General features: G+C 61.0%; 32 protein-coding genes. 7 read left to right on the top strand and 25 right to left on the bottom strand.

Annotated elements, in window-relative coordinates:
• Window positions 1-277 precede the first annotated feature (277 nt).
• On the top strand, window positions 278-769 hold the full coding sequence (locus tag F7D09_RS07600) for a hypothetical protein (protein WP_226836098.1): 492 nt from the start codon (window positions 278-280) through the stop codon (window positions 767-769).
• A gap of 1 nt (window position 770) precedes the next feature.
• A complete protein-coding gene (locus F7D09_RS11175) occupies window positions 771-935 on the top strand; it encodes an ASCH domain-containing protein (RefSeq protein ID WP_193312382.1) in 165 nt (54 codons plus the stop codon).
• A gap of 221 nt (window positions 936-1,156) precedes the next feature.
• On the opposite strand, the gene F7D09_RS07590 is transcribed toward F7D09_RS11175, so the two are convergent.
• The 17 genes from F7D09_RS07590 to F7D09_RS07515 all read right to left on the bottom strand — a co-directional run bounded on the left by F7D09_RS07590 (window position 1,157) and on the right by F7D09_RS07515 (window position 31,599).
• Entirely contained in the window at window positions 1,157-5,305 is a 4,149-nt protein-coding gene (locus F7D09_RS07590; RefSeq protein WP_152234794.1) for a UvrD-helicase domain-containing protein, read from the bottom strand.
• Between the two features lie 23 nt (window positions 5,306-5,328).
• Window positions 5,329-8,763 carry a PD-(D/E)XK nuclease family protein gene (locus F7D09_RS07585; protein WP_193312381.1) on the bottom strand — a complete coding sequence of 1,145 codons (3,435 nt, stop codon included), beginning with the start codon at window positions 8,761-8,763 and terminating at the stop codon, window positions 5,329-5,331.
• A gap of 146 nt (window positions 8,764-8,909) precedes the next feature.
• Window positions 8,910-9,092 carry a hypothetical protein gene (locus F7D09_RS07580; RefSeq protein WP_152234792.1) on the bottom strand — a complete coding sequence of 61 codons (183 nt, stop codon included), beginning with the start codon at window positions 9,090-9,092 and terminating at the stop codon, window positions 8,910-8,912.
• A 132-nt stretch (window positions 9,093-9,224) separates the two neighbouring features.
• Window positions 9,225-11,537 carry a UvrD-helicase domain-containing protein gene (locus F7D09_RS07575; RefSeq protein WP_152234791.1) on the bottom strand — a complete coding sequence of 771 codons (2,313 nt, stop codon included), beginning with the start codon at window positions 11,535-11,537 and terminating at the stop codon, window positions 9,225-9,227.
• A 36-nt stretch (window positions 11,538-11,573) separates the two neighbouring features.
• Complete coding sequence (gene drmC, locus F7D09_RS07570; protein WP_152234790.1) at window positions 11,574-12,329, bottom strand: DISARM system phospholipase D-like protein DrmC; 756 nt, start codon at window positions 12,327-12,329, stop codon at window positions 11,574-11,576.
• A gap of 2 nt (window positions 12,330-12,331) precedes the next feature.
• Window positions 12,332-14,389 (bottom strand): DUF1998 domain-containing protein, encoded by a 2,058-nt coding sequence (gene drmB, locus F7D09_RS07565; RefSeq protein ID WP_152234789.1) that lies wholly within the window; start codon window positions 14,387-14,389, stop codon window positions 12,332-12,334.
• A 2-nt stretch (window positions 14,390-14,391) separates the two neighbouring features.
• The gene (gene drmA / locus F7D09_RS07560; RefSeq protein WP_152234788.1) at window positions 14,392-18,126 is read right to left on the bottom strand and encodes a DISARM system helicase DrmA; all 3,735 of its coding nucleotides are present in this window, start codon (window positions 18,124-18,126) and stop codon (window positions 14,392-14,394) included.
• Between the two features lie 16 nt (window positions 18,127-18,142).
• Window positions 18,143-19,114: a 5'-nucleotidase gene (locus tag F7D09_RS07555; protein ID WP_152234787.1), complete on the bottom strand. Its 972-nt coding sequence runs from the start codon at window positions 19,112-19,114 to the stop codon at window positions 18,143-18,145.
• 1 nt (window position 19,115) lies between these two features.
• Complete coding sequence (locus tag F7D09_RS07550; RefSeq protein ID WP_226836096.1) at window positions 19,116-23,225, bottom strand: Eco57I restriction-modification methylase domain-containing protein; 4,110 nt, start codon at window positions 23,223-23,225, stop codon at window positions 19,116-19,118.
• Window positions 23,225-24,214 carry a hypothetical protein gene (locus F7D09_RS11450; protein ID WP_226836094.1) on the bottom strand — a complete coding sequence of 330 codons (990 nt, stop codon included), beginning with the start codon at window positions 24,212-24,214 and terminating at the stop codon, window positions 23,225-23,227. Before F7D09_RS11450 ends, F7D09_RS07550 begins: the two co-directional genes overlap by 1 nt.
• The gene (gene drmD, locus F7D09_RS07545; protein WP_226836092.1) at window positions 24,126-26,462 is read right to left on the bottom strand and encodes a DISARM system SNF2-like helicase DrmD; all 2,337 of its coding nucleotides are present in this window, start codon (window positions 26,460-26,462) and stop codon (window positions 24,126-24,128) included. Before drmD ends, F7D09_RS11450 begins: the two co-directional genes overlap by 89 nt.
• Window positions 26,463-26,500: 38 nt before the next feature.
• The gene (locus tag F7D09_RS07540) at window positions 26,501-27,364 is read right to left on the bottom strand and encodes an ImmA/IrrE family metallo-endopeptidase (RefSeq protein WP_152234786.1); all 864 of its coding nucleotides are present in this window, start codon (window positions 27,362-27,364) and stop codon (window positions 26,501-26,503) included.
• Window positions 27,365-27,388: 24 nt separating this feature from the next.
• Complete coding sequence (locus F7D09_RS07535) at window positions 27,389-28,393, bottom strand: hypothetical protein (protein WP_152234785.1); 1,005 nt, start codon at window positions 28,391-28,393, stop codon at window positions 27,389-27,391.
• Window positions 28,390-29,391: a hypothetical protein gene (locus F7D09_RS07530; RefSeq protein ID WP_152234784.1), complete on the bottom strand. Its 1,002-nt coding sequence runs from the start codon at window positions 29,389-29,391 to the stop codon at window positions 28,390-28,392. The genes F7D09_RS07535 and F7D09_RS07530 overlap by 4 nt, the downstream gene beginning before the upstream one ends.
• 130 nt (window positions 29,392-29,521) lie before the next feature.
• Window positions 29,522-30,226, bottom strand: coding sequence for a hypothetical protein (locus F7D09_RS07525; RefSeq protein ID WP_152234783.1), 705 nt, complete (start codon window positions 30,224-30,226; stop codon window positions 29,522-29,524).
• A 165-nt stretch (window positions 30,227-30,391) separates the two neighbouring features.
• A complete protein-coding gene (locus F7D09_RS07520; protein WP_152234782.1) occupies window positions 30,392-30,763 on the bottom strand; it encodes a hypothetical protein in 372 nt (123 codons plus the stop codon).
• Window positions 30,764-30,765: 2 nt separating this feature from the next.
• Complete coding sequence (locus F7D09_RS07515; protein WP_152234781.1) at window positions 30,766-31,599, bottom strand: hypothetical protein; 834 nt, start codon at window positions 31,597-31,599, stop codon at window positions 30,766-30,768.
• A 206-nt stretch (window positions 31,600-31,805) separates the two neighbouring features.
• Here F7D09_RS07515 and F7D09_RS07510 point away from each other — a divergent pair, with 206 nt between their 5' ends.
• Window positions 31,806-33,152 (top strand): ATP-binding protein, encoded by a 1,347-nt coding sequence (locus tag F7D09_RS07510; RefSeq protein ID WP_152234780.1) that lies wholly within the window; start codon window positions 31,806-31,808, stop codon window positions 33,150-33,152.
• 55 nt (window positions 33,153-33,207) lie between these two features.
• On the opposite strand, the gene F7D09_RS07505 is transcribed toward F7D09_RS07510, so the two are convergent.
• The gene (locus F7D09_RS07505) at window positions 33,208-33,678 is read right to left on the bottom strand and encodes a hypothetical protein (RefSeq protein ID WP_152234779.1); all 471 of its coding nucleotides are present in this window, start codon (window positions 33,676-33,678) and stop codon (window positions 33,208-33,210) included.
• A gap of 154 nt (window positions 33,679-33,832) precedes the next feature.
• Here F7D09_RS07505 and F7D09_RS07500 point away from each other — a divergent pair, with 154 nt between their 5' ends.
• Window positions 33,833-34,126: a prevent-host-death family protein gene (locus F7D09_RS07500; protein WP_226836090.1), complete on the top strand. Its 294-nt coding sequence runs from the start codon at window positions 33,833-33,835 to the stop codon at window positions 34,124-34,126.
• 33 nt (window positions 34,127-34,159) lie between these two features.
• Here F7D09_RS07500 and F7D09_RS07495 read toward each other — a convergent pair whose 3' ends face one another.
• Entirely contained in the window at window positions 34,160-34,405 is a 246-nt protein-coding gene (locus tag F7D09_RS07495) for a hypothetical protein (protein WP_152234778.1), read from the bottom strand.
• 471 nt (window positions 34,406-34,876) lie between these two features.
• Between F7D09_RS07495 and F7D09_RS07490 the strand changes: the two genes are divergently transcribed.
• The gene (locus F7D09_RS07490) at window positions 34,877-35,425 is read left to right on the top strand and encodes a type 1 glutamine amidotransferase domain-containing protein (RefSeq protein WP_152234777.1); all 549 of its coding nucleotides are present in this window, start codon (window positions 34,877-34,879) and stop codon (window positions 35,423-35,425) included.
• Window positions 35,426-35,738: 313 nt separating this feature from the next.
• On the opposite strand, the gene F7D09_RS07485 is transcribed toward F7D09_RS07490, so the two are convergent.
• Window positions 35,739-36,563 (bottom strand): hypothetical protein, encoded by an 825-nt coding sequence (locus F7D09_RS07485; protein WP_152234776.1) that lies wholly within the window; start codon window positions 36,561-36,563, stop codon window positions 35,739-35,741.
• 209 nt (window positions 36,564-36,772) lie between these two features.
• Here F7D09_RS07485 and aroA point away from each other — a divergent pair, with 209 nt between their 5' ends.
• On the top strand, window positions 36,773-38,221 hold the full coding sequence (aroA, locus tag F7D09_RS07480; protein ID WP_152234775.1) for a 3-phosphoshikimate 1-carboxyvinyltransferase: 1,449 nt from the start codon (window positions 36,773-36,775) through the stop codon (window positions 38,219-38,221).
• Between the two features lie 139 nt (window positions 38,222-38,360).
• Here the strand turns inward: aroA and F7D09_RS07475 are convergent, their stop codons facing one another.
• The 5 genes from F7D09_RS07475 to F7D09_RS07460 all read right to left on the bottom strand — a co-directional run bounded on the left by F7D09_RS07475 (window position 38,361) and on the right by F7D09_RS07460 (window position 48,341).
• On the bottom strand, window positions 38,361-43,118 hold the full coding sequence (locus tag F7D09_RS07475) for a chitobiase/beta-hexosaminidase C-terminal domain-containing protein (protein WP_152234774.1): 4,758 nt from the start codon (window positions 43,116-43,118) through the stop codon (window positions 38,361-38,363).
• Between the two features lie 60 nt (window positions 43,119-43,178).
• Window positions 43,179-43,316 (bottom strand): hypothetical protein, encoded by a 138-nt coding sequence (locus F7D09_RS11170; RefSeq protein ID WP_193312380.1) that lies wholly within the window; start codon window positions 43,314-43,316, stop codon window positions 43,179-43,181.
• 239 nt (window positions 43,317-43,555) lie between these two features.
• Entirely contained in the window at window positions 43,556-44,785 is a 1,230-nt protein-coding gene (locus F7D09_RS07470) for an acetate/propionate family kinase (RefSeq protein WP_152234773.1), read from the bottom strand.
• 162 nt (window positions 44,786-44,947) lie between these two features.
• Window positions 44,948-46,618 carry a phosphate acetyltransferase gene (pta, locus tag F7D09_RS07465; RefSeq protein WP_152234772.1) on the bottom strand — a complete coding sequence of 557 codons (1,671 nt, stop codon included), beginning with the start codon at window positions 46,616-46,618 and terminating at the stop codon, window positions 44,948-44,950.
• 241 nt (window positions 46,619-46,859) lie between these two features.
• The gene (locus tag F7D09_RS07460; RefSeq protein ID WP_152234771.1) at window positions 46,860-48,341 is read right to left on the bottom strand and encodes a DUF1846 domain-containing protein; all 1,482 of its coding nucleotides are present in this window, start codon (window positions 48,339-48,341) and stop codon (window positions 46,860-46,862) included.
• A gap of 162 nt (window positions 48,342-48,503) precedes the next feature.
• On the opposite strand from F7D09_RS07460, the gene F7D09_RS07455 reads away from it, so the two are divergent.
• Window positions 48,504-50,462 (top strand): DUF262 domain-containing protein, encoded by a 1,959-nt coding sequence (locus F7D09_RS07455; RefSeq protein WP_152234770.1) that lies wholly within the window; start codon window positions 48,504-48,506, stop codon window positions 50,460-50,462.
• The last annotated feature ends 122 nt before the right edge of the window (window positions 50,463-50,584 follow it).

Genomic DNA, 50,584 nt, shown 5'->3' with positions numbered 1-50,584 from the left:
ACACTGGCACTGCTACCCTTGACCATGGAGGCTCCTTCGCTAGAACGGATAGGTTTAAGGCACCACCCATTCTGCCTAGAAGCCTCTCGTCATATCAACCCACCCATCAAAACAACAAACACGGTCACGGCATCTGTTGTGTAAGGTGGCGTCCGAGGATGCGGCGTACCATGTGGAAGTGCAGATTCGTACTCTTCTACAGCATTGTTGGGCTACGGCGGTGGAGGCTGCGGGGGAGATCTACGGCACCGAGTATAAGAGTCCGACAGTCAGGGCTATGGCGGAGGGAACCGATGAGGAGCGTCTGACGTTTTTTAGAATCGTCTCCAGTTTGTTTGCGCTTGAAGAGCATTCGCCGCAGATTCCGGGATATGAAGGTGACCGTTCGACGTTGGCATCCCGTTTGCGTGACCTTGCCTGTACGGATAGCCTACTGGATGACTTGCGTGCGGCCATCGACAGCATATTCGTGGTCGATGGTTCTCGCTCCGGTGAGGAACTGTTCCTGATGAAGCTTTCCAGAGAGGATCAGTACCTTGACATCGAGTCGTTCTCAGTGGAGCGGCTCGATGAGGCGCTTCGTCGGTATGATGCCGTGGAACGGCACGCAGAACGCACATCCGTGGGAGATGATTCGGCTGAAGATTTCGTTTACGATAATGCCGTGCTGGTGTTCGCGAGCGATCAAGTGAAACTGAGCGTCGCATATCCAAACTATTCCACAAACGTCAGGTTCTTCCTCGACAAGGTGACGGCATACCTAAAGTAGGATGTCGTCCGGCGGCCGGCTGGTCGGGCTCATCCGCGACGGCGTGAAGACCGCGACCGCCGCGTTGCTCATCGACTATGCCGAGTGCGGCGAAACGCTGTCGAACGTGGATGACAAGTCAATTCTGGTGGATTCCGACGACCGTGGCGCGGCGGCGCTCGCATGAGGTGCTCTGGGATAGTGCCGAGTATCGTAGCGAGTTCGCCGACCTGGCTTTCGCTTTGGACAACGACACGCAGGTGGTGCTGAAGCATTTCGCGGTGACGGAACGCTCCAGCACCATAACCGGTTTTGACGGTTCGGCATGGCATGACACTCGTGTGCATGTCTGTGAGACAGCGTACTGCCGGTTGCTGCGATACGACTGGCTTGCCGTAAGCGTGACGCTTACCGACACATATCGATGAACTGTCGGCCGGCAAGGCCGACCAGCCAGCGTTGCGTGACCGTGTATCCTGGATACAGCTGTTCCAATGCCTTGGCGTACAGTGCCTGCTGTCCCCAATATTCGGTGCGTAGACGCCGGTGCCATGTTCCGAGGTCGTCTCGTTCTTCGGCCAGTACGGCATCGGTCTTGTAGTCGAGCAGAACGATGCTGCGCGACTCCTCGTCCACATAGTATGCGTCGATGATGCCGCGGACGACGATCCCGTCTTCAGCCGGTTCCTGTACGCAACGGTTCGCGGCTCTCGCACTAGTATCCCGTTGGGTGCCGGCGATGGCGAGAGACTCCAGTTCGAGCTTGTCCATGAGCATGGAGAACGGGGCTTCTCGGTATAGCCGATCGCGGTGCGAACGTATTGCGGAAACAAGACCTGCTGCGTTCTGGGAATCGTTGCTATCCAGACTGTTGCCGTTCTCGTCATCTGTATCCTGACCTCCGCATACGAACCACATCATGCCGTCGAACAGTGATCCGTTTTCGACTGCACAGGCGGTCTGCGGGGATATGATCCGCACATCCTCGAGTCGCCGTATCACGGTGCGGAGCTCATGCTCGCACTCCGACTTGCTCGCGGGGACCGACCAGTCGAACTGTTCGAGCACATTGTGCACGGCCGTGCCGATTTCCGCAGCAGACGGTTGCTGCTGCCTGTCTGAGAGGAAATCGGGAAGTGGGTAGGAGAGGCGTCGCCATGCGTATTGTTCCGATGAACTCACGCTGCCGGAGTCTGGGGACGTAGGCTCTACCGAGGTGATGCCGGACTCGTCCTCGGTGTCGGCTGCCGTCGTCTCCGCCCAGCGACGAATGCCGGAGGCGTTGATCGTGACGGGAATACGTTCATCATCCAACGTGCGCTGACCGACGGTCTTGAAACCATTCGGTGACGGACGCTGCATCACCGCATCATGAGATGACGCGGATGCCAGCGTCTGTTCGGGTACGTCGTTGTTATCGACGGCGATGACGAACCGTCGGCCTTCCGCATTGCCGGTCACGGTATCCGGCTTGAGGCCGTCAGGAAGCGGCATGACGTATTCGAGCACTCCGTTGTCGTTGCTGATTGGAGCGGACAGGGTTCCGAAGCCGGCGCTCGTGCATTTGTCGGTGTCTGACGTCTCCTTGTTCGAGGACGTGTGCGCACTCGCCGCCCACAGCGCTTGCAGTATCCACGTCATGTACGTGCCGGATTCCACGATATCGTCGGGTGAAACCATGCCGTCATCCGTGGCGGTCACGGCGGTGGTCTCCAGCAGTTGTTCCGGTTCTTTATCGACGATCCCTGCGATGATGAGCTTCCGTTCCGGCCGTGTCATCGCCACGTACAGCAGACGTAGTTGTTCCTCGATGCTTTGACGCTTCGCCACGCTCACCTGCTGCGCATACTGAAGTGTTTTGACCGTGGTCTGCAGCCGTTCGTCGTGGATATTGCACGCCGTGATGCAGCGTCCGGCATCTTCAGGATCCTGCACCGTCACGTATGCGGAAAGGTTCTGCGCGTTGAACGCATTCGAGGTGGCGTCCGCAAGGATCACCGCCTTCCATTGCAATCCCTTCGCCTTGTGAATGGTGGTGACGTGCACCGCATCCTTGCTCTGCTGCGTGGACGCCTCTGCGTTGACGTCCTTGCTGTCGTTGGCCGCCCATTGCTCCACGGCGTCCAGAAACGCGTGGAGCCCATGTTCGCCGGTATCCTTGACCGTCCGCGCCTTGACGCACAGTTGCGCGAGGTTGGCCTGCCTCTGCCTCCCGTTGGGGAGCAGGCCGCAGTAGTCATACCAGCCGGTCTGCTGGTAGACATGCCAGAGCAGCTCGTCTACCGTATGCGTCGCCGCGTATGAGCGGAACGACTCAAGCGTATCGAGGAACGAGCGCAGCGCTTCCAGATGCTCGTCATCGCCCAGATTGCCTGGCAGGGGAGACGGCAGCGGGTGCCGTTCCGAAGGATGCACAAGCCGCTGCAACAGCGTGTAGAAGCTGCCTTTGCCGAGAAGCCTGATGGTCGCCAGATCATTGTCGGGGATGCCGTGTGCGCGCATGACCGCCACCAGGGGAACGTCACGGTGCGGATTGTCGATCGCGCGCAGCCAATCCAATGCGATGACGATTTCCGGTGTGTGGTAGTAGTCGCCCACGCCGTTGACTTCGACGGGGATGCCGGCTTCCACCATGGCGTCATGCAACTGGGCGAACAGTTTCGTGCTGCGTTCCAGCACGGCGATGTCACTGTATCGGTACTGTTCCTCGTCATGCAGCCGGCGGATGCGGCGGACGATCATGTCGACCTGCTGCTGGTCTGCGCTGCCGCGCGGGGATGGCGTCTCGTCGGTCTCCTCCCCGTCGGTCTGTTTCGCGCGGATGAGCAGTTCCACGCTGTGTGGATCGTATGCGTGGGTTGGGCCGTCGGCGGCAATCTGAAAACGGTCCTGCAGATAGTCGGCGCCCCCCATGCCTTCGCTCATCAGGTGGTCGAACACCGTGTTAACGAACATGAGAATCTCCGGAACAGAACGGTGGTTCTGCGTCAGCGCGGACTGGTGCTCCGGTGCGACCTCCCGGCTTTTGCGCCGGAACTCCTCCGGTTGCGCATGACGGAACCCGTAAATGCTCTGCTTGACGTCGCCGACCATGGTCACCTTATCCGCGCCCTGCCCGATCAGGTCGATGAACCGGTTCTGCAACGCGTTGTTGTCCTGACATTCGTCGACGTAGACATACCGCCACCGTTCGTTGATGCGACGCAGCACATCATCATGGCGTTCAAGCGCGCGAAGAGCCAGATGGGCGATATCGGCATAGTCCTGCAAGGCGGCATCGTTCTTTGCTGCATCATAATCGTGAGCGAACCGTTTGACCGCCCTGCGCAAGGTGTCGAGACGTCGCTGTGCGACGTCGTCAAGCCGGTCCATCTGCTCGGCCGACAAGGCGAACAGGTCACGCAGGGTGAGGAAATCTGTCTTGGTTGGTGACGACTGCCGGTTGATGTGCTGCTGCACCTGTTTAAGCAGTTTGATGGCATCCTTGTTTTCATCGGATTTCATGCCGATATCAGCGAACAGGTCGTCAAGCGCATTGAGATTGGCGCTTGACGGGTTATCGTGTCCGTTATTGACCGAGCGGATTTCGGCGGCGGCCGCATCCAATGCGTCCCGTACATCATCCCAAGAGCCCTTGCAGTATCGTTCGTATACTTCATCCGCCGCCTTAAATACCCGTCCGAAGGTTCTGCTGTCTTCAACCAGCTTCATCTTGTCGCCGGAACTTACCGAGGTGGTGTTCACCTTGGCGAGAAAAACGGCCGTTTTCTGACGCAGCTTCTCCAGAGTGTCATGCCATTCGTGCACGAACCCGTCCACGAACGCGTTCGCGCCTTTCAGAGGCTTCTGCTGGGTGAAGCGAATCCGGTACAGGCTTGACATGCCGTCCAGCCACGCTATGCCGTTCGGCTTGGTCTGGCACTGATCGTACAGGGCGAGGATCTCCTGTGCGAGCGCGTCATCGTGCCGTGCGCCACCCGTGTTGTCAAGCAGGTCCATGAAATCGTCATGTTCGGGATCGGCTGGGTCATACCATTGCTCGAACAGTTTGCCGATCACCTTCTGCTGCATGCCGGACCGGATCGCCTCGTCCGCCAGGATCTGATAACCGGGGTCGATGCCGAGCGCATCGGCGTTGCGATCCACGATGTGCTTGTTGAGCGCGTCTATCGTGCTGATCTGCGTTGAGGGGAGTTCGTTGACCGCACGGGCGAACACGACGGCCGCCCGTTCGGGGTCGCTTGCGATCATGCGTGCGAGCGGCCCGTCATCGCCGCCGATGTAGTAGTTCACGTCATGCGGCCGTTCGCCGCTGGATGATTGGCAGGAGCGTGCATAATCGACTGCAAACCTGAGATTGCGGTCCAGCTTGGCACGGAGTTCGGCTGCGGCCGCCGTGGTGAATGTGATAATCAGCGATTCGCGGATGGACGTGTGATTACTGTGGTTCGGATTCAGCAGGTCGAGCATGACGTCCTGCAGGAGCTGCGTGGTTTTGCCGGTTCCTGCCGAAGCGCTGATGAAATACCTGTTGTCCTTGCTCGTGGTGTTCTTCATTGTTCCTTCTTCCAACTCGTCGTCTATTGCCCAGTGTCGCCGTCAGTCTGCTTTGCGGCGGCACTGGCGTCTGCCATCGCTGCGCGCGACAGACGGGCCGCCTCTGCCTTCAGTTGATCCATCGATACGGGTAGCTGCAGGCGCCAGGCCTGCTCGTCCAGCAGATCCAGCGCCATCACGTCCGGGTAATCGCTGTACGTCATACCGTCCCTGCCGTTTTCGCCGCCATTGAACAGGCGATACGGCGCGACGGGCATGTCTCCGTCCAATATGAGTTCGCAGGCGGTCACGGTCATGTGCCGTGCATAGGCGCACAGTGCGTTCAGATGGGCCTCCGACTCGAGCGTGGGGGTCGGCAGGGCGGTCTTGGCATTTCGCGCCTGCCATGGATTCACGAGACATCCCGCGTTGTTCAGTGACAGTTTGCCTTCGCGCGACGGATGCAATCCTGTGCCGCAGAGGTCGGGGGTGCCGGTTTCCGTGTTGTCCTTGAGGGTTCCGGGGAGGACGGTCTGCTTCTTGCCGTTCATCGGCAGGAACAACATGCCGGCAATCGGTGATTGCGATGCGACCGATTCCCTGACCGCCAGCGCATAGGTGAGCAATTGCAGCTCATGCCCGTAAGCCACCATCGTCCCGGCGTTCTCCTTATTGGAGCCGAACAGCGATCGGGGTGACGACTTGTAATCGATGACTACCAGTCCCTTCTCGTTTTCACGTTCGATGGTGTCGATGCGATCGACCTTGCCTCGGATGCGCACTGCCACGTCGACTGGTTGCTCGCCATTGCTTCCACGCGCATGCGTCTCCAGTGCAGGCCAGTCGGCTTGCACGCCGCGGATATCGCCGAACTGCTTCTCCGTGAACATAGGCCTGATATGCGTCTTCGAATTCGCTGCCGCCGGCGACTGCTCGTGAACGAGATCCTTCTGCCAGGATTCCTGCGTATTCCGCAGCGTTCTCGCGAACGCGGTCAGCGCATCGCCCAGCTGATTGCATACCGCCTCCATGCGCTTGCTGGAATCCAGAATCGCAAAATCCTCGTTGTCCTCCAGCAGGGTCGTCTCGGGCAGCGGACAGTCGGCAATCGGTTCAGGGCGGAAATGCAGGTCGCAGAACAGCCTGATCAGCTCGTCATCGGACTTCACCACGTTCGCGTTGCGATAGACCGACGGAATGTCGTCAAGTTTGCCGCCATGCGCCAACGCCGCGATCTTCACGGCGACGACACGTTCCAGAACGGCATGACGGAAGCTGCCCTCGATTGCCGCAGTGAGTTGGAACGGCTTGACCGGCCTGATTTTCAGACCTTGGCTGAGGAACGTTTCAAACGGGTTCGCGTAGAACTTCTCGATCTGCGACACGGAAACGTTCATCACATGCTCCGCCGTATCGTCGTCCGTCCGTTCCGGCTTGGTGAACAGGCTGAGCATTAGAGCCGGATCCAGCACCGTGTTCTGCTCGACAAGTGTGACGGCATGCGGCTCACCCTCGGCGAAGGAGTCCAGATCGTCGATCGTCCGGACGTGTGGCATCAGACGGTCGTTGTGCTCCTGGATCGGGTCGTTCCCGGTGGCGGACAGCGATTCCGCAACGAACGGTGACAGCGACTGCGGCACGCCGTTCACCGTGCGCGGGCATGAGAACGTCAGTGAATGCGCGTAGCGGAGCACCCGGTTGAACGCGAGTATCTCCCGGCGTGCCTTGCTCTCGACTGTCGGCATGAGCAATGCTGCGGCTTCGACGCGGTGATGTGCATCGGTGAGTGCGCTGGCAAGCGTACGGCGTTCGGCATCATCTAGCAGACCGGTCTCATGTGGAATCGCCGGTAGCTGCGATTCGACCGCGCCCAATACGAACACGTGACGGTACGGCCGCATCGGCGCAGGGAACGCGATGACGTCCACGGCATTCGAGGCTTTCGTCTGATCATGAACCGTATGCCCGAGCAGTAAGGACCGCACATTATCCGCGAACGTTGGGCGAAGCTTGGAGAACGGCTCATCGCCGAAATACGACACCAGGGCATCGAACTCGCCCATGACGAGATTCCATGCGGTACGGGTCTGCTCGAACAGGCGCTCGCGGGCGTGTTCCCGTTCCTGCTGCGCGCAATCCGTGTCGGCTTCGCCGCAGACAATCCGCCATGACGCATTGGCTCCGATACGTACGAGGAAACGGGTCATGCCGCTGAGCACCTCACGCACGGTACGAGTATCGTCGCAATCATCGCGGGCGGCGAACAACGGCCGGGCCTCATCGATTACGGTGCGAATACGGTCGATCGTTTGGCTGAGCGCATCCGACCCCGAACGCCGCCGCCACACGCGTTTCGGGTCACTGGAGTACAACGCGTCCTCCAGCAGGTCAAGGTCGCGGTCTGCGATCCGATAGCGTCCGTGCAACAGATGCGACCGGAACACGCGCAACAGCACGGTTGGGTCCGGCTCCGGTTCATACAGGCGGTCGTCCAGCAAGCCGAGCAGCAGGTCGGCGAACGGCTGGTCGGCGATTGTCGCCACGGGTGTCGCGTTGACGGGAATGCCATGGTAGGCGAATTCGGCGGCCAACGTTGTGCGGTACGCGCTGAGGTCACGGGCGGTGACCAGTACATCGCCATAGGAGAATTGTCTGCCTTCCTTTTCGGCATGGTCGTGAAGCGACTTGATGGCGCTGACGACACGGTGCACTTCGGTGGTCTCGTCGTCGGCTTGCCGCGCGTCGACGGTTCCGCAAGCCGAAGCGAGTGCCGGCAGCGTGAGGGTGGAGGGTCCATCGGTGGGCGTGACCGAACCGGCTAGGACATCCACGAAATCCGGGCGGCATTCCGATTCAACCATCAGCGTGCATTCGGCATGATTTGCCAAGGCTTCGGCGATGCAAAGCTCATCCGCCGTCATCTGCTCGAACCCGTACAGGTAGACGTGCAGGCCGGTTCCGTGGTCCTTGGCCCAGGGGATGACGACATTCGCGTTCGCCCCCGGCAGCGTGAACCGGCTGAACTCGGCCTCCACCAATGCGAGGAGCTTCGCCAGGGCGCGGAGACGATTTCCGGCTTCGGGCATGCTTTCGATGTCGGCGGCACTTACACCGGCGCCAATCAGTTCGACGATCTGGGCCGCGAATTGGTTCATGGATCCGAACGTCTCGCCGGCCTTGCGGAACGTCTCACGATCGTCCCGCATGCGCATCGCAAGGAACGTCTGCAACGTGAGCAGGCTCACCTCGGGTAGGGCGTACCGGCCGCCGTAATGGTTGCCGATGAGCTGCCGCGCCATGCTGGTGAACGAGTGGACGGCGATGGTCACGCCCGGCAGTCCGACGGGATGGCTGCGCAGGTAGCCGAGCGTGCGTCGCTCGGCATACGCGCGCAAGCCGGCCGGCGTGATCAGCACGAATCGCTGATTGTGGTTAGTGGGCGACCCGTCGCCTGATCCGCCTGCGGCGGCCGCGGCCATGTCCGCGGCGATCCGGTCGAACAACGATGCCAGCGCATCCTCGCGGGCCTGCGTTTTCATGATGTGCAATCCCATATGGCTCCTTGCTCCTTCTTTGGTTGATGGTCCTATGCGATGTAACCGGACAATATGCCGGCTGTTAGAGGTCAGTCCCTGTGCCGAACGATCTTGTACGTGTTGCCGTCGCCGTTGAACCAGCCGGAGCGTCGGTCGATGTAATCCTGCGCCTCGTCCATCGATACGTCCCCGAGCACCACCTGATCGCCGAAGAACCAGCCGCCCACCTTGACCACGTCGTATGTCGGCTCGTCGCTGAAGAAGAATCCCATGTCATGTCCTTTCGTAAGAGCATCTTTCGTTGACGCTCTTTTCAACCGGACAACTTGCGGGGGAGGGGGAACATCGGCGTGTCGCGGGGCGGGAAATTCCAAGTTCCACCCCGCGACACGCCGAAGTTCAGATCATACGACCGCGGTGACGAGCAGCTCCTTGCGCGGCCTGGTCATGGCCACGTACAACAGGTTGCGCTCCTGCTGGTACAGCTGAGACAGCGCATTGGCGTCATCGGCAAATCGACGTACCAGATTCGGCGGCGGGCACTGGTCGATGTCAGGCACGACCACATAGTCGAATTCCAATCCCTTGGCGCGGTACATCGTCGCCACGCGAATGCCTGGCGTGTCCGCTGTGTCCTTGATGGACTTGTCCAGGCGCAGCGCCCCATACGTGGTTTCGGAACGCAGTGCGCTCACCCAGTCGTCCACATGGATGTTGTCACGCACGATCACGCACATGCCTTCAGGCTTGGCGGATGAGTCTTGCGACAGTTTTTCGTCAATCCATTGTGTCACCTGATGGAATTGCGCTTTCCAGCTCTTGCAGCGAATCGCCTCCGGCCATTCTCCATGGGTCAACGAGATGCCGTCTCCGAACGATTCCTGTTGGGGTGAATCGTCGAACACGCCATTCAGCGAGTAATCCAAGTCATCGGCCTGCTGCTTATGATCCTCAACTCGCTCGACGGAGACGCTGGACGTCACGTTCTTGGCTTCCTTCATGGCTTGCAGCACAGTGTCGACCGTGTTCGCCCCGGCGGCGCAGCTGACGGTTTCCGCAACTGCTTTGATCTCGCTTGTCGTGCGATAGTTGACCTTGAGGCGGAAGCTGCGCCCGGCAATCGGGATGCCGCATTGCCTGAGCGAGACCCGCTTGCCGTACAGCTGCTGGTGGTTGTCGCTGGTGATGAAGATGTCGTTGTCGTGACGGTCGACCATGCTGCGCAGCAGACGATATGCGGGTGCGCTGAAATCCTGTCCTTCGTCGACTACGATGAACGCGTATTTCTCATCGGAATAAGCGCCGTCGAGCATGTCTGCCGCAACGTGCATGGCGTACGCGTAATCATATTGCCTGCGTTCGTCCATCAGCTGGCGGTACCGATCGACAACGGTCCATACGGATTCGCGTTGCGCCTTGGTCAGTCGCTCCCCGCGTCCGCGACGTGGAACGGCGAGATACTCTTCCTTCGTGGTGATGTCATTGGCGAGAATCACCTGCTCCCATTCCTGGATGAAGAAGTCGACCGGCAATCCCAATACCGCGCTGTCCGAAATGGCTGTCTTGGCGTTTTGCCATAGTCCGCTGGTCTTGTATTCGAGACGGTATTTCGTATGGGTTTTCATGAACGTGGACAGCCATTTGTCCAGGTTGACGATGTCGATCCGTTCCAGCTCCTGTTTCGTGCATAGCAGCGCCATGTTGTCCCGGATGTCGTCGGCGAGGTTGACGGTGTAGGTCGTCAGCAGCACCTTCTGGCTGCTGCCTTGCCTGATGAGATTCTGCGCGAGGCGGCGCGCCCGGTGCATGGCCACCACCGTCTTGCCGGTGCCGGCTCCTCCCGTGACCCGTGCAGGCCCCGAATAGTCGCCGTTCACCACGGCTCGCTGCGTGGGGTGCAGGAACACGCGCCATTGCGCCAGCGGGGCGTTCATCAGACGCTCAAGGTCCTCGTCGTCGGTGAGCACCACGAACTGCTGCTGTGTGCCGTTCGACGTCAGCATCGAGCGCATGGTGCGCTCCTCCTGATTGTCTCCGGCTGCGTCGATGAACTCCTGCGAGGAGCTGGCCTGCGAGAAGCCGTAGGCGGCGCCCTGCTTGCGTTCGTCGGCGATCAGGCTGGTGATGTCGTCCTTCCCGTATCCTTCGAGGGCGAGGTCGATGCAAGCCCGGGCTTGATCCGTCAGCAGATAGGACATCATCCTGGCCGCCTGCTGTGAGGGTGCGCTGCGCAACACGAATACGCCTTCGGAGGGTACGCCGAATCCTGTGAGGTCGTCGTCGCTGAAGGATGCGAACGGATCCGTGTATTCGCCGTTGTTCTGACCCATTGACAGCATCTGCGAGAGCTGCTCGGGATCGGGCAGCGTATCCAGACGCATGGTGTTGGTGAATTCATTGGCGACAATGCGGCGCCGGCTCAGCCATGCGTAGGCGTCGTCGTGTCCTTCGTCAAGATGGAGGATCGTATAGGTATTGCTCTTCGTCTCTTTTGCGACGATTGCACGGCATCCCCGGGTAATGCGGATCGACCGTATGTCGCGGTCCTTCGTGCCGTTCAGAGGTTCAACGTTCAGCCCTTTGAGCGTCGGGTCGGTCTTGAGCTTTCGCACGAAGTTCTTGAACGCTTTCTGCGTGTCCTTCTGGAAGTTGAATAATTCGATGATCGCTTCGAACCATATTGCGATCGTCACCGGATTGTCTGCTGGCTGTGACATGTGCTCACCTTTCTTGTGATGCGTTGTTGACTGTGATTACACCTGCTCGTACACGTGCGTTTCAAGATGTCTCATCTCGTTTTCGACCATTTCGGTCAGGTTCCGGTTCTCGGCCTTCAGCCCAAGCTCGATGTTGAGGTTCTCTGCGCTGTATGAGAAGTTCGCGCTGGTGACGAGCAGCAGCTCATGGTCGATGGCGAGGAACTTGGCATGGTTGCGGTAGCATCTGCCCTGCTGGTATTCCTTGGTGCGGAACACGGAGGCACGGGGCAATCCGCGCGCGATCTCTTCTGGCGACAGGCTTTTGCTGCCGGCTGTCGTCTTCCCGTCGTTGGCCGATGAGTCGACGTAGATCCGCATGGTGACCTCGGGATGCTCCGCGTCCATGTCGGTCAGCGCCTTCCAAAGGTCGGATGAGGCTTGGAAGTTGTACGTCGAGCAGACGATGGACACGCGGGCGTCTTTCACCAGCCGGCTGCGTGACGAGTTCAGGTCGCCGACGCTTGCCAGCAGGTGCGGAGCCGTCCAGACAGGGGAGATGCCGGCGACATTGGAGTGCGCGCCCTGAATGCCGCGCAGGCTGGCGACTGTCAGCTGCCGCTGTTCGTCGCCGGCTCCGTATCCTGCTGCTTTGAACAGCTTCCGGATGGGTGCCCTACGGGATGCCTGCGTGACACCGAGGACTTGGGAGAGGGTCTCTCCGGCCTCGAGCCGGTTGGCCATTTCCTCGGCTTCTGTGCCGGTCAGATATGCTCCTAGGGCTATGAGCGCGTCCTGCTGTTGTTCGTCCATGGTCAGTCTCCGAAGAACGCGAGATCGGCGTACTCGCCGGGCAAGGGTACAAGGAACCGTCGGTCAAGGAAACGGTTTGCCCTCTCGCAGGACGTTTCCGACAGCATGCAGCAGCAGTGGCAGGCCGCACCGTGCAGAAAGTCCTCGGGATCCTGTGGCACGCGTTGAGCACAAACCGGATCCGAGGAGCACCGATGCGCGAGCTGAAGCGCTTCGTTGAAGATGCGCTCGAAACTGTCCGGTTCCGCGAGACTGACCAGACCTCCGAGCGTGCCGTCCGAATCGGATGCCGTTGTGGCGATGAGCACGCCGATTGCAGCCGGCCGGTCATCATCCTTTGCCGGCCAAGCATAGATGCGTTCGTTCAGACTGGGTATGCCGTATCCGGCTGACATGGCCATCGTCTTGATAAGCGCATGGGACAGCGTATGCACCAGCCAATAGCGAGGCTGCGGCATACGGTCATCCGGGTCGATGTCTTTCGAGGTGTTGGAGAATCGGTTGTAGAAGTTACGCTTATGAGCCTCGCGATGTGCGTCCCACAGGCTGCTGCGAAGCACATGCTGCTCCCACTTGGCGACCTTCTCTTCATCCAGCTGGATGAAGACGCCTTCGCCGAGATCTTCGGTGGCTGGCACCCATTGCGGTTTGTCGTGGGTGAGCCCGACGAGCCGATGGCCGATATCATTGGCTCGTTCGAAATCGTCGATGCGTGTGAAGCCAAGGAGCGCGTTGACCTTACGGAGTTTGTCGACGCCCAGTATGCGGGTGATGCCGGCCTGAGACACTGCAGGCGCGACCGTTTCTTTATGGACGGTGATGCCGCTCTGCGGCTCGGTGTATCTGTCCCGGAAGAGATCTCGTTGCAGAAATGTCCACTCGGGAACGCGAAGATCGGAGGGATCCCAGTTCTTCCTTCGCTCCTGTCGGTCCTTCTCCGTGCTCTCCTCTTCTGCGCGTGCGTGATTAATCAGGAATTGCAGCTCGACAGGAGACGTTATCGCCTTTTTGAGGGGAGCGCTTGCCTTGGGATGATGCGAGATGGTCTTGAAAATGCCGTCGTAGTCGTCCTCTTCCAGCATCCACGCATTGCCGTTCTCGTAAAGCAGCTTGGTCAACTCGTCGTAGAGGTCTTGGCGTTCCTTGGCTTCGTCGAGACGTGGCATGTCGATGATGCTTTGCGTCACCGGGAACCACAGGTTGGATGCGCCGATCAGCATCAGACGAACCTGCTGATTGCAGCCATGCTCGTCATATGAGTTGAGGTGCGGGAACCGGCCGCGGCATTTCGGCAGTTTCTTCTGCCCTTCCTGGCCCTGCGCTTCGCTCATGGAACGGCGCTTGCCGCAGCTTTTGCATTCGATCATGCTGGCGCCGCTGGGGCCCTCGTACATGCGCAGTTGCGGATGATCGGGCGCGGACGCGCAACGTTCGCCGTAATGCACCCACCAATCGTAGGGGAACTCATCCACGTGACCGTTGGGGCACACCAGCAGGTAGCGGGCCGGAATGCATAGGCGCGCGGTCCTCTTGCCTTTGCCATTGCCGGCACAATTGAGGTGCATGAACTGCGCCTGGTCGGGACGGTAGCGGTTGACGTTGCGATAGCCGTTCACGAAATCCGCGACGGGGGCCAGCTTGTTGCAGCCGGTGCGGCGCAGCCATTGCGGGAAAACGCGGGCCGGTACGCCGAGTCTTCCGCCCTCCTGCGATTGGACTCCGGAAGTCGCCGTCTCGCGCGGGAACGGGCGCAGTTCCTGAACTTGCCGGCCGAGCATGATTCGTACGCTCTCCAGCAGACGTGGCGCGTGGATATCCGGAATGCCTGAGTTGGCGTTGCTCCACACACGATCCCACGCTTCCAGTCCCATGGGCATGACCGTGAAATGAGGCAGGTCCATGATGGCTCCCGGGCCATAGGTGTACAGCAGCGTGGAGCTGCGGGAGGAGCCCACCTTGGCATAGTTCTTATGCTTCTGCCGGCTGTCCTGCGCCTCGTCGTCGCCCAGCGGGTCGACGATGGCGTCTGCGTCGTACACCAGTTTGTTGTCTTCGCTCATGGTCAGGCCTTCCGTTCGTTGTCGTCATTGGAATCTTGGGATTGCCACGGCAGCTCTCCGCCTTTATCGACGCGGGCGAGCTTCTCGGGCAGGGGGGACACCAGAATGTTGATTTCCGGCTGCACTTCGCGCATGGAATTGGCGACTACGAACTTGCCTCCGGTGTCGGCCTGCGCCTGGTCGCCCAGTGCTTCGGCGGAGCACATCAGCGGCATCAGCGTGTCATTCCCTTCGGGGATGCGCTCGTAGACGAGCGTGCGTCCTCTTCCGCGAGCCGTTTTGGCGAGTGACTGCCATGTGGTGAGCCGGTTGTTCAGCAGTTCGGCCGCATATTGCGCCCGGCTATCGTCGCAGGCGGCGTATTGAATACGCTCCTCAAGCTTCTCGATGAGGCTATTGAGGAACGGCTGCTGTTCGTCCACTTGGCCGGCGTCATGCTCGGGGGACAAGCCGTCCTGGACATTCGCCTGCAGGACTCGCGCCGCGCTGACCAGCAGCCCTTCGATGCCCCGGTTCAGCGAGGTGATGGAGAACGGCGTGACGGACAGCAGTTCGACCCGCGCGTAGAACGAATCATGGTAGGCGCGGAACTGCTCGAAATGAGCCAGGTCACGCGGGCGGGACCAATTGCCAAGCGTCACGACCAGGCCGGGACGCTTGGCATCACGGCCGACTCGGGAGGATGCCTGAATGTACTCGGCCGTGTTCTTCGGTTGGCCGACGATCATCATCAAGCCCAATCGCGGCACATCGACGCCGACCTGCAGCATTGAGGTGGCCAGCACGGCGTCGAACGGGAGCTCGCCCGGCCGATACACCGGTTTCTTGTGGTGCTGCTGCAACTCGTTGTTGCGCATCCATGCTTCAGCCGATTCGTATCGGCGGTCGAAGCTGATGTTCATGGCGTTCAGCGTGCCCACGATGTCGGAGGATGCGATGCGTGATGTCAGTTCGCCGACGTTCAGCATGTTGCCCTTGGTTCCGCGGCGGGGAGGTAGCAGGCTTCCGATACGGTGGTTGCGCACGCGGATGCTGATATCATCCTGCATGAATCGTGCCATGCCGGCCAGTTCCCGGGTGGTGGAGAAGTATCCGACCAGGGTCATGTACGGGTCGGCCGCATTACCGCCATCGGGATCATCCATCATTCGCTGGGCGCCCTTCAGCAGGGTGGTGGCGGCTTGGATTTCCGTATTGCTCAGACGTACGCCGGTGGCGGAAATGCCGATGTACCGGCGGCCGGGATGCTCGGCAGAAACCGGTACTTCTTTTGAGAAGAACGTGTCGGATGCGTCAAGCACCTGCGGCGGGAACATGGTGGTGCCGCGGGCGTACAGATTCTTGATCTGGTCGGTGGCCTTGCGCACGGTGGCGGAGGATGCCACGATCATCGGACGGATGACATGTCCCTGTGCGTCCTTCCATGTGGACATCACGTCGATGCCGGCTTCGAACAGGCCGACCGTGGTGCCGAGCGAACCGGTGATCAGGTGCAGCTCGTCCTGGATGATGAGATCCGGCGGGCGTAGCCTCATCGTGGGATGCACTAGGGCCTTCGGGTAGCCGTCCTTTGTCTTCGGATGACCGTCCTTGACTGCGCATTCCTCGTAATCGGCGCTGCCGTCGGCGCCGAATTGCGGTACGTATCCGTGCCTGTCGCATTTACGCCCGACGTAGCCGAACAACGAGGAGGCGGCGCTTTCGCGTGCAAGACGGGCGAACTTGTCGACCGTGGCGATCACGAAGGCGGGCACCAGGCGGTAGATCTCCTCGTCCGTGGTGAGCACGGGGATGCCTTCCTCTACCTGACCGCCATCGGCAAACGGGCATTGGCCGGTTTTGTCCGAGCATCGAACGAACACCCTGCCGATCGTCATATTGACCTGTGGAGGGTACCCTGACAGCGAGCTGCCGCACCATGGGCAGTTCATGATCTGCAATACGCTGGGGTTCTTGTTCGCGCCACTGCTGTTGAGCTTTTTGATTTCCGCGTCTGCTTCCTTGACGCGCTTTGGCGTCACGTTGGTGCCGACCCACAGGCCGATGCGGAACGGCTCGTCACCCCAAACTTCCGGGTTCCTGCGGCGTTCCAGCTCGGCGGCGCACACGAGCGCCGAAGCACGTTGGAACTGCTGTGAGGTGAGCAGGCGCAGCGTGTAGCGCATGAGCACGGTCACGCCCTCATTGCCGTTCAGCTTGCCGTCGGGGCTGTCGATGATGCCTTGCCGGCGTCGTGCGGCGAACGCGTAGGCGGCGAGGCCAAGATAGGCTTCGGTCTTGCCGCCGCCGGTCGGGAAGAACAGCAGCTGGGCTTTGGCCATCGACCATTGCGGGTCTGACCGCACTTTCAGCGACGGATCGCTGAGCGCGTGCACCTGCATGAGGATGAACGCGATCTGGAACACGCGCCAATGATGTGGGAACTGTGTGTCCTCGTAGACCTTCTGCTCTGCCTGTGCCAATGTCAGCGACGCATCGCCTGCACGCTTGGCGGCGATCTGCGTGTGGACGCGCTGGTCGGCCATCACCTTGTTCATGAAGTGGAAGCAGCGCAATGCTTCCTCGTCATGGGTCAGGAAATCGATGCCATCGGCAAGCTGGCGTTGCACTTGCCAGGCTTCCTCGATGACTTCGTCGGCGGTGCCGCGTAGATGTTCGGGCAGCCGGTCGGCGATTTGCTGCTGCTCGTCCAACCATGCCGCATACCCGTCGGCGATGGGCTGCAGCCATTTGTGCACGGTTTCGGCATCGGCTGTTGCGAGCTTGGTCATGTCGAGGTCCGTGCCCGGAATGTCTGCGGAGGCACTGGTCTGTGGGATGTCCGCGACCGGCAGCCATGTGGTGCGTACGGTGACGGCGCGACGCGGATGGTCCGGCGACACCGTCCAGTCGGCCGAACAGGTGCGGCCGATTGCGAATTCAAGCTTGTTGCGGTATTGCAGGTGCAGACGTTGTTCCTCAACGTCCGTCTCGTCCTCGAACGAGGTGTCCTCCAGCCAGTCGTGGACGGGCAGGAACACGGCTTGACCGCCGGCGTCGATTTCGAGCTTGGTCTGGAACAGCCATTCCGAAACCGGAATGGTGCGGTCCGTCTCCTTGTCGTTGCACAACGCCACTTCGACCAGTCGACGTCGCAGGGCAGGCTCGTTGTATACGTCCACCAGCAGCTTGACCGTACCCGAATCGGACGGTGTCACGTCGATGGCGGCGGTCTGCCCCTCCTGCAACGCGCGCAGATTGATGGTCGCCGAATACTGCATCGGCGTGCGATAAAAATTGCGGATCTCCTTGCCTTTGGAGTCCGTCTCTCCGGTCTTGTGAGAGCTGTAGACGCCCCATGAGCAGTGTGCGGTGACGGCATCCACGTCATCCGGCACTTGGAAGCGCAATCCCATAGACGAGGGGATCATCAGGCCGCGGCGTTGCGGTTCATCCTGGTTCTCGTCCCCGCCGTTCTCCACGTCTTCGGAATCGTCGTCCTCTTCATCGTCGCTGTCTCCGACGGTATCAAGGTAGGGCAGTCCGCTGCGATCGTCTCGCTCGTCTTCACTGACGTGGATTCGCCTCGGCGCGATGCGTCCGAGGATGTACTTCGTCTTGGGGGAGATGTCCATCACCTCGTTGTCGCCTTCGGACGGACCGCACAGTTCCCTTTCGAGAATGTTCTGCAGGTTCTCTCGAACCGCATAGGATGTGCTGTCGAGCGGGGTCTGCAGCTTGTATTCCTTCCTTGGCATTGGGATATGCTGCTGTTCAGGCATTGGCGTCCTCCTTGCTGTTGGTGGCGTTTCTCACGCCGAACGGGATATGAACGGCAGGAATATGCAGTTCCGAACTGTCCAGGTTGACTATCTGGTCGTCAAAGAAGATGTGCGGCTTGAGTTCGTTCAGGACCGGTGCCTTATCCAGTCCTCCCAGAAAGAACGCGTCATCGACGGATAGACCCCACTGTTCCAGGGTCTTGATGGCGCGTTTATGCGCTGGGGCGTCCCTGGCGGTCACCAGGGATACACGCAGTTCGGGCTTGTCTGCCATACCGCTTGCCCGGGAGGCGTCCTGCAATGTGTTGATTCCCTCCAGCAAAGCCTTCAGCGGACCGCCTTCAATGGGCTGGTCAGCGTGGCCGCTCTCGTATTTACTGTATTGTTCAAGCGCCGTCTGCGGATCCTTCGCCTTGGCTTGCTGATAGAAGCGTTCCGACGAGTCGCCGGCAAGCACGCCATCGAAATCGAAGGCGACGCGCAGCTCGTTCGACGTGGTGTCTACGTATCCATCAAAATCCAGCACGTAACCTGCCGGCAGCCCCTTCTCCACAGCCTCGTTCACGTCCTTCTCGTTGCCGGAAAGGACCAACGACATGTTGAACACGTTGATGAAATCGAAGGTGGACATGCCGCTGCGGAAGATGGCCCTGGTGATGCCCAGGCCGTAATGCTCGATGCTGTTCATCACCCGCAAGCCGGTTTTCGGGCTGTTGCGTGACATCACAATGACCTCGACGCCTTCTTCATGTGGATTGCTGAACAGCTTGTTGAATTCCAGCAGTTTCGAGATGAACGGGAATGCCACGCCTTGTTTGAACGGTTCATCAATATGGTTGTCCTGATACTGCTCGTATGCCTCCACGCCTTGTTCGCGGAAGATCTCGTCGCTTTGGGCAAGGTCGAACAACGCGCTGGATGCCACGCCGATCACCAGCGACTTCTGTTTCAGTAGCTGTGGCATCTCACTTGCCTTCCTGCTCGAGCGCGTATCGACGGTGGTTTTCTTCGAGGAGACGGTCGAGGATCTCGACGCGGGCCTCGGGGCATACCGTCCAACGGGTCATCTTGCGATACGTGTGGAAGCCGTGCTTGAGCGGCACGTCATCCCACCCGTAGGCGGCCATGACCGTCTCGTCGAGCGTCTTGTGGATCTCGCGTAGACGGGCCACGTCCGCTTCCGACGAATCGGGATCGTTGACGAGGTTGTACAGGTCGGTCAGACCGAGGTTACTGCGTAGCATGATTTCGCGGCGCTCGGTATATAAGGTTTCGCCGATGACCGCGAGATCATTCAGGCCGGTCGTTGGCCGCGGGAACGTGGCGAATACCGCCGATGGCGTATACGTAGGGTCGGTTCTCATGGTGGTGCCGTATTTGATCACCCAATCGCGGTGCATGGCCGAGGACAGTACCGCCAAGTCCGAGTAACGATTAGTGGCGAACACGATGAGTTTTGCGTCGAACACCTGATCGTTGCTGACCATTTGTGGCATGAGCGTGCGGCTTACCTGCGCAATGACAATCACCCTGTCGAGTGGGGATATGGTTCTACGCATTTCTGGCCTTGTCCTAAGAAAGAGCCACCAAGGAGCTCCACTAGTTGTAGGATCTTTCTTCGCCAAGCGTTCCTGCTTGACATTTTCTACAACATGTTCATAAGGCAGTACATACTCCGATGCTTGCTTTTCGTTCCTCCCTGTGAAGTCGATGACCCAACGGGATGCCGAACAATCCGGGTTTTTGTTCAGGTTGTCGCCGTTGAGGTATGGGAAGAGCACGTCCTTGTTCTTCGGGTTGGCGACAATCCACTGTTGCGCAGTTTCCGGAAGGATGATGAAACCTTGACCGAGAACGATGCATCCTTGGAAAGCGATACTGATATTCTCAATCAGCGATTGGGGGGGGGTGCTGGTTTTCCCGGTGGGCTCTAGCAGCGTGGAGATACGCTTGACCATCACGCCGTCGCAATCCTTGAGAATACTATCGCCTACCCTGCCGTTAACGCCCCATACCACCGCATACTCCACATTGGCGCTAGCGACGGTCCATGATTGCGATTGGATGGCTCGGGTGATGGTGAACCCGCGTTCAATCATTTGGTCGAGGCCGACTTCTCGTGTTTTGCCTTGTGCAATCGTATTGGTCGCCAGCAAGCCGAATGTGCCGTCTTTGCGCAGCAGATCGAGTGCTCGCAGGTAGAAATAGGCGCACAGATCAGCGCTGCCGCTTTGTCCGTTTGCGATCACATTGACATACCAGTCGCGCATGTTATCGCCCATTGCGCCGGTGAGTTTCTGGCCGCCCAGGAACGGCGGGTTGCCGATGATGGCGTCGAAGCCGCCGTTCTCCATGACTTCGGGGATTTCAAGCGGCCAGTGCAGGCACTGCCATTGCTCATAGTCGGTCGGCACGGTCGGCGTAAGTCCGCGTGTGATGATGCCGCGCAGCATGGTGTCGTCACCGTCAGCACCGTCATGGGGGAACGCGCGACCGGCTGCCACGGCAAGATTGTCATAGGCTTCGTCCAGCTGCTTGCCGGGTTTGCCGCCGACCTGCAGTCCTGCGGCGATCACGCCGTCGGCGATCAGTCGCACCTGGGTGAGGGCATCAGCGATCGCGCGCATCTGACGGCGCTTCGCATTGGCGGAACGCTGCGGATCATCATTGTTGATCTCGTCGGACAGCTGGTCGCGCAGTCGGCGCACCTTGCGCAGGATGCCGTCCACGTCCACCGCCTCGACCATATCGCCGCCAGCGATGTCGAGGAACAGGCTACCCTGTGCATGTTGTGGTTTGGCGTCGATGCGCATGGTCTTAACCTGCGCGAGGCTGGTCACGCCGAGCAGCGAATTGCCGTGGAAGATCTTGTTGTCCACGAAGCTGAACGGCAGATGCGGGTCGAGCGATACGAGCCAGAGCGACAGCTTGCACATCTCGACGGCCATCTCGTTGATGTCCGCGCCGTACAGGCACTTCGCCACCACCTGACGCATGGCCTTGTTGCGCACCTGCTCCGAAGTGCCGCCCGGCATGGTGCCTTCCCGGTGCCATGCCTCCACAAGCCGGTCGGCCAGATAGCGGCCGGCTGCCACGAGGAACGCGCCGGAACCGCACGCGATATCGGCCACATGCAGGTCGAGCAGGTCATCCGACGAGATGGGACGCCACTTGTCGCGGTCGTTGGTCTGGTATGGGCCGGGCTTGTAGACGAGCGGTTCAAGCGCGTACCGCACCACATCTTCGGCCAGCGTCTTGGGCGTATAGTGGGCGCCGGCGTTCTTGCGCGACGGGGTTTCGGTCACATACAGGTCGCCTTTGAGGAACACGACGGGCTTGCCGCGCAGATCGCGGCGGATCAGCCCCAGCCACGGGCGCAGTCGATCCTGCACCGTCGTGTCATGGCTGACGGAAAGCAGCGCACGCTCGCCGTCCTCGGGCTCCTTGCCGGCGATCATCTTGGCCATTGCGCTGATTGACGGAGCCTTGGACGCGGTCGCGTTGCCCTTCACCCATGCGCCGATGGCTGCAGCGCGCTTGCTGCCCTTAGGGTCGGAAGCCTCAAGGCCTGCGGTGAGCTGTTCGAGGGTGGCGAGCGGTATCTCCGGCTCCGAACCGATCGTGCCGTTCAGGCCGAGCACGGTATCGTCGCTGCGTCGGCAGGTGTAGCCGAGCAGGCCTTCGTAGATGTAGCCGATCTGCTCCACGTCGATGTCGCGGAAGGAGATGCGGCGCGCCTCGCCGTTCACGTTGGCGATCTGCACGGCCCGCAGCACGTGGTACATGACGCGGTCCGGCACGCTCAACGCCAGTTCGCCGTGCTCGTTGAGCGCGGTCAGGAACGGGTGACGTTCCGGGTCGAACACGGAGCCGCCATAGGCGGGCAGCCGCATGTCCTCGAACGATGCGCCGTAATACAAGGCCTGCGAGGTGGCGAGCAGACGATGCCAGACCATGCCGGTGCCGTCCATCGACTCCTCTCCGTCTTCACGGGCGCGCGCATCCAACTCGTCAAGCACGCCGGCCAGACCATATCCGCTCTCGAACAGCCGGCCTTGCGGCAGAAGGCCGCGCTCCTGTGCGAATAGAAGAAACACGACGCGCATCATCACCGTGACGGTCGCCTCATAGATCTCCTCGCCATCCTCGGGCAACGGGTCGGCCAGACCATCCTCGCGGGCGCGCGCGGACGCCTCGCTGAACGCGGCGATAACCAGTTCCACGGCCTGACGCACCTGACGGCCCAACGTGTCCGTCACTTCCTCGGCGGCGGTCACCGACTCGGCGAACAGATGAGGCAGACGATTCTCCTCCGCACCGGTCAGCAGATGCCGGACGTCCAGCAACTCGGCGAACGCGTCACGCACGGCAGGAGTGTCAATCCACATCTGCGAATCGAACTGTCCCCATGCCGCCGAGCCGTTCTTCGGCGCGCTCACGATCGCCCACCAGCGGCCGTCGGTCACCACGCCGATCGAACAAGTGGAATCCTCTACGCGCAGCATGTTCTCCATACGGTCGAGCGCGTTGGCCGACCAGCCGTCGCCGGGGTCATCGGCCAGATCGCCCTCCACCGGGTCGACGGTCAGCACCAATGCGCCAATACGGTCTCCCAAGCGCATCATGCCGGTCGGTTCGACGCTTACGGCCTCGTTCGGCGACATGACGCGGTAGACCGCCGCGTCCGCTGAGCCTGCAGTCAGCGGCGCATATGCCTGTTCCCATTCGAGCATGTCACGAAGCACGAACTGTGCCCATGCATCACGCTGCTTGCGATACCGGTTCAGATAGTGCTCGCGTACGCTCGAATCATCGTTCACCAGTGAACGGTACCATTCGTCCCACGTCTGCTCGAACTTCGCCTTCCGGTCTTTGAGCTCCTTAAGAACGGCACTGCCATTCGGACGCTGGCGTATGGAATGCATGCCCTGCGGCCACGCCTTCTTGAGCGGGGGGACTGCCAGGAACGGGCCGTCCGCCATGACCAGCTGCAGCCAGTCACGGTGCATCTGCGCCGCGGTCATCTGGCGGGCGGACCTGCCGGCGTGCGTGAAGGTGTGTCGGGTTGCGGCCATTATCGTTCCTCCTCCCACATGCGGGCGTCCTGCTCGCTGACGGCGAATACCAGCGCGGCAATCGTCGTATACGGTTTGACATCCTGATACCGGGTGCGAATCATGTCAAGCTCCCGCTGCTCCTCGTCGTCGAGAGAATCAAGACGATCCTCCATCTTGCGGATGTCGCGTTGACGCTGACGCCGCTCGTCTTCACTGAGCAGGTCAAGCATCAACTGACCATCCTCGGTCTCGTCCAGCAGTCGAATCCTCCGGAGCGAATCATGCAGCGTCGAACGGAACTGGTCGAAAATGCCTTTGGCTCGATTGAGATCGGCATCGCGACGCTCCTCCAGTTTCTCGGTGCTATCCTGCTGCAGTTTCTCCGCCTTCTTGGCGACTGCGGCCTCAAGCCTGGTGCGGAGTCGGCCATTGTTGGCATCCCACGCCGCGCCAAGATGGGCCAGGATGGTCGGGCTCGCCAATGACAGCGTATGAGAGGCGTCGAGCGAGGAGTCGAGCAGATTCTGGACTATGTCCTCTGCCATGTTCTGCGCTCTGAACCGCAAACCGGTGACGAACACCTCCTCATGCACGCGCAGGCCGCCGCGGCCAACCAGCACCATGCGGGACACGGCTGCTGCGCACGTGTGATCCAGTCCGGGTATGACAACCGCCGTGACACGATGCAGCATCGACTCCTGCCCGTACAGGTTGCTGCGCAGTACGCGGGCGGCCTTGGTCATCAGTTCGCTGCCCAGATGCTCATAGGCCACATCAGGCTGTTGCTTGGCGATCGTCGGATCAAAGGTGATCGGCCGGATGGTCGTCGGGTCGAGCAGCATACGCAGGCCATTGGCGATCGGCTGCCAGCTGCGGTTCAGGTCGGGCAGACGGAATACTCCCGGCTCCGGTTTGCCGTCATGCTCGACCGGAATCAGCTGAGGCTGGTTCGTGAGTTCCAATGCGGTGTTCGCCACGCGAAGCTCGGCCTCGGGGGACAGATGCATCGATTTTTTTGCTCTTCTCGTACTCCTGTGCGAGATTCGTGAGCTGCTTGTTCAGTTCCATACTGCCGGCAAGGGCATGATTGATTGCGTCGCCGTTCTTCTTTATCCATTCATCCGTTTCCTCGGCTTTGGACGCCTTCGACGCCTGCGGCTCCTCCGAATTATCCGACTCCTCCGAATGCAGGAACCGGTCGACTATGTCATGGTCGATCAACGGATTCACCGTGCCCATGTCCTGCTGTTCAACGGCCACTTTCTGTACAATCCGCTGCATGAACTCCATATCGGCGTGGTACAGTGCGCCGGACTGGTCATCGGGGCAGAAGTAGTAGATTTCCGGAGTCCGCGTCTGGCCATACCGGTCGATACGGCCGATGCGTTGCTCCAAACGCGACGGGTTGAACGGCACATCGAAGTTCACCAGACGATGGCAGTAGGTTTGCAGGTTGATGCCTTCTCCCGCGGCGTCCGTGGCCAGCAGCACGCGGATCGGTTCCTTTGCGGGGTCGGTGTTGAACTGGGCGCGGATGCGCTCGCGGTCCTCCGCGGAGGTGGCGCCATTGATGACCGCCAGCCTGTCCGCGCCATAGCCGCGTGATTCCAGCACCATCTGGATCCAATCCAAGGTATCCGCATATTCGGTGAATACGACGACCCGTTCGTCATTCCACTGTTGACGTCCATTCGGTCGGCAGGTTGCATCAAGCCAATCGATAAGCGCCTGCAGACGGGAATTCGGCTTGCCCTCAAAACCATGAGCCCAATCGGACAGCTCCTCCAACTGGCCCGGCTGCGCAGCCTCAAGCGGATTGTCGGCTTTGCCTTTGCGCAACGCCTCGGACTCGGGCTGATCCTCAAGACCCTCCTCCTCATCCGACTGGCCGGACCCCATGACCTCGGTGTAATACCCGTCATCGAACGGATCCCAGGCATCGCTGTCCGGCTCATCAAGATACCGGCCCAACGTTCTGGAGAACGCCCATGGGCTTGACAGCAGGCGCTTTTTGAACAACAGCGCCGTAATGCCGAGGGAATGCCGGTCCGGCTGAGTCTTGGCCGTGGTCGTGAGAATATCGTCCAGAAGCTGGTAGTGGCTTTCCTCGTCGCTGGTGGGGGTGAACGGAATAGGCTCGATACGGCGCTGCTTGAAGTGCAAGTCGCTGATCTGCGTCTTCAAACGGCGGACCATGACTTCATCCAGTGCCTTCTGGGTGAGGCCGGCTCCACGAGTGAAACGCCGCGAATCAACCATCTCCAACAGCGCGGTGAATGATTCCGAATAGCCGTTATGCGGGGTCGCGGAGAGGAACAGGCGGTGCTCGCAATGTTCGGCCAGTCTGCGGACGGCTTCCGTACGCTTGGAATCCACCGCATAGCCGCGGGCCTTGCCGGTCGCGTTCGGCGCAGCAGGGGCTACATGATGGGCCTCATCGACGACAAGCAGGTCGAACGAATACCGCCGGGCGCTGTTGAGACGCCCGACTTCGGCATACATCTCCTCAAGCAGACGCTGTGCGCGAACCGACGGCACCCACGCCATCGACACGATCACGCGCGGGAACAAGCGGAACGGATTCGACCCCAACCCGTATTGGCGACGGGCGTCGGCCAATGCCGCGGAATTGATGATGACGAAGTCCAAGCCGAACTTCTCGCGCATCTCATCCTGCCACTGCAGGCAGAGAGACGGCGGGCACACGATGATCGCCGTGCGCGCACGGTGACGCAGCAGCAGCTCCTGAATCACCATGCCCGCTTCGATGGTCTTGCCCAAGCCGACATCATCGGCCAGCAACAGGTTCGTACGAGGGGCGGTGATCGCACGGCGCAACGGTTCCAGCTGATATGGCTCCAGGTTGGCGCCTGTACGGAACGGGGCCTCGAACTTCCCGTCATCCGCGCTGGTGATCGCACCCCAGCGCATCGCGTCCACGAAAGCGCCAAGACGGTTCGGATCATCGAAGGAGTCGGCGTTGATGACGTCAGGAAGACCACGGCTTGGAATGACTGTCTGCCCGATTTCCAGCTCCCAGATGACCGACAGCTCCTCGCCCATGCGATCCTCTTCCAGGGATTGCAGCGACACGACGTGCTGCTTGCCGCTGCGGGACTCGTCGGCGGGACTGCGGGACAGCCCCTGTTCGGTCACGTCCGTGACCGCCCAAGTAGCCCCGCGGACCTCGACGATGTTGCCGACTTCCGGCAGGGCGGGCATCGTCCGCTGCCCGTCGATGACCGACATTGCCATGCTCACTTCCTCATTCCCGATCGTTGTCCCATCACTGCCTATTGTGCGGTTTCCGGCTGGCGGCGCCCCATAATGAACCAGAACGGCTCATCCTTGCTGCTTGGAGACAAGGCCACGCTAATCGTATACCGCCCATGCAGGTCGTTGCCGGACAAATCCGTAAACGTCTGTTCCACAATAACCGAATTGCCTCTATACGTGTCGTGGAATTTCCGTAACGCCAGCAGCTCGATGTCCAATGGGCTTGTTTTGTACTCATTGATGCCGTTGGCATGGGCGCGTATTTTCATCGTATCCGTATTCGGGTCAATAAGTGTCAGCCATGAGCCTTTAGGCAGCAATAGAGCGACTCTTCTTACCGCAGCAGGGCGGGAAGCCCGCGACTCCTTGTAGGCCAGTGCTGCTGCCTCAGCCGTCCATCGGCCAGCCATGAACTTGGCGAACAGGGAATCGGGCATAAGCGCCTTGGACGCGAAAAGATTGCATGCGAACTCCTCGGCTTCCTTGGCGGTCGCCCGGTCATCGAAAGCAAACAGGTTTGACCACAAGTCAAGACTGGTGCGCTGCAGATAGTGGCCAAGCTCGTGCAGCAGCGTGAAATAGTTGCGTGGAGAGTAATCGCATTCATTCACTACCAGCAGATAACGGCCATCACCGGATTGCTCCGGAGGAATGCACAATCCGGCGGGAGACGTGTCGTCATCGTCGTCATCGTTATCGGTTGACGATTGATGCGAAGACATCTGTTTCACCCGACGTACGGTCAGCTGGTCCACCCAGTGGCTTGTGATGCCAAACGGGTCGTCGCGACAGTCCTTTGGAAAGTCGCTGTGCATGAGTACGGCTGTCTTGAGCATGATGGCGACTTGGTTTTCGGCCCATTGATACATGGAATCCAGCATTCGAGTCACATTCCTTCCGTACGGTCACTTTCGGGTTCCGTCGGAGTCCGCTCCGGTTTTCATGGCTTGCTGAATCATGCTTCGCCAGGAGTTCCTCCCGTAACCGCTCTTGCGTGCCGCCAGCATGAACGCATCCTTGGCCAGACCCAGCCGCGCATCGCCTTCGTGCGTCGATGAATACTGCTGCGCCAGCTGTTGGTAAGCCGGCTGTTCGATTTCAATCAGCAGGTCCTTCGGCAAATGGAACGAGCGGGTGCGGAACCGTGCCGGATCCACTCCGGCGTCGGTCAGACGCTGCTCCTGTTCACGGCTCATGGCAAGACGGCCGTCGACGACAGCGCCGGCGTCCTCAAACGAAAGCCCCAATATCTCAACCAGCGAGCGCACATATGCGGCGCGATCGGGAGCCATGGAACCACGCTCCTCCTCCGAACGCAGCTCGGGCAGCTTCGCGCACATGGCATGCCATAGAACAAGCACAGCGATGGTGTCCTCGCGGTTTTCGACAAACGGGGATTCGCTACCTGCTTGGCTGTTGCCTCGGCGAACCACATCGGAAGATGCCGATTTGGACGGGTCGTCGGTGATGATGGCGTCTGCGGTGGCGGGGGAGAACTGCTTCAGCGGTTTGCTCAGCAGCCTTATCGGGATGATGGCAGGAATCGTCGGCCATGCAACCATAGGAATACCCAATGGTGAGCCCTGCTCGATCACCAGCGAGTCGTCGGTCTCGGCGCGAAGGTCGTTCGACAGCGGAATCACCGATGCCAGACGGGGGTCGTCGGCGTTCACATCAACAATCATTACGTATAGGTCGTTGCTCTCGGCGATGTCCGTCGCCGTGCCGCTGTCGGTGAAGCACCCGTAATCGGATGCAAGCCAGACCTGACCGCGTTTGATGTCTTCCTCAAGTTGCGCTGCGATGCGATCCGGTGAATCCAGGTCGTCTCCGGACGGAGGGACGGAGATGATGTTATCGTCCTCGTCATACGAGTTGACCAGATCGGTCAGTGTGAATTCCTTGCTCATTTTGCCATCTCCCTTCTGAGTGCATCAAGATTGTGCGTCGTGTTCAACATATCGATGATGTCCTGATGCTGTCTGATTAGAGTCCTTTTGCTCCGAGGATTGTTGTTAATCTGTTCCGCCAGCCATAGGAATTGCTCATTCCGGCTGAGCTGCTGCGGGTCTTCCATCACGATATCTTCCACGGAAAGGCCGCTTGCCGCAATCTGTGGAGACTCGGAATCCTCTTCATCGTGCAAGAGGTCATGCAACAAGAATATCGAGTTTTCCTCGGCTAGACGATACTGGACGATATTGGTCAGAGTGTTGAGGTCCAGGGTCCCATGAGCCGCCTTCAGAATGGCATACAGCATGTCTGACATCTGCCCGTTCTTGCCATAGTTCGGTTTTCGCTGTCGCGAGGTGTCGAAGTACACCTTTGGATCTATGTCGATGGGATAGTCGAACGACAGCATTTTCAATTCGAGCAATGGAACCTCCGACGGGTCCTTCTCGCCTCCCACGACGCCCCAGCGCCTGGCCTCGGATTTCGGTTTATGCTTTGTCGGCTTTTCGATGTTCTCTACGCTGATTCCTTTGCCATCAGCGCCAAACGCATAGGTGAAGCGGTGATCCCGCTCCAGATGCTTGCGGATTGCCCCCTGCGTTTTCGCGTACTCTGTCGCTTTGTTGATATTTTGGAACCATCCGTTTACGCAAGCCCTGACATAGCTACGAAACGCCGCGTCTTCATTCACCTTTGGGTCAGTGTTCATATTCAGCTTGTCCATTTTCTTCATCATGGACGGCCCGCGATCCGCGAGAAACTGATTAAGGCATTCGTCCACGCTTTGAGGGCCGTCTGCCGGAATCCGCTCTCTGTTCTTGCCGTACCGCTTTGCAATGCATTGCCTGATGAAGGCGATTGCTTTGGGGCCGAACTGACGGGCGGGTTTCCGCACTGCATGGGATGACCTTATGTATTCGGCGCTGAAATACTCATCCAGAAATTCCCTTGACATGTAGCCTCCTTGCGTCGACGCAACGATATTGATTGTACAGCTTCGATGGTCTGCGATGCAGGAGCTCGTCATAATGCTGGCTTTCTCCTGCATCGGTGTGATTCTTGCAGACGTTGTTTCACTTGCGGCTTCAGCTTCTCGCCTCAAGAAACAACATATATCTGTTGAGCGAGGACTGCAGCTGATTGCGGTCGCGGGAACGTGAGTTCTTGTGGAACGTCGCATCGGCATAGATGGCGTCGAGGATGGTACGGAACTTGCCTGCGTCGGAATAGTCGAAGGCCGACTCCGACTTGAGCAGATTGACCGTCGCCGGTGCGCATCCGATATCGAGCAGCCCCTTTTTCATGCGTCCCAGACGATAATGCATGACCTGCCGCGTGCTCTCGGCCAACAAGTGAACCTTCTCGCCTCGGCGCGGACACGCGGAGGGAGCGGAGGCGTTCCAGGCGTCGAATTCCTTTGCGTTACGGTTCTGCCGCGTATCGTAGCGGACGGGTGAAGACTTGATCAATGCGATGAGATCCAAGTGCTTCTGGCCGTTGTACCACGTGGACTTGGGAGCGTATTCGACCGAATCGATGGAATAGCCCGGGCGCATCGCCTTGTGATAGTGTCCTGTCTTATCCATGGCGTCTTCCGTGAGACCAAGCTCGTCGGCGACCTCCAAAGCTGTCTCTTCATCGTCGAATGGGGTTGCGTTGGCGATACCGGTCAACAGCTGTGGGTTATCCCGGTCATCACGGTTCAGATAATACGCGATTCCGTCCTCATGATAGACGATGCGGAAGGTTTTGCACGTTGTGTTGCGCCGCTTGTTCTTGTTCGTGGTCATTGCTGTTCCTTTCCTTGAGGTTGAGTTTGCCTGTCTCCGAGTTCTGATGTCGGGCCGGCTGTTTGCCGTTGCGCTTTCTTAAACCGGACAACTCGTGTCCGGCGCTCGCTGGCTTTGGCAAATCCGCTTCATTCCAACGATTCTTCGGCGTGTCGCGGTCGTGGTTTAGAAGCCGGTCCGTCCCCATTCGAGGAAGAACGTGTGGAGCATGTTGCGGCGCTGGGCCGGGGTCTTCAGTTCGGCGAAGGCGGGGTTGTGGGCCATGGCGTCGACGATGTCGTGCAGGAGCATCGCGAAGTGCTTGGGGCAGTAGAACTGCTTGTCCTTGCTCTTCGAGCCGATGACCCAGAATCGGGCCAGCTCGTCGCATTCGCCGATGTAGAACTGGCAGTTCTCATCATGGGGTCCGTCGCCGTCATCGTCGAAGTAGCCTCCGCGGATGATGTCGTCGAAGCCGTCGTCGTCCGTCTGGCTGCAGCTGTCAATAGACAGTGTTGTCGCGGTGCGCGTTGCGGTCGCTGCAGATAGTGTGACCATGGTCAGTTCCTTTCCTTGATGGTGGTCGTCTTGGTGGTGTCTGTTGCACGATCGGACTGCGCGAACGGGTAGCGTGGCATGCGCTTGCGCAGTTCGGGCTGGGTGAGGAAACCGCTCTCGAGCTGTTCGAGCACTTCGATGCAGCCGGCGATGTCACGTTCGACGTCATCCTCGTTGAGCACGATGTCCTCGTCGAAATACTCCGGGTAACGGTCCATGCGCCGACGCATCGCGACACCGTCGTAGACGGCGATCTCCACGCCGCTGCCGTTCCCGTAGAACGCCCAGTACACCACGCATTCGCTGGGCAGCGGCAGCACCAGTCCCGATCGTTCCTCGACCAAGGCGACGACGCCTCGCTCACGGCGTCCGTGCGGCTGCGCCAGCACCCCGCAGGACTCGAGATCGTCGAGCCGCATCGCTGAGAAATACTGGTACTGCTGGTCCCAATCGGGTACGATCCGCCCGTCGCGCTCGTCATAGCGCAGGCAGATGTCGGCAAGGCACTTGTGGTTGTACGGGGCGCTGCCGTGCAGGCCAAACAGGTCGAACGCCCACATGTTGTCGATAGGGCAGCACTGCTCTCTGACCGTGCCGGCGTCATCACCCCACAGGTGCTGAATCACCCGGCACCCGTAGGGCATTCCCCAGAGTCTCGGCTTGTTGAAGAACGGTTTAAACGGACGGACGCTGAACTTCGCCATGGTCATGTCCGCAATCGCGTCGAACTGCCGCTGGAGCCGGGACGTGGCCCCCGCCCTCGTCGTATCATCCACCCAGATCAGCCCCTCGGCGTGGGACGGGTGGTCTTCATGCTGCTGTTCATTCTGGTTCATCGGCGATCTCCCTTCATGCGTCGTTTTCTCTTCGCACTAGCTATAACCGGACAACTGCGTCCGCGACACGCCGGGAGACGGTCTTTGCGGTGGCTGATTGACTGTGTGATGTGCAATCACGTCATCGGATTGATTCTATAATGTTACAAATCAGGGCTGATAAATTCTCTATATTGTTATAAAACAGAGTGCAAACACACTCTATAATGTACAACTCGGTGAAGGAGGACGCCATGCTCAAACGCAAGGCTATGGAACGTCTCTTGTTCTGGAAGGAACACAAGACCAAGCAGGCCATGCTCGTGGACGGCGCCCGCCAGGTCGGCAAAACGCATCTGGTCCGCGAATTCGGCAACACCAACTACAAGCATCTCGTGGAGATCAACTTCATCGACAACGAGGACGCCCGGGACGCCGTCAACGCCGCTCGCAACGCCAACGACCTGTTTCTCGCCATCTCTGCCTATGCGGACGACGAACTCGTCAAGGGAGAGACGCTGATCTTCCTGGACGAGATCCAGCAGTGCAAGGAGGTGGCGACCAAAGTCAAATTCCTCGTGGACCGATATGGTGGCTATGACTTCATCCTGTCTGGATCGTTGCTTGGCGTGGAGTTGAAAAGCATCCGGTCGGTCCCGGTCGGCTACCTGGACTCCATCACCATGTATCCGTTGGATTTCGAGGAATACTGCTGGGCGAACGGCGTGCCCTCCACTGTATTCGACGAGCTGAGGGATGCGGTCGCTGAACGGCGTGAGATCAACGACGCCGTACACCGGCGGCTGACCAGTCTGTTCCACGAATACCTCATCGTCGGAGGCATGCCGGCGGCCGTTGCCGATTTCGTGGCCGAGCACAACGTACAGTCCCTGCGCACGTATCAGCAGAACATCATCGCACGCTACCGCGAGGACATCTCCCAATACGCCGAAAGCATCGGCCAATCGCGTATCATCCGCAGAATATACGACCTGATTCCCAGCGAACTCAACCAACAGAACAAACGGTTCAAGGTGACGAGCGTCGGCTCAGGAGCCCGATACGTGCGTTACCAGGAGGAGTTCCTCTGGCTGGTCGACGCAGGCGTGGCGCTTCCCGTATACAACGTGGACGAGCCGCGGTATCCGCTGATGCTGGCGGAACGCTCCAACCTGTTCAAACTGTTCCTCAACGACGTCGGACTGCTGACCTGCATGTGCGGCATGGACGTGGTCCGCGACCTCATCAACGACCGCACCGACATCAACTACGGCGCCCTGTATGAGAACGTGGTGGCCCAGGAGCTGAAGGCGCACGGGTTCGACCTGTACTATTTCAAGAACAACGCGATAGGGGAGCTGGACTTCGTCATCGAACATCCACAGGGCATGGTGACACCGATCGAAGTCAAGTCAGGCAAGACGTACAACAGGCACAGCGCGTTGAACCGTGCGCTCGCCACCCCGAACTACGGCATGAAACGCGGCATCGTGTTCGCCGAATCCAACGTGAAGACCGGAGAGCGGGTGGACTACCTGCCCGTCTACTCCGTCTCGCTGCTGGAACGACGGTGAGGATTGATCTGTCGTCTCACGGTCTGGGAGGGTATGGGATTTGGACAATCCGACCTTACTCGAGCGCGGCTCCGAACTGTGTGAGCACATCCTGCCCGGCGCGGTTCGTCACGGCCTTGCCCATGGCGTCCGAAATAAGCTCCAGCAACGCCTTGGCCCGTTCGATGAAGTACGTGTCGAAGTCGTCCCGGCGCATCGCGTCGACGTCCACCAGATGAGTGGCCAGAAAACGGTCAAGATCCTCTTGGGTCACATGCCCGTCCCGCTCGATGTTGTCCATGTACTCGCTTGGGGCCGCGCCGCCGACCACACGGTTGGTGTGCGCGGTGATTGGCGTCTTGTTGACGATGGAGTTCCACTTGTGCCGGTCGTAACTCATCTTCTGGCAGTATTTGGCAGGGAAAAAATGATGGATGTCCACCGACTGGTCGGTGAAGTTCACGAAGTCCATGGCCTGCCCGGTCATGAAATCGACCGCGCCATGCCGGAGTATCTCCGAAACCTGCACCTCGTTCGATTTGAACATACTCGGCATCCTTACCTCCACGGCGTCAATCGTATGATTGAGTAACTCATTATCATGATGTTCTTTGCGGATTCCCAATCAGAGACCTCGACCATGCGGGCGATAGGTTATAACAACATGCAAATATGCATGTTTTAGAGCATGGAGGTTTGATATGGCTATGCTGACCGTCCCTGTGGATACCTTGGTCCCCATCAGCCGGTTCGACCGCGGCACCGCAAGCGCCGAGTTCGCGAAGGTTGCTGACAACACGCCCGTCACCGTCCTGCGCAACAACGAGCCCGTGTATTTCATCATCAACGCACACGACTACCGTCATTTCCGCGAATTGGAAGACGAGGTCAAGGAACTGCGCAACGCGGAGGCACAACGTCAGGCGTTGAATGGTGAATGCACGCATTCCTTCAAGTCCGTCGATGGCATGGACGAGTATTTCGATGCGCTATGAGCCGTTGCGCATCGAGACCATCAGGACGTTCGATCAGGATGCGAAAGCCTTGAAGAGCCTCATAAGTGGTATTAAGGAAACGGTCAGGCGCGAGGTGGCCGCCATTGAGTGCGTGAAAGCCGACGAACAGGCCCCGATTGTCGTGAATTGATGGCATTGTGCCGGCTCCGGCGAGATGTGGGTGTTTTGTTTTGCGAAAACAGCGGGCACGCGTTTTGCATGATATGCCGGAAATGGCTTTATGAAGCCGTTTTGCTGTGTTGCCTGATTGTTGGTCATCGCTGAAATCGCCAGACAAAACACCCACATCTCGAGCATCGTCTCCGAATTACCCCGAAATGACGTGGCTGGGCGGTGGCGACTCCAATGTGTTGAGTCTTTGCGGGGGAGCGGGAGGCTGCTTGCGGGGGCTCTTCATGAGGAGTGAGCCGATGATGGGGCTTTGGTTGAATGCGGATTGGTGCGCGGGCATGGATTTGCCTGTTTTCGTGTCTTGTGCCAAAGGGGAGTGGGACGCGATTTGGAATCGGGCGTTTTTCGTGTCGCGTCCCAGTGGAATGCGGGGGTACAGCCTTCTGGCCGCTCATGCCACACGTCGGGCGGCATCGTCACGGCCCCGCTCGGGTGACGACGCTGACATCGCCTGTGCAAAGGCCCGGACTTGTGCGCCGGCAGAATGATGTGCCGCCGTCCGGATCGGAACGCGGCATAATAGGGAACGGTAACAATCCACATCGCAAGGAGGAAACCATGGCCGTCAAGGACGCCAAGGTGCTGATCATCGTGAACAACTGGGGCATCGAGGAGACGGAGCTGACCCGCCCGCTGCGCGACCTCAAGGCCGCCGGAGCCCAGGTGACGCTCGCCGCCACCGAGCTCGCCCCGTGCGAGACCGTGCAGCACGACCGGTACGAAGGCGAGACGCTCACGCCGGACACGACGCTCTCCGACGTGCAGGCCGCCGACTACGACCTGCTCGTCGTGCCGGGAGGCACCTGCAACGTCGACCGCATCCGCGTGAACGAGGACGCTATCACGCTCGCCCAGGAGTTCGCGCACGAAGGCAAGCCGATCGCCGCGATCTGCCACGGCGCATGGCTGCTCGTCAACGCGGGGCTGATTGCCGGCAAGACCGCCTCGCCGTGCCGCTACATCGCCGCCGACATCGAGAACGCGGGCGGCCGTTACGTCGACAAGCAGCTGACCGTCGATGACGAGAACGGATGGAAGCTCATCACCTCCCGCAAGCCCGACGACCTCGACTACTTCGTCGACGCGATCGAGAAGGCGCTCGCCTGAGGCGATAAGCCGGCTGTGCGGGATGACGTGTAGCTCGGGTGACGCTCCCCCAGTCAGCCTACGGCTGACAGCCCCCTCCACCGAGGGGGCCGAGGGGCGGGATGGCCGGCCTGTGGCGGCAGTGTCCTGCAATTGGGGGTGGCTTTCGGCAGGTTCTGTGGCGGGTGACGCTCCCCCAGTCAGCCTACGGCTGACAGCCCCCTCCACCGAGGGGGCCGAGGGCGGGCTGATCGGCTTGTAGCGACAGCGTCCTCCACCGAGGGGGCCGAGGAGGCGGTCCTTCACCGAGAGGCCGAGGGGTGGGGCTGCAGTGTTAGGCGATGAAGCGCAGGTAGGCGCGGTCGTCGAAGGATTCCAGGTCGGGGGTGAACCCTTTGGTGGTGCGGTACTCGTCGATGAGCATCGGATCGTCACGGCGCAGCCGCTCCAGCTCACGCTCCGATTCGGCGAGCGTGCCGCGCAGCAGCGGATACCCGTCCGAGGCGAGCACCACCTCATCGCCGGGCTGCACGGGCACCACGCGAATCGGATACTCCATATCCGTGAACCCGTCGAACACGAAATACCCGTATTCGCCACGACGGTTCTCATACATCGTCTGCAACCTCAAGAACGGTTTGATCAGCTCCCGCGAGGGGTCCGTATCGCCGTCGTACTGCGCGCTGCCATCGCGCAGCATGATCGCATGCATCGCATAGGAGCGCAGTTCGCCGAGCAGCGCATCCACACGCTTCACGGTCGGCGTCTGCACGCCGTTCACCATGATCTGGCAGTCGCCGAACAGCCATGCCTCATGCCGCCGCGCACTGTACACGACCGCGTTCGCCTGCAGCCGCTCCCACGGCTCCCGCTCCACGATGCGACGGTCCTCCTCCGGCAGATCCTCATACTCGCGCCGAATCCAGCCATCAAATATGCGCTGCACCCTGCGCATATCCGCATTCGCAGGCAGCGCCGCGACCACCGCCGTCAGCAGGTCCTTCGCCACCACGCCGCCGCTCGGCCGCCACAGATGCCGTACGCTCTTGCTCGTCACCCCGTCAACCACGGCCGCGAAATCACTCGTCACGACCAGACCGTCCTCATTCAGCGACTGGTCGGGCCGCTTGCCTCGGCAGAATTGTTCCACAACTCGCATGACATCCAGCATAGTGCCGCCGGCAGAGCAGAAGTACCCGAGCGTCCACACGAAGCAACGTCCATCACGCCACCGCACTCGCCACACGTCGTGCACGCCAACGCCATCACCCGCACCCACTACGCACCCATGCACTTCCGCCACGCTGCGAGCCGGCAAAAACGGGACGACACGCCACAGCGAAACCTCAACCCGATACGATGGAACCCATGACCACGACAGAACAGCACAACGCCGCACAGAACAACGTCACACAAGGCAACGTCGCACAGAACCCAGCCACGGCCCCTGCCATCCCGGATCCATGGCCCGCGCCGACGCCGCACGGACCGCTCGACGCCACCGTCACCATCCCCGGCAGCAAATCACTGTCCAACCGGTACCTCATCCTCGCCGCACTCGGCACACGGCCGGTCACGCTGGTCGGCCTGCTGCGTTCACGCGACACGGAACTCATGATGGGCGCGCTCACCGCACTCGGCGTGCGCTGCGACATCGACCCGGACACCGACACCACGGTGACCGTCACGCCGCCCGCGGACGGCCGGTTCCACGGCAACGTGGACGTCTACTGCGGCCTCGCCGGAACCGTCATGCGCTTCGTACCCGGCCTCGCCCTGTTCGCCGACGGGCCGGTACGCTTCGACGGCGACAGGCAGGCCTACGAACGTCCCATGAAACCGGTGCTCGACGGGCTCGAACAACTCGGCGCAAGCGTGCAATACCACGGCGAGACCGGACGTCTCCCGTTCACCATCACGCCACCGGCAACGAACCCGCCCGCCGCAGCCGACGCCCCGCACGCCCCCGCGCAAGTCGCCATCGACTCGTCAGGCTCGTCACAGTTCATCTCCGGACTGCTGCTCATCGGCTCCCGACTGCCCGGCGGACTCCAACTCGCGCACACGGGGGAGAAGACCCCCAGCCTGCCGCACATCCGCATGACCGTCGCCGACATCAACGCGGCAGGCGGACAGACGCTCGCCGACGAGGCCGCACGTCGGTGGACCGTCGAACCGAAGCCGCTGCAGCTGCCCGAACGCGTCGTGGTCGAGCCGGACCTGTCGAACGCGGCGCCGTTCCTCGGCGCGGCGCTGATCGCGGGCGGTACGGTGAAGGTGCCGCACTGGCCGGTCGAGACGACCCAGCCGGGCGGCCTGCTTCCGGGATATCTGGAGCGCATGGGAGCGGAGGTGTCGTTCCCGGAGGCGAACGGCATCCGCTACTGCCAGGTGACGTCCGACGGTACCGTGCACGGGCTTGGCGACTTCGACCTGACCGCGGCCGGCGAGATCGCGCCGTCGCTGGCGGCGATCCTCGTGTTCGCCGACGCGCCGACGCGCATGATCGGCATCGGCCACCTGCGCGGCCACGAAACGAACCGGCTGGAGGCGTTGGTGACCGAGATCCGCCGCATCGGCGGTCAGGCGAGGGAGCTGCCGGACGGCATCGAGATCACGCCGGTGCCGAGGGAAGACCTGCACGGTGAGGTGATGGAATCGTACGCCGACCATCGCATGGCCACGTTCGCGGCGATGATCGGCCTCGCCGTGCCCGGCGTGAGCGTCGTCAACGTGGCGACCACGCGCAAGACGCTGCCCGATTTCGTCGGCATGTGGACCGGCATGCTGGCCGGGGGAGTAGCAGCAGGGGAGTGACGGCCGGCAGTCGCCGGACCACCCCGCAGATACGTTGATGGCCCGTCACCATGGTCTCCGAACTTATATCAGTCGGAAGCCACGGCGACGGGCCATCAACATATCTTGCGGTCTATTTCAGACGTCACCTGCCTAGATGCTACTCCTCGGTGATCTGCGCAAGAATGCCCTTCGCATACGCCACCTCATCCTCGCCGGCGCCGGAACCCTCGGCGACGATGCTCTCCGCGATGGCGCGGATCGAACGCGAACGCACCTCGTCCTGCAGTGTCACGGGCGTGCCGTCCGCGGTGACGTACGTGATCCACATGCGTGAATACACGTCACGCGCGTAGATGCGCGGCGTGAAGTCGCGCACCACCAGATTAGACAGGAACGAGCCGTCATCATAGTCGGTCTTCGCCACGCCCTTCGCGCTGCCGACCAGGTTGGTCGGCGAGGCGCCGTACTTCCAGCCCCACGCGGTCACGGTCGTGCCTGAAATCGGCGAGATCTGATAGCCGAAGCGCATGCTCGTGCGCGTGAAGTCGGTCTCGCCGTCCTCCGTCGTGTAGTCGGCGCGCAGCGAGCCGCCCTTGAACGCGAACGGTTTGGCCGCGTCCACGAACTTCGGGTAGGCGAGGCCGGCGCGCATGGCCTTCGGGATGCTACGCGTCAGCTTCTCGTCCACATACCAGCCGGCGAACGTCTTGCCCTCAGGAGCAGTGGGCGCGGTCCACTTGGAGGAGTCGCCCGCCGCACGATACGGGTCGATCAGGCACGCCGAACCCTCGACGCACTCCGCCGCGGTCCACTGGGCGGTCAGGGTCACGGTCGCGCCCTTCGCGGCGAGGTCGGTCACCGACTGGCCGTCCGTGTAGTCGTGGCCATCGGAGCCCTTCCAGCCGGCGAACTTGTATCCCGGCGCGTAGTAGCCCACCGCCGGCAGCATCGTGGTCACGCCGCGGTAGACGGTCTGGTCGGCCATGCTACCGGAGATGGTGGAGCCGCTCGCCTCGCCGGCGGCGAACTTCAGCGTGTATGCGTCCGTAAGAGCCGGCACGTTGAGCACTTCGACCTTGACGCGTTGGATCCTCTGGTTGATGGTGTAGTTGCCGAGCCAGCTTGCGCTGGCGGTGTAGGTCAGCGTGTTGGGATTGCCGTACAGGGTGACCTTGTAGCCTGCGGGGACGGTGACGCTACGAGTGTTCTCATAAAGCTCTCCCAGCTGCTCCTTGCCTGAGTACTCGCCCGGCAGCATCTCGAGCTTGGTTCCCCCGCCCCACATATTCGAATGAATCGCCGCTTTCTGCGTCGCCGTCCACGTCGCCTCGGCCACCTCGCTCGGATTGTATCCGGTGCGGTAGGCGCGCGCCTTCACCGTCAGCGACGCGCCGGCGAACCGAATTGCGTCACCGGCGACGTACCGGGTGCCGCTCTTGCTGTTCGGCTCGCTGCCGTCCGTCGTGTAGTAGACGTCCTCTCCGGCGGCCACGTCGATGACGAACGCCATCGTGCCGCCGCTTGCCGTCTCCTTGCCGTCAGCGTCGACCGCGGCGGCCCTGATCGTCGGCTTGGGCGCGCGGCCCAGCACGTCGGCCATGTCGTCGGCGGTTACGGTGACCGGAACAGTGCTGCCGCTCCAATCGAACGGATCCACGTCGAACGTGTCCGGCGAGGCGGTGCAGCCGTCGCACGTGATGGTGACGGTCGCGAGCGGCACGGCCTTGAGCGTGACCTTGCCGTCTTTGAGCGTGACCTTGCGCGTCTCCAGGTCGCCGTCCTTCGGCGTGATGACCGCGGTGGCGGTCGCCTTGCCGGAGTCCGCGCCGCCGGCGACGACCATCGCCACGCTCAGCGTCACGTCCACGGTGTTCGTGATCTTCACGGTCTTGCTTGCGTTGAGCTTCACGTCGTAGGCGACCACCGAGTACACGGGGATCTTCACCCCCGGGTCCACGGTGAACGTGCCGGTGTCCGAATAGCCGGCCTCCTTGCCGTCCGCGTACAGCCGCCAGCCGATCGTGCTCTTCGCGGAGGCCGCGTCCGGCATGGTGGCCGTGATGGTGATGCCGCCGTCCGCGTTGCGCTTCGCGTCCACCTTCGGCGTCGGCAGGTTCGCGGTGTCGTAGCCGGTCACGCCGTTGAGCACCTTCACGTCGGCGTCGGTCGTGTAGTATTCGACCGGCTTATCGAACGACGGATACCGCGACGCGAACTGTTTCGCCTCGTCGCCGGGCGTCACGCCGAGCCGTGAGAACACCTCGGCCATGTTGAAGCCGGTGACCTCGCTGAACGCGGCGACCATGCGGTCGCGGCGTTGCTTAGTGTCGATCGCGTTGTACCGTGTCGGGTCCTCACGCACCAGACGGTACATCGTGCCGAGCGTGCCGTACTTTTTGATCTGCGCGACGATCGACGCGTCATGCTCGAGACCGTCGTGCTCGTAGTCGTACTCGTCGAAGTAGCGCAGAATCTGCCAGCGAATCATGACCGCGAGGAACACGTCGTTCCAGTTCATCGACGCGTCCTTGCCGGCCGCGACGTCGGCCAGGTACTTCTTGTACGTGGGCAGCGACTGTCCGGTGATGTTGCCGTGGTACGTGGAGATCGAGAACTCGCCGCCCTCGGCCTCGACGCGCGCCTTCTCGGCACGCACGCGGCCCCACAGCGAGATGAGGTTGTTCGTCTCCTCGCCGATGATCAGCGGTCCCAAGTCCACGGTGTGGCCGAACTCGTGGTCGAGACCCCAGCCGTTCGGGCCGGTGCCGTCAAGCAGCACCGCCTCCGCGCCGATGGGCAGCGACTGCAGGTAGGTGAACGCGAACATGGTGGACGGGCTGGTCAGGTTCTGCGAGGATTCGGTCACCACGCGCATCGGCGTGTGATGGTGCACGGCCTTCTCGTCCGCGTCGTCGAAGCCCATGATGTGGTCGAAGTATTCGAGCCTGCTTTCGGTCGACTGGTACGCCTTGGTGATGTACGCGGTCGCCGACTGCTCGTCGGTGATCTTCGCGAACAGGTGGTTCACCGCGTCCGTGGCGCTCGTGGTGAACACGCTGCGGCCGATCAGCAGACCGGTCATGTCGGCGTTCAGGTCGAGCCTGCCGGGCAGGTTGCCCACATAATTGGTCACCGTGTCGACGGTCTTCGCATACTCGCGCGTCTCCTGCACGTACTGCCAGAAACGTTCGGGATGCTCAGCGTCATACACGTAGTACGGGTAGCGGCCGAGCGTGGTGCCGACCACCGGATGCTCGTTCGAGGCGTCCATCGCCTCGATGCGCACGCGGGCGCGGCCGGTGCCGTAGTTGCGCAGGAACACGGCCAGACCCACCGTGCGCTGCGATGCGTCGACGGTCACCTCGTTGAGTCCCGCCGAGAACCGTGCGCGGTCCGGCACCCAGACGGTCAGATAGTTGTTCAGATCCATGTGACCGGTCTGTCGCCAGCCGAACGCGACCTGATTGGGATTGTCCGCCTCCACGTACACGCGGAACCGCACCGAGGAGCCGGGGCGCACGTAGAAGCCGCTGAAATCCATGTTGTCGAACTCGTAGCCCTGCTGGGTGCGGTTCTTCTCCGCGTTGAGGTCGCCGAGCCGGCTCAGCTCGATCACGGACGCGTCCACCGCCTCGCGGTTGCGTTCCAGATAGTCGCGCGTGGTCTCCAGCTCGTCCAGCTTCGTCGTGTACGCGGTCTTCTCGTCGTCGCTCAGCCCGGCGAGGGAGGCCACCTTGGTCTTCGCCTGCGCGATCTTCTCCGCACTGTCCAGTTCGCTGATTAGATGCGTGCGCAGGTTGTCGGTGAACGGGTTGTCGATCTGGTCGAGCAGCTCGTCGATGTTCGCGACCGTGATCGTCGCGTTCGTCACACGCAGGCGGACCGTCTCACCCGCCGTGGTGACCGCCGTGATGGAGCCGAGCGTGGCGGCGGCGAGCTCCTTGCTGGGGAAGCTTGCGACCACGCGGTTCTTCGCGAAGCTGGCGGCCGTGAGCGTGAGCGGATCGTCCGGCGTGTGCCCGGTGAGTGCCGCGGTGACGGTCACCTTCGCGTTGCCGTTCACGGTGACGCGGTCGGTGACCTTGCCTTTGCCGCCGATGCGCACGGTGCCGGACGTGTTCTGCGTGACCGTGGTGACCGAGCCGTCGGTCACCTCGAGCGTGGACGAGCCGCCGGCCACGGTGACGCCGCCCACGCAGTTGCTCATCACGCCGCCCTCGAACACGACGGTGCCGCCGTTGATCTCGACGACGCCCTTGTTCAGGTTGTTCGCCTTGAAGTTCTGCACGGCGACGTTGCGGCCGAGCACGATCCTCGCGCTGCCGGCAGCATAGAACGCGGAGAAGTTCGATGCGGCGGCCGCGCCCTCGAAAGTGAGCGCGGCGTCGCCGGCTGCCTCGAACTTCAGTGTGCCGCGGTCCATGGCGACCATGTGGATGCCGGCCGGGCGGGTGAGCGTCGTATCGGCGACGGCGCGCACGGTCACCGTCTTGACCGCCGTGAGCGTGAGGCGCTCGTCAAGCGCGATCGCGCCCTTCGTCTCGATGACGTCGCCGTCCGATGCGGCGGCGATCGCGGCCTTGAGGGTGTCGTATGCGGTGCCGTTCAGGGTGATGCTCGGCGAGCCGGCGGCCTGCTCGGCCTGGATGACCGACTCGAGCTGCTGGGTTGCAGTTGCGGCTGTGGTGTCGCGCTGCTTGGCCGTCGTGTTGGCTGTGTTCGCCGCGGCGGCGGTGTCCTCGTCCTTGGTGCTGCTGCTGGCGTTGCTGCCTGCGTCGTGTTGCGCGGTCGTGGCCGTCTGCTGGCCGTCGGCCGCGATGGCCTGGGGTGCGGGACCGGTGAACAGGCTCGCGCACAGGGTGATGGCAAGAGCCGCCGGCAGGATGCGGGCGGACAGATGTCGTGATGTGGTCATGGAATCGTGTGGTTCTCTCTCGTGATGATGGATGATGATGCCGCGGATGTCGGTGACGCGTCAGAAGACGGTCGCGGATTCGCTGATCATGCTGGAGAACAGGTCTCCGCCGCCCAAGTTGCCGCAATTGTCCGGGTCGTCGCCGACTTGGCAGCTGTTGCAGATCACGTCAATGGGGGAGAGGTCAACTCTGATCATCGTCGGGGATTCATAGGGGTGGCGTACGCGCATCCGATATTGTTCCTCACGTTCTGCGTCCGACAGTGCGGACGTCGGTGTACTACGTCTGTCCCTGTTTCGGGGACACCGCAGTGTATCACATGGCACCTGACCGTAGATGCAAAAAAGCGGGGGCCGCGACTCGTGTGAATCGCGGCCCCCGCCCTGCGTGGCGTAGATAGAGCCCACCGGAAATAACTAGATCGCTACGTACTTGCTTACTTCGTGAACTTGTTGCCGTAGGTGTCCTCGCCGGCTTCCGCGATGGCGGCGGACTTGCGGGCGATGGCCAGCTCCTCGTTGGTCGGGATCACGGCGATGATCACGGAGGAGTCCGGGGTGGAGATGACGCGCGGCTCCTTGGAACGCTTCGCGTTCTTCTCCTCGTCCAGCTTGACGCCGAACGGGGCGAGCTTGTCGCACACCATCTTGCGCACGATGTCGTCGTTCTCGCCGACGCCGGCGGTGAACGTGATCACGTCGACGCCGCCCATCTGCGCGGTGTAGTTGCCGATGTAGCCGACGATGCGGTGCACGTACACGGCGAGGGCCAGCTTGGCGTCCTCGTTGCCCTCGGCCACCAGGCGGTGGACCTCGCGCAGGTCGCCGAAGCCGGTCATGCCCATCATGCCGGAGCGCTTGTTGAACAGGGCGTCCAGCTCGTCCACGTTCATGTGGGCGTTGCGGATGAGGTGGAAGACCACGGCCGGGTCGATGTCGCCGGTGCGGCCGCCCATCATCAGGCCCTCAAGCGGGGTGAGGCCCATGGAGGTCTCGACCGGCTTGCCGGAGATCTCGGCGGAGGCGGAGGCGCCGTTGCCGATGTGCAGGACGATCTGCTTGAGGCCTTCGGCCGGCTTGCCGACGACCTCGGGCACCACGGAGGAGATGAACTCGTGGGAGGTGCCGTGGGCGCCGTAGCGGCGGATGTGGTACTGGTCGGCGATCTCCTTGTTCAGCGCGTAGGTGCTGGACGCCTTCGGCAGCTGGAAGAAGAAGGAGGAGTCGAACACGAAGATCTGCGGCACGTCGGGCAGCAGGGAGCGCATGACCTCGGCGCCCTTGGCCTCCGGGCCGTTGTGCAGCGGGGCGAGGACGGCCAGGTCCTTGACGGCGTTGATGGTCTTGTCGTTGACGAGGGCCGGCTTCGGGAAGAGCGAGCCGCCCTGGACCACGCGGTGGCCGACGGCGACGATGCCAGCGTCGGCGAGCTTCGGGCCGTACTCGTCGAAGAAGCCGAGCACGCGCTTGAGGCCCTGCTCGTGGTCGTGGATCGGCTCCTCGAGCTCATGCTTCTCGCCGTTGTACTCGTGCTTGTAGTGGCCGTCGACGGGCTCGCCGATCTTCTCGACGAGGCCGGAAGCGAGACCTTCGCCGGTCTCGAGGTCAACCAGCTGGTACTTGATCGAGCTGGAGCCGGAATTGATGACAAGGACGGTTTTCGCCATTGTGGGCATCCTCCATGTTGATGTGACTGTGTCCCGTAAGACACGGGTTACCGTATGTCAGAATACTCGCCGCTTGCTACAAATGGGTGCGGCCCGCGCCGGAGCGAACCATATCGTTCGTTCCCGCGCGGGCCGCATCGGCATCGTCGCCTCGAGGAGCCGCTACTGCGCTTCGATGGCGGTGAGCGCCACCGTGTTAATGATGTCCTGCACGAGCGCGCCACGGCTCAGGTCGTTGACCGGCTTGTTCAGACCCTGCAGAACCGGTCCGATGGCCAGCGCGCCGGAGGAGCGCTGCACCGCCTTGTAGCCGATGTTGCCGGCACACAGGTCGGGGAACACGAACACGTTCACATGGCCGGCCACGTCATTGCCCTTGGCCTTCGTGGCGGCCACGGTCGGCGACCATGCGGCGTCGAACTGGATGGAGCCGACGACCGGCAGGTCCGGCGCCTTCTCGCGCACGAGGCGGGTCGCCTCCTCCACTACGTCGACGTCCGGGCCCTTGCCCGAGCCGAGCGTCGAGTAGGAGAGCATGCCGACCTTCGGCTCGATACCGAACGCGCGGGCCGTCTCGGCCGACTGCAATGCGATTTCGGCGAGCTGCTCGGCGTCCGGGTTGAGATTGATCGCGCAGTCGGAGAACACGGCCACATGGTCCTTGAAGCACATGAGGAACGCGCCCGAGACGAGCTTCTGGCCGGGCTTGGTCTTGATGACCTGCAGGGCGGGGCGCACGGTGTTCGCGGTGGAGTTGACCGCTCCGGAGACCAGGCCGTCCGCGTAGCCGAGCACGACGAGCATCGTGCCGAAGTAGCTGGCGTCCGCGAGCTGCTTGCGAGCCTGCTCTTCGGTCATGCCCTTCTTGGCGCGCAGCTCGCACAGCTTGGCGACCATGGGCACGAGCACGTTCTCGTCGTCCTTCGCCTGGAAGCGAGCCTTGCCGAGCGAGTTGAGGCCGAGCTCGCGTCCGCGCGCGAGGATTCGCTCCTTGTCGCCGATGATGATCAGGTTGACGATCTCGCGTTCCAGCAGATAGTCGGCCGCCTTGATGATGCGGTCCTCCTCGCCTTCGGGCAGCACGATGGTCTTCTTGTTGGCTTTTGCACGGCCCAGCAGGCTGTGCTGGAAGTTGTACGAGGTGACGGGGAACTCGATGTCGGCGTCGAGGGCGCGCAGCACCTCTTCGGTGGGCACGTTCGCCTGGAACGCGGCGAGTGCGGCGTCCGCCTGGGAGGCTTCGGTGAACGGCGTCTGCGGGATGGTCCACACCGGCAGACCGAATTCGGCGAGCGAGTTCTTGACGAAGACGGCGTGGCGCGGCTCGCAGCCGGTGACGAAGATGCCGAGCACCTTGTTGCCGGCCGCCTCCATGCCTTCGATGGACAGCTGCACGGTGTCACGCAGCTCATCGGGCCAGCGGTCGATGGTGCATACGGCGAGGAACACGCCGGCCTGCAGGTCGGCGGCGATGTTCGCGTTGAACTCGTAGGCGGTCGGGTCGTTGACGTGCGACTTGTCGGTGCCGACGATAAGCGCGGCTTCGGCGCGCGAGACGTTCATCGCGTCGTGGAACGCGGTGACGATGTCGCCGCGGGCGCCCTCTTTGTCGCGGCGCACGGTGTGGATGTCGAGGCCGGTGGACAGCGCGACGCCGAGGCCGGCGTTCGACGCGCCGAGCAGGACCGGCGTGAACTGGTCGTGGTTGGACACGGCCGGGCGGAACACCGCGGTCTTGTACTTGGTGGTCAGCGCCTTGAGCACGCCGTACGCCACCACGTTGCGGCCGTTTGCGCCTTCGGGGCTTGCGATGTAGATGTTCTTTGTTGTCACGGTATTCTCCTCGGGTGGTGCACTGCGTGTGACGGCTTTGTTCACACTCGTGCCCATTCTAGTACGTTGCCGGACGTGGCGTGTGTCAATCGGAGGGCGCGCCCCTGCAACGCGGCGCGCCCCTGCAACCAGACTAGTGTCACAGCGGGTAGCTACCCGCTGTGACATTGGGGTGTGGTTGTTGGAAAGCGGCAGAATGGCCGATCTGGGGGAGCGTCACCCGCGCCGAGCCAAAGCCCGTCTACTTGTGGTACAGGCTCACACGCTCGTACTTCGGCTCGCAGCACACGTTGATGCCGAGCCTGCGGTACAGGGCCTCGTCCGCGGCGGAGATGATGACGGAGAAGAAGGCGTCGCAGCCGCGCAGCTGTTCCAGTCCGCTGATGGTGCGCGCGGCGGTCGCGCTGTTCGCGCTGGTGATCGACAGTGCGATGAGCGTCTCGTCGGAGTGCAGGCGCGGGTTCGCACTGTGCAGATGCCCGGTCTTGAGCCGGCAGATCGGCTCGATGGTCGCATCGTCGATCACCTGCAGGCCGTCGTCCACGCCGGTAACCGCCTTGAGCGCGTTCATCAGCAGCGCACTGGCCGCACCCAGCAGGTCGCCCGTCTTGCCGGTGACCACGCGGCCGTCGGGCAGCGTCATCGCACCGGCCGGACCGCCCGTCGCCTGCTCCTTGTCGAGCGCCGCGCGGCGTGCCGGTGACAGGTTCTCGTCCACGCCTGCCCTTTGCATGATGGAACGCAGACGCTCCAGCTGCTCCTCGCCGGCTCCGGTCCGCTTGAAGTTCACCGCGGCAGTGAAGTAGCGGCGCACGATCTCCATGCGCGCGGCGGCACGGCAGGCTTCGTCGTCGCAGATCGCGTAGCCGGCCATGTTGACGCCCATGTCGGTGGGGCTGCGGTACGGGCTCTCGCCCATGATCCGCTCCAGCAGCGCCTTGAGCACGGGGAACGCCTCCACGTCGCGGTTGTAGTTGACCGTCGTCTTGCCGTACGCCTCCAAATGGAACGGGTCGATGATGTTCGCGTCGTCCAGGTCGGCGGTCGCCGCCTCGTAGGCGATGTTCACCGGATGATTGAGCGGCAGGTTCCAGATGGGGAACGTCTCGTACTTCGCATACCCGGCCGCGATGCCGCGCTTGTGCTCGTGGTACAGCTGGCTGAGGCAGGTGGCCAGCTTGCCCGAGCCGGGGCCGGGCGCCGTGACGACGACGAGCGGCCGGCTGGTTTCTATGTAGTCGTTGCGCCCGTAGCCGTCGTCGGAGACGATGCGTTCGATGTCGTGCGGATACCCCGCGATCGGATAGTGCAGGTAGCAGGTGATGCCCAGCTGGGCGAGACGGTGACGGTACGCGTCGGCTGCCGGCTGACCGGAGTACTGGGTGAGCACCACGGAGCCGACGAGGAACCCTCGCGAACGGAACACGTCGATCAGGCGCAGCACGTCCTCGTCGTACGTGATGCCCAGGTCGCCGCGCGTCTTCGCCTTCTCGATGTGGTTCGCGTTGACGGCGATCACGATCTCCACGTCGTCCGCGAGGCTTTCAAGCATGCGGAACTTCGTGTCCGGCTCGAACCCGGGCAGCACGCGCGAGGCATGGTAGTCATCGAACAGCTTGCCGCCGAACTCCAGGTAGAGCTTGCCGCCGAACTGCGCGATGCGCTCGCGGATTCTGGCGGCCTGCAGTTCGATGTACTTTTTGTTGTCGAATCCCTGCTGCATAGGTGTCTCGGCTCCTTCCGAACGGCATCATGAACGCAAGGATTATACCGGAAAAGCTCCCGCCGCGCATGTCATCGGGAGCGGGTATGTTCCATTTCATATGGCAGTCTGACGCAGCATCGACGGATGATGTTGGGCCGCAGGCCATGACGAGGAGGATTCATGCGTGGCGAGGCAGTGAAACTGACGAAAATGCTACAGGGAACGAGAACTCGTTTCGTGATTCCGGTATACCAGCGTAATTATGACTGGAAACGAGAGCAGTGCAAGCGCTTGTTCGATGATTTGACTGACGTAGCTCGGGAGGAGCGCGAGTCGCATTTTTTCGGCAGTATCGTTTCTCAGGCTGACGGCGACACGAAGATTATCATCGATGGGCAACAGCGTATTACCACAGTCTATTTGTTGCTCACGGCACTGTTGGAACAAATAAGGTCCGGGAATGTGCCGACAGGTGGGAAGGAACGTCTCGCCGAGTTCATACAGGACGAATACCTTGTCGATCGTTATGCGAAGGATGATAGCAAACTCAAGCTTAAGCTGGTGAAAGGGGATCAGGCGGCACTCGCCAAGGTCATGAATGCCGTGGACAGCGGGAATGATGGCCTCGATGAGGACTCGAATGTCACTGTCAATTATCGGTATTTTCTTGACCGTATAGCGCAAAGCGGACTCGACGCCGGCAAGATTGAGGATGCGGTGGAGAAACTGGAGGTCATCGATATCAAACTTGAGTCCGGGGATGATGCGCAACTTATCTTCGAAAGTCTCAACTCCACAGGTTTGGGGCTCAGTGAGGGCGACAAGATCCGTAACTTCATGCTAATGAATCTGCCTCTCGATCAGCAGGAAATGTGCTATGAGCGGTACTGGAACGTCATGGAGCGTAATACCTCATATGACGTTAGCGCATTCATTCGCGACTATCTGACGATGAAGACCCGCAGGACACCGGTCATCAGTCAGGTGTACTCATCCTTCCGACAGTATGCGAAGGATTTCGAGCCACTGAATCTTATGAATGATATGCTGCGTTTCTCTCGATATTTCGGCCGCATTACCGGGACTATTACGCAGAGCTCGTCGGTTGACGACGGGCTTAGACGGCTAAGGCTGTTGGAGATGAGTGTCATCAATCCATTCCTGCTGTCGTTGTTGGAATACGTTGACGACGGGGAAATGACTTCCACAGAGTTGCAAGAGGTATTTCACATAGTTGAGGATTACCTGTTCCGACGGTGGATGTGCAATGTCGCCACCAACGCATTGAACAAGGTTTTCGCGGGTCTTCATCATGAGGTGCTACGCGGCGTGACTGAAGGAAGTACTTACTGCGAATCCCTCAAATATGCTTTGCTGAGAAGGGAAGGTAGTGGCAGGTTCCCGGATGATGAGGAGTTCCACCATGCCTATAATCAGCGGAATCTATATGAAATCAGACATATGAGGTTCTATCTTTATGACTGTTTGGAGAACGACGACAATGTGGAACGCGTGAACGTCGTCGACATGTTGGAACGAGGAAAGCTGTCTGTCGAACACATCATGCCGCAAACCCTATCCCGGCAGTGGAGACAGTGTCTTGGTGCTGATGCAGATGACATTCATAACCTGTGGCTTAACCGCATGGGCAACCTGACGCTTACCGGATACAATTCTCGGTATTCCAACAGTGAGTTTTCATTCAAACGCGACTGTGAACACGGGTTCAAAGACAGCGGTTTAAAGCTAAATCGATTCATTGCTGATTGCGATTCTTGGGGCGAAGAGCAGATTGTCGAGCGCAATGAGTTGTTATGGAAGCGTTTCCTTGAGCTTTGGCCGGCAATTGAAACGTCCTATCGTCCTGTGGTCGAGGAACGGGAGACCCATGCGTTGGATGAGGATTTCGTGTTCACCAACCGCAAGATTGCTGCGTATACATTCCAAGGTGCGCGGCATGTCGTAAAGACTTGGGTCGACATGATGCAAGGTGTCCTCGTTGGTCTTTATGGAATCGATCCTGTGGCTTTGCGCGCAGTGGCCTTCTCAGATAAGTTTCCTTCGAGGTATTTCTCGGACTCGCCATTGGAATACGGGTTTGAGGTTGGTACGGGAATATGGTTTGACCCGGGCTGGTAGTGCCCGATTTCTTGCGCACTTTGGTTCTCGCCCGTCCCTGTGACGATGATCAGTTCGCTTCGTGTACGTTCTCACCGAGTCGGGACATGTCGAGGTAGCGGCGCGTCGACCACTCGCTGGAG

Source organism: Bifidobacterium leontopitheci (assembly GCF_009193355.1).
Classification (GTDB): Bacteria; Actinomycetota; Actinomycetes; order Actinomycetales; family Bifidobacteriaceae; genus Bifidobacterium; species Bifidobacterium leontopitheci.
The sequence above is the reverse complement of the archived record's forward strand: the minus strand, read 5'-3'. Positions and strand labels throughout refer to the sequence as shown.

Coding starts and splice junctions, on each gene's coding strand:
- F7D09_RS07600 (WP_226836098.1), top strand. CDS start 278: ATGGCGGAGGGAACCGATGAGGAGCGTCTGACGTTTTTTAGAATCGTC.
- F7D09_RS11175 (WP_193312382.1), top strand. CDS start 771: ATGTCGTCCGGCGGCCGGCTGGTCGGGCTCATCCGCGACGGCGTGAAG.
- F7D09_RS07590 (WP_152234794.1), bottom strand. CDS start 5,305: ATGAAGAACACCACGAGCAAGGACAACAGGTATTTCATCAGCGCTTCG.
- F7D09_RS07585 (WP_193312381.1), bottom strand. CDS start 8,763: ATGGCCGCGGCCGCCGCAGGCGGATCAGGCGACGGGTCGCCCACTAAC.
- F7D09_RS07580 (WP_152234792.1), bottom strand. CDS start 9,092: ATGGGATTCTTCTTCAGCGACGAGCCGACATACGACGTGGTCAAGGTG.
- F7D09_RS07575 (WP_152234791.1), bottom strand. CDS start 11,537: ATGTCACAGCCAGCAGACAATCCGGTGACGATCGCAATATGGTTCGAA.
- drmC (WP_152234790.1), bottom strand. CDS start 12,329: ATGGACGAACAACAGCAGGACGCGCTCATAGCCCTAGGAGCATATCTG.
- drmB (WP_152234789.1), bottom strand. CDS start 14,389: ATGAGCGAAGACAACAAACTGGTGTACGACGCAGACGCCATCGTCGAC.
- drmA (WP_152234788.1), bottom strand. CDS start 18,126: ATGCCAAGGAAGGAATACAAGCTGCAGACCCCGCTCGACAGCACATCC.
- F7D09_RS07555 (WP_152234787.1), bottom strand. CDS start 19,114: ATGCCACAGCTACTGAAACAGAAGTCGCTGGTGATCGGCGTGGCATCC.
- F7D09_RS07550 (WP_226836096.1), bottom strand. CDS start 23,225: ATGGCCGCAACCCGACACACCTTCACGCACGCCGGCAGGTCCGCCCGC.
- F7D09_RS11450 (WP_226836094.1), bottom strand. CDS start 24,214: ATGCATCTGTCCCCCGAGGCCGAGCTTCGCGTGGCGAACACCGCATTG.
- drmD (WP_226836092.1), bottom strand. CDS start 26,462: ATGGCAATGTCGGTCATCGACGGGCAGCGGACGATGCCCGCCCTGCCG.
- F7D09_RS07540 (WP_152234786.1), bottom strand. CDS start 27,364: ATGCTGGATTCCATGTATCAATGGGCCGAAAACCAAGTCGCCATCATG.
- F7D09_RS07535 (WP_152234785.1), bottom strand. CDS start 28,393: ATGAGCAAGGAATTCACACTGACCGATCTGGTCAACTCGTATGACGAG.
- F7D09_RS07530 (WP_152234784.1), bottom strand. CDS start 29,391: ATGTCAAGGGAATTTCTGGATGAGTATTTCAGCGCCGAATACATAAGG.
- F7D09_RS07525 (WP_152234783.1), bottom strand. CDS start 30,226: ATGACCACGAACAAGAACAAGCGGCGCAACACAACGTGCAAAACCTTC.
- F7D09_RS07520 (WP_152234782.1), bottom strand. CDS start 30,763: ATGGTCACACTATCTGCAGCGACCGCAACGCGCACCGCGACAACACTG.
- F7D09_RS07515 (WP_152234781.1), bottom strand. CDS start 31,599: ATGAACCAGAATGAACAGCAGCATGAAGACCACCCGTCCCACGCCGAG.
- F7D09_RS07510 (WP_152234780.1), top strand. CDS start 31,806: ATGTACAACTCGGTGAAGGAGGACGCCATGCTCAAACGCAAGGCTATG.
- F7D09_RS07505 (WP_152234779.1), bottom strand. CDS start 33,678: ATGTTCAAATCGAACGAGGTGCAGGTTTCGGAGATACTCCGGCATGGC.
- F7D09_RS07500 (WP_226836090.1), top strand. CDS start 33,833: ATGGCTATGCTGACCGTCCCTGTGGATACCTTGGTCCCCATCAGCCGG.
- F7D09_RS07495 (WP_152234778.1), bottom strand. CDS start 34,405: ATGACCAACAATCAGGCAACACAGCAAAACGGCTTCATAAAGCCATTT.
- F7D09_RS07490 (WP_152234777.1), top strand. CDS start 34,877: ATGGCCGTCAAGGACGCCAAGGTGCTGATCATCGTGAACAACTGGGGC.
- F7D09_RS07485 (WP_152234776.1), bottom strand. CDS start 36,563: ATGCGAGTTGTGGAACAATTCTGCCGAGGCAAGCGGCCCGACCAGTCG.
- aroA (WP_152234775.1), top strand. CDS start 36,773: ATGACCACGACAGAACAGCACAACGCCGCACAGAACAACGTCACACAA.
- F7D09_RS07475 (WP_152234774.1), bottom strand. CDS start 43,118: ATGACCACATCACGACATCTGTCCGCCCGCATCCTGCCGGCGGCTCTT.
- F7D09_RS11170 (WP_193312380.1), bottom strand. CDS start 43,316: ATGATCAGAGTTGACCTCTCCCCCATTGACGTGATCTGCAACAGCTGC.
- F7D09_RS07470 (WP_152234773.1), bottom strand. CDS start 44,785: ATGGCGAAAACCGTCCTTGTCATCAATTCCGGCTCCAGCTCGATCAAG.
- F7D09_RS07460 (WP_152234771.1), bottom strand. CDS start 48,341: ATGCAGCAGGGATTCGACAACAAAAAGTACATCGAACTGCAGGCCGCC.
- F7D09_RS07455 (WP_152234770.1), top strand. CDS start 48,504: ATGCGTGGCGAGGCAGTGAAACTGACGAAAATGCTACAGGGAACGAGA.